Raw genomic sequence first — 57,671 nt, forward strand, 5'->3', positions numbered from 1 at the left:
CAGTTGCTCCCGCCGCTGGCGCCCGACCCGGCGCTCGGGTTGAGCTCGGCCGGCTGGCCAGGTCGCGGTCGGCTGACGGTGCCCGTTGGCGTGGTCGACAAACCCTTCGAGCAGGCCCGGGACCTCTACCTGGCAGACCTGTCAGGAGTCGGCGGACACGTCGGCATCGCCGGTGGACCCCAGTCGGGCAAGAGCACGCTGCTACGCGCGCTGATCGCCGGACTCGCATTGACCCACAGCCCGGCGGAGGTGCAGTTCTACTGCCTCGACTTCGGCGGCGGCACCCTGCAAACGCTCAGCGAGCTGCCGCACGTCGGCGGCGTGGCCGGCCGGATGGACACCGAGCGGGTCAGCCGCACGGTCGCCGAGGTGCAGGGTGTGCTGACCATGCGGGAGAAGCTGTTCGCCAAGCACGCCGTGGAGAACATGGCCGCCTACCGCGCAATGCGCCGCGAGGGCCGGGTCACCGAGGACCCGTTCGGCGACGTGTTCCTGGTTGTCGACGGCTGGACAACGATACGAGCCGACTTCGACCAGCACGACGAAACCATCCGGCAGATCGCCGCGCGCGGTCTGACCTACGGAATCCACGTGGCGTTGACGTCCGCCCGGTGGTCGGATATCCACAGCCAACTGCGCGACCAGCTCGGTACCCGGCTGGAGCTGAGGCTGGGCGACGCCATCGACTCGGTGATCGACATGCGCGCCGCACAGGGGGTGCCCAAGCAGCCCGGACGCGGCCTCACCCCCGACAAGCTGCACTTCCTGGCCGCAGTGCCGCGCATCGACGGTTGGCAGCGCACCGACGATCTGTCCGACGCGGCACGCTCCCTCGCCGAGACGGTCGACGACAGCTGGAACGGGCCGCCGGCACCCCCGGTCCGAATGCTGCCCGCAGTGCTGCCGGCCACCGAACTTCCTGCGCCGCAAGGGAAGTTGCGGGTGCCGCTGGGCCTGGGCGAATCGGACCTGCAGCCGGTCTGGCACGACTTCACCAAGCAACCGCACCTGACGGTGCTCGGCGACACCGCCAGCGGCAAAACCGCCGTACTACGGCTGATCGCCGACGCAATGACGAAGAACTACGCCCCCGGTGAGGCGGAAGCGATCCTCATCGACTCCCGCCGGGCGCTGCTCGACGCCCTTCCGGACACCTACCGCCGCGGCTTCGCGTTCTCGTCCGCTGCGGCAGCCGAACTCATCGGCCCGACCACCGCCGAACTGCGCGAACGGCTGCCTGGACCGGACGTCACACCGCAGCAGCTGCAGCGCCGGGACTGGTGGTCGGGGCCGGAGGTGTTCATCTTCGTCGACGACTACGACCTGCTGGTCACCCCGATGGGCGGACCGCTGGACACGCTGCTCGAACTGCTGCCGCAGGCCGCCGACATCGGTCTGCATGTCATTCTGACGCGCAGCGCGGCCGGTTCCGGCCGTGTCTCGATGGATTCGGTGGTACGCCGCCTGCAGGAGTCCAACACACCGGACCTCGTGCTGTCCTGTCCCCCGACGGAAATGCCGCTCCTCAACGGAATGCGCCCCCGCAACCTCGCCCCCGGCCGCGCCCATCTCGTCACGCGGCGCAACGCGACACTGCTCCAAACCGCCTGGCTGGAACCGGCCGAAGAAACCGTCGGGAGCCCCCAGTGAGCGATGAGTGGCGCGGCGTCAGGTGCGCGGATTCGGGCCTCACCTCGAGCGCGGGTGGTGGCGATTTCGCGCGAAATCGCCGATCCCCACGCCTGTGTGGTGGCGATTTCGCGCGAAATCGCCAGTCCCCACGCCTGCGTAGCGGCGATTTCGCGCGAAATCGCCAGTCCCCACCCCTGCGTGGTGGCGATTTCGCGCGAAATCGCCGCCAGTCCCCACCCCAATCCGCGCGGGCTCTAAGGCGGCACAGGCTGGTGGCGACCGTGCTGCTGGTCCTTGTCGGGCTTGTCGCCGTGCCGTCTCCGGTTTCCGCGCAGTCCGGCCAGTGCGCCGCGCCCGCTAACGACATCGTGCGCGAGGTGCCATGGCCGCAACGCCGGCTCGCGCCGCAACTGGCGTGGGAGCTCGACACGGGCGGCGCGACGCTGGTGGGAGTCGTGGACACCGGCGTGAGCGCGGCGGCGCCGACACTCGCGGGCCGGGTGCGGCCGGGCACGGACCTGCTGTCTCCCGGTCCGGCGAACGACGACTGCGCGGGCCGTGGGACGTTCATGGCGGGCCTGATCGCGGCCAAACCGACCGCCGGGGTGGGATTCGCCGGTATCGCGCCGGATGCCCAAATCCTGCCGATCCGGGTGGCCGAGAACACCAACGAGGTCGACCCCGTCAAGCTGGCCAGCGGAATCCGGCTCGCGGTGGATGGCGGCGCCAAGGTGATCGCGGTGTCGCTGGCCACGCCCGTCCCCGCCGCCGAGTTGCGCGCGGCCGTGAATTACGCGGCGGCACGTGACGTGCTCGTCATCGCGGCGGCCGATGTCGACATGCAGAACGGCCAAACCCCCTACCCGGCCGCATTTCCCTCGGTGCTTGCGGTTTCCGGGATCGACGAGACAGGGGCGCCGATTCGGAAGTCGGACACCCCGCCTCCCGTGACACCCGCGTTGGTGGCACCCGGGAACAACGTGCTGGGCGTTGCCCCGAGCGGTTCCGGTCACTTCGTCGCCTCCGGCGGCGGGGTCGGCGTCGCCTTCGTGGCGGGCGTCGCGGCGCTGGTGCGCAGCTACCGCCCAACGCTCACCGCCGACGAGGTTCGGCACCGCCTGCTGACCACGGCCGACCACCCGGGCTCCACGCTCCCGGACCGCGCGCTGGGGTTCGGCGTTGTCGACCCTTACGCCGCGCTGGCGACCTTGCTTCCGGAGGAATCCGGCGACAAGCCGCTGTCCGAGCCGGTTCCGCCGCTGCAGCTGCCGCCGGTTCCGGTCATCGACCACCGACCGGAGCAGATTGCGCTGGCGCTCGCATTCCTGATGATCGGCGCACTCGTGGCCGGCGGTTTGGCGGCCGTGGTCATCCGACGTGGCCGCAACCGCGGTTGGCGCTCCGCGTGGACCGCCGAAACGCCGCAGGACCAAGACACCAATTCGACGGAGCAAAAGCAGGAGGCCGTTGCGACAACCGACGAACAAGACGCGCGGATCGGGGAATCCGACCTGACACCACATGCGGTCGCACCTGCGCCGGGGCCCGCACCGCAGGAACGCCCCAGTTACGCAACCGGCGGCAACCCGCGCGACGCATAGAACACCTGGGCTCCGATGTTCGGTGCTGCTGCAGGTCCGAACCAGAAGGCGTGACTAGCAGCAACCCGTGAACGCGAAAGACCACCGGGGACGGCCCAGGGTGAAACGGTCATCGACCTTGCCCTTTGAGGCAGAGTTCGGGTCCAGGGCGCCTATCGAGCTTGACCACGCTGTGCGGCACGGCTGAATCTTTGCGGTGCAAAACCATGTGGAGCATGGCACGGCAAGTGTCGAGCAAGGAGCGGGTCGTGGAGTCTTTCGCTTACGGCACTGTCCTGGTCGACCGCGACGACGAAGTGCGGCACCTCAAGGACGCGGTCCGCCAGGTCGTACAGGGGCGCGGCGCAGCGGTCTGGATCGACGGTGAGGCGGGCATCGGCAAGTCGGCGTTGCTCGCTGCCGGGCTGGCCGGTGCCGAAGAACTCGGCTGCCAGGTGTTGCGGGCAACCGCCGACGAGTTCGCCCAGCGTTGCGAGCTGCGCGTCGTGCTCGACTGCCTTGGTATCACCCCGAATTCGCCTGACCCGGACCAGCGAGCCATCAGTGACATGCTCTCCGGTGCCGGTGCCGACCCGCCAGCGGCCGCGACCGAGCGGTTGTTGGTACTCATCGAGGACATGTGCACCACCACACCGGTGATCATGGTGATCGACGACATGCAGTGGGCCGACCCGGCCAGTCTCGTCGTCTGGCACCGCCTGGGCCGGATGATCAGGCGCCTTCCGTTGTTGCTGATCGCCGCCTGCGGCCCTGTCCCGCACCGGCCCGACCTGGCGCTACTTCGTCGCGACCAGACCGTCATGCGGAACACCGTCATCGCGCTGGGCCCTCTCTGCGAAGCGGCGACGGCCGAACTCGCCGGGCAACTGCTCGACGCCGACGCGGTCGGCTCTGCGCTCCGCCAGATCTTGCAGGGTGCAGCAGGAAACCCCTGTTATGTTCACGCAATCGTCAATTCACTGCAACGTGATGGCCACCTCACCCGATTGGCGGATAACGCCGTCGAGCTGACCTCCGAATTAGCGAGGATGCCCGAGTCGTTAACGACGGCCATTTCGGCTCAGCTGCGCCACGTCAGCGGCAGCGCATGGGAAGTGTTGCGGATGGCGGCGCTTCTCGGCCCGGCGTTCTCGGCCACCGAACTGAGCGCGATGTCCGGCCGCTCGGTGACCGACTTGGTTGGCGTCCTCGAAGAAGGCATCGCCTCCGGCGTCCTGGTCGAATTCGGTGCCCACCTGAAATTCCGGCACACCGTGGTCCGGCAGGCGCTGTATGAAAACATCCCGAAACCGATCCGAGTCGCACTGCACAACCAGGCGGCCCGCGCACTTGCCCCAACCGGGGCCAGGATCGAGTTCGTTGCCGAGCACCTGCTCGCTGCCTTACCCGGCGACGCCGCCATCGGCATCGACGAGTGGGGCGTCGACTGGCTCCTGCACAATGCCCACAAGCTGGTCCACCGCGCCTCGGAACCGGCGGTCGACCTGCTCACCCTCGGTTCAAACGCACTGGAGCCCGACGACCCGCGACGCCAACCGCTGCGGATCAGGTTGACTGAGGCGCTGCTGCTGCTCGGCCGCACGGAGGAAGCCGGGAATCTGGCCGAAGGAATCCTGGCCGAAGGAATCCCGACCGAAGGAACCCTGGCCGGCAGCCGAGACCCCGAGATCACTGCCGAGACGAGCTGGTTCCTCGCGTGGTCGCTGAACATGGGGGGCAGGGTTGACAAAGCCCGGATCGTGGCCGAAAACGCCATCGGCGCCGGAAAAGCCGACAGGACGACCAATTTGGCTAGTCGCTGGACCGCACGACTGCATGGACTGCGCGCCAGAATCACGCTTTCCCTCGGCCAGGTCGAGACCGCGGAAACGGCGGCCCGACGGGCGCTGGACATCGGACGGCAGGCCGGCGATCCGTTCGCGATCGGCCTAGCACTGCACGTGACCGGCTTGATTTCCGCCCAACGGCGGGATCTTGCCAGGGCGGCAGCCGACTTCGATCGCGCACTGTCCGAGTTGGGCAACAGCCCCGAGTCCACCGATCAGCGGCTGCTGATCCTGGTCGACCTGCGCGGCGTGCTCTTCGAACTCGGCAAGGTCGACAAGGCCGAGGAGACCGTGCAGGAAATGCAGGCCATTGCGCAACGTTCCGGGACGTCGCCCAAGCGCGGCGTGGCGAGACCGTGCGCTGCCGAGCATCTCCATGCCACCGGCAGGTGGGACGAAGCGGTGGCCGAACTGAAAGCGGCGATGGAGTGCTACGACCGGATGTCTGCCCCGCAACAATCGCGACTGCGTTGCCTGGCAGCGGTCATCGCAGGTCACCGCGACCAACGCGACACGATGGAAGAACATCTTGCCGCAGTCCCCGAAAGCCCAGACCGATACACGGAGTTAGCGCTGCTGGCACAAGCGACGTTGTGCGAAAGGGACGGTCGTCAGGACGATGCCGCGGCAGCTCTGGACGCTGCGCTGGCCCGCGATGAGCACCCGGGCACCCGGCACGCGTGGCTCCCGCTGCTGGTCCGGCTGGCGCTGGCCCTCGATGATCGCGACACCGCGCTACGGGCCACGGAAGCCTGCGAAGCCGATACCGTCCGCGGGTCAGCGCCGGCCATCGCGGCGGCGGCCAGACATTGCCGAGGGATGCTGGAGGGCGATCCGGCGTTGATCGACGCCGTCGTTGAGGCATACCGGCGGTTGGACCAACCTCCGAAATGCGCTCAGGCACTAGAAGATTCCGCCGTTCTGCACGCCAGAAACGGCGATCTCGGCGTCGCCCGCGCCGCGTACCTTGAAGCGACTCGCATCTACACCGACCTGGGCGCCAACTGGGACCTGCAGCGCGCCGACGCCCGGCTGCGCCCGCACGGTATGCGTCGACTGCGCGTACGTCGCCGGAATGCGACCACCGGATGGGAAGCCCTGACGCCAACCGAACTCAGGGTCGCCAGACTCGTCGCGGCAGGCCACGCCAACGCGGACATCGCGGCGACTCTCTTCGCCTCCAGACGCACCATCGAGGTGCACGTTTCGCGCATCCTGGCAAAACTCGGAGCGCGCTCCAGGGTCGAGATCGCCATCGAAGCCACCCGGCAGCCGGGCATCGACCAACACACTCCACGGCCAATTCGCCAAAAAGACCGCCTATGCGGCTGAATCAATCGCACGCGGCACCCAGAGGAGGCTTGTAGTTGGGGGCCGTGACCAACTCGCTTAGGCACAGGTGCCCTCATCACAATGACCATCACGTTCGCGTCACAGATTCGCCCCGCAAAAGGTCCACTAGTTGCCCTTCTCTACCTCATTTGGCGGTGTACGTGAGCTCACTGATTCCCCGGCTCAGTACAAGAGGAAACCTAGTAGTACAAGCAAGTGATCGAGCACAACCGCGGTACGCCACGCCGCCGTCGACTGGTCGCGCGGACAGCTCGGATCGCACCAGGGTGGTCATCATGTTGAATTCCATTGCCGCGCGCGGGGAGGATAAGGCTCGCTCCAGCGAGCCGTACAGGCCCGCTCCCGACCCGCAATCCGTGGTCAACCAGCTTTACCGGGACTATTTCGTGGCTCTGCAGGTCTACGTCAGCCGGATGATGTCCGATCCGCACCAGGCCGAGGACATCGTCCAGGAGACGATGCTGCGCGCCTGGCGGCACGCTGACGCGCTCAGCCGTCCCGAACTCGGTTCGGCCTGGGGCTGGCTGACAAAGGTGGCGCGCAACATCGCCATCGACAAGATCCGTGCCCGCCGGGCACGCCCCGACGAGGTCGAGGAGTCCGCGGGCACCGGAGTCGGCATCCTGGGAGACTACTCGGATGACGTGATCACATCGATGTCGGTGGCCAAAGCGCTGCAAGAACTCATCCCGGAACACCGCAGCGTGCTCTTCCAGGTGTACTTCGCCGACCGGACCGCGGCCAGCGCCGCCGACGTCCTAGGAATTCCCGTAGGCACGGTCAAATCCCGCCTGCATCACGCACTCCGCAAGCTGAAGGCATCGATGGAGCCCACCGAACAAGCGGCATGATCCAAGTCTGTCGGACCTCGTCACAGCGAAGTGCGAGTCACGACGACGCTCGCAAAGGCGCACCCGCGGCCAACCCGTGAAGGTGCACCAGCAGCCAACCCCGGTGAAGGCGCACCAGCGGCCAACCCGTGAAGGTGCACCTCCGACCACGTTCACCACCCGATGGGGTGAGTTCTTCCGCAATTTCAATGGAAATCAGACCTTCGATTTCTGGCGAGGATCACCAGGTTGAACGGGACGAACGCGCTGAGCTGGCTCCAGAACATCAGTTGTTCTCATTCGGTTGGGCGAGGGGTGTCAAATTTCGTGAGAAATTGACGTTCACCCGGGTGAACGTCAATTTCTCACGAAATTGCGCCGCCCTCGGGTGATCGCAGGCGGGGTGGCCGCAGACTGCGGGCCCCCCGGCCGCCGAGGCCGCCTGCGGCGATGTCGCCTCCGGGGCCACCGCCTGCGGGCCGGAGGCTGGAACTGCACCCGAGGAGTCCGCCAGACGGGCCTACTCCTCGCGCTCCCCGGCCGGCGCCGGAGCACCGGGGATTGGGCAAGGCCAAGCGCCGGGCCACCGACAAAAGCACGCCTGGCGGCACCCGCAAGCCGGGCAACCGGAAGGCGGCCGGCACGAGGACCCCGGCCCAGCCGGGCAGTCCCCGAGCGCAAGACGGCCAGCCAGATCGGCAAGCGCAAGACAACCGGCAAGACCGCTCACGCGGCCTGAGCGCGTCACCGAGCGGCCGGGGTGGCAGTGCGCCCCCGGCCCGCCCTGGTGTCCGTACTCGGCCTGCGGTCCTTCGATGACCAGCTGCGTTGTTCCGTTGCTCTCGGCAATCCGGCGGCCCACTCATAGATAGGTGGTGACTTAACCGGCTAAGTTGCTATTGCAGGGTTCCGCAGGCTGTTACATGCGTTCTGGTGCGCTGATGCCGAGCAGGCCGAGCCCGTGTTGCAGTGTGCGTGCCGTGAGTTGACAGAGAGCGAGTCGGTTGCTGCGGATGCGTTCTTCGGCGCCCAGGACGTGGCAGGCTTCGTAGAAGTTGGTGAAGTCGCGGGCGAGGTCGTAGAGGTATCCGCAGAGCTTGTGCGGTTCCAGGGTCTCGCTGACGTCGGTAAGGGCCGTGCTGTAGGCGTCGAGTTCGAGCGCCAGCGCGCGTTCGGCTGGCTGAAGTTCGACGGTCGGGTCGATCGAGACCTCCGGGTCTCCGGCCTTCCGCAGGATCGAGCGGATGCGGGTGTGTGCGTACTGGAGGTAGACGCCGGTGTTGCCGTTGAACGACACCATGCGGTCGAGGTCGAAGGCGTAATCCTTGATTCGTGAACTGGACAGGTCGGCGTACTTGACGGCGCCGATGCCCGCCTGCTCGGCGATCTGGTCCAGTTCCTCGGCAGCCAGGTCGGGGTCTTTTTCGTGAACGACGGCGCGAGCGCGTGCCACGGCGTCGTCGAGGAGATCCATCAGGCGCACAGTGCCGCCGGAGCGGGTCTTGAACGGGCGTCCGTCCGGCCCGAGAACGGTGCCGTAGGGCACGTGTGCGGCATCGACGCTGTCGGTGAGCCAGCCCGCGCGATGGGCGGCTTCGAAGATCATTTGGAAGTGCAGGGCTTGGCGGGAGTCGGTGACGTACAGCAGGCGGTTGGCCTTGAGGTCGTGGATGCGGTAGCGGATGGTGGCGAGGTCTGTGGTGTCGTAGCCGTAGCCGCCGTCACGTTTGCGCACCATCAGGGGGGCGGGATTGCCGTCCGGGCCGGTGACCTCTTCGGAGAAGATCACTATTGCGTCAGCGCTTTCGACGGCGATGCCCGCCTCGGTCAGTTCGGTGACCACATCGCCGAGCAGGTGGTTGTAGAACGACTCGCCGACCGAGTCTTCGGGGGTGAGCAGTACGCCGAGCCGGTCGTAGATGTCGCGGAAGGCTTTTTGGGACTCGGCGACGATTTCTTTCCAGCGCGTGATGGTGTCGGGGTCGCCGGATTGCAGGGCGACTACACGTTGACGTGAGCGGTCGGCGAAGTCGGAGTCGGCGTCGAACAATGCGCGTGCAGCACGGTACAGCCCGTCGAGCGCGGAGACGGCCGACGTGCCCGCTTCAAGTTCGTCGTGGTGCCAAGTGCTTTCCGGGTGCTCGTTGAGGTACTGGATGAGCATCCCGAACTGGGTGCCCCAGTCGCCGAGGTGGTTTTGGCGGATGACTTCAGAGCCAAGAAAACCGAGGACACGTGCGAGGCTGTCGCCGATGATCGTGGTGCGCAGGTGTCCGACGTGCATTTCCTTGGCAATGTTGGGCGCGGAGTAGTCGATGACGGTCCGCTGGCCCTCGTTGGGCGTTCCGACTCCGAGGCGGGGGCTGGCCAGGCGTGCGGCGGCCTGGTTCCAGATGAGCTGATCGGGCACGGTGATGTTGAGGAACCCAGGACCGGATATCTCAACCGGTGTGACCGGCCCGCGGTCGCCGGCCAGGGCCGTTGCGAGGGCGTCGGCGAGTTCGGCGGGCTTGGTATGGGCAAGTTTGGCCAGGGCGAGGGCTGCGTTCGACTGGAAATCGGCGTGCTCGGATCGGCGGACGAGCGGATCGGCTCCGGCCAGCCCGGGACGGACATGGGCGATCGCCTGGGACACGCTGTCGGCGACCTGGCCGACCAGCGGCAGCACCTCGTGGTTCGTCACTGAATACACCCTCCTTTTCAAAGGGCATTGTCCCGCGCCGCAGCATTCAGCTCGCACGCAGCCCGACGCTGTCTGATCGCGGCTCGACACTCACCGTGATCAGGCTCGAAGCGGCGGCTGTCAACCTGCCGGAGAATGCCGTCTCGCGCTAGTTGGACGAGCCCGCGACGGCGCGTGGTGCACGTTGGCCATGCGGTCCGCCAGCTCGGCCACCTCCGCGATCCCGGCGAGGTTACCGAGCCGCTCCAGCCGCTCCAGCCGCTCGGACTCCAGCTGAAGCACTCATGGAAATCAGACCTTCGATTTCAGTTGGAAATGGGCTATGAAGCTTCAGGCCCTTTCCTCAAGATCTGCCACCTGATAGCCAGAATCAAAATAATCACCCCAATCGACCTGTACGCACTGTAACGGCTGATGTGAACAAGCGTCGTGATATGGGCAAGCCGCACAGTGTCCGTGCCAGGGCGTGTGCAAGGTTGACCTGTCCGGTTTAGGTAGTTTCGGATAGGGAGGTGGGTGGCAGGTTGGCCAGGTGGGTGGCAGGTTGGCCAGGTGGTGGACCGTTTCGATACCGGCGGCTTTGCCGTTCGGGCGGCGCCAGCGCCATATTCGGATGCCCGGCCGGGCCCCGAGCAGATCGGTTCGCAGGTTTCCGTCCAGAACAAGGACCTTCCAGGCTGCGGGTCCTGGCACGTCCGTGCCCGCCCACGATTTCCATTGAAATTGCGGAGGTTGTCCACAGGCATCGGCGTGTCGGGGTGCGACACGCCGACGGTCCGCAAGTTCCATTGAAATCGAAGGTTCGATTTCAATGGAACTTGCGGGTTCTCTCCGCCTAGGCGGACTCGATGAACGTCTTCGCGCCGGCGGTCACCGCCAGCACCGCCAGGGCCGGCAGCAACGGCAACCCATACAGGAGATTCCCCGCCCACCGCCTCCAGAGCCCGCCAGAGACCGTCCACACGACCCCGCAAGGACTCGACTGTGACGGTGGGCCGGTCAAGCACAACCCGAATCAGGGAAGCCAAGAACACAAGAGCGCGGCTCCTGGATAGACCGTCACGGCTTGGACAACCCGATGATCTCCCACCCGAAACCGCGCCCTCGTCTCGCATCCCACCTGGACAGAAACCCGCCGCAGCCCTCAGATCAACCTTGCACACGCCCTGGTGTCCGTGCTGTGGCGGCGGCGGACACGATGCCCCGCACCAGGGGGTGCGGGGCATCGTACAGGTGGCGGGGTCGCGACTAAGATCGGCTTCTCGTTTGTTCCCATTGTCGGCTCATGGTCTCAGTGACGAGATATTTTTTCATGTGTCTGGCAAGAAGATCCGCCAAAGCTTCCATTTCTTTCACGTCTTGTCGGCGGACCGGCAGACATATGCGGGATGTATGGTCAATCGGCGAGTCTTCGGCATTTCTGAATTGCTCGGCATGTGACGCCTTGAGGATTCCGAGCTCGTATCCCAGAATCACCGCACCGACACGGTTGCGTAGGTTAAACTTGCGGTAGATACTACCCAGTCGGGACTTTACGGTATCTTTCGAGATGTACAACCGCATTGCAATTTCATTGTCGGTAAGTTCGCAGGCGATGCAATATATGACGTCCCTCTCTCCCTTGGTGAGATTTATCAACTCGTCTGTGCTGAATCTTTGCGGTGACGTTCTCACTACATTAAAACCGTTCGTACTAGTTTGAAAATGAGGGAATCACGTGGATGCGGCCGGTTGGCGTGACAGGCCCAATGAACGCCAACCGGCCGCGAACGGACCATGCCGGGCCGGGGGGCGTACCGCGTCGTTGCGGTTGACCGGCACGGGCCGTGTCTGGGGTTAAGCGATGCGCCTGTGGCGTCCGCCGATCACCTTGGCCGGTGACTCTTCCCGCAATGCCTCTTTAAGGCAGTCGGGACACGCTCTCGCGGCCGGGGGCGTGTTGGATTTGCCCATGTTGAGCCCGCATCGCGATATCGCGATGGTTCCGGGCTTGCGTTCGTGTGCGAACCCGAGATGGTCAGTCCAGACCACCCGGACCCCTGGCGGTCCGGGGTCCCCTTCTGTCACGGGCGCTGGTGCGAATAAAGACGCCGCGGTCACTTCGTGCCCCCAGTGGTGCTCTTGGTGTCCAGGTAGCCCTTTACGGCTCCCGCGACGATCTCAAGGCCGTGGGCAAGGTCGTACAGCTGTATATCTACGCAGCGGTTGTGAATGAGGTTGTCGCAGGCATCCCTGATCGCGTGCTCGGCCTGCCGGAGCAGCAGCGTCAGATGTGACTGTGACGAGTAGCGCCGGACGGGCGCAGGCTGGTTGCACGACACCAGTTCTTCAGCGGCATCGGCATCCGTGTCGGACTCCGGCGTTCCGTTCGCCCCTCCTGACATGATGCCTCCTAGCTTCGTACGGGTACTGTAGTACATGTACTAAGACGCAGACTATCTCAGTACGGGTACTGATGTGGGTAGCCCTTTCGGGGGAACTGGCTCGTATCCGTACTTCGCTTAAAGTGAGCACATGACCTTGCGACGATTGATGTTGGGCAGGAGCCTTGAACAGTGGCGAGAGAACGCGGGCATGTCTCGCGAAGCTGTCGCCGCTGAGCTGGGGTGCACGCCCGGCCGGGTGCGGCACTTGGAGAGTGGCCGCAACGTCCCCACTCGTCCTGATCTGATCGTGATGTGCTCGCTGTACGGCGTGCCCGAGGATGAACGCGCCGCTCTGCTGGAGACACGCTCAGAGGCGCAGAAGTCGGGTTGGTGGCAGACGTACCGTCTGCCGAAGTGGCTAGCGAGCTACGTCACGTTGGAAACGGACGCAACCAGGGTGCGCAACTGGGAAGGTGAGTTGATCCCTGGTCTGCTTCAGACGGAGCAGTACGCCCGGCGGGTTGCCACCCTTGGTGATCTCAACGCCACGCCAGCGGAGGTCAGCAAGCGTGTAGAGGCTCGTATGCGTCGGCAGGAGCGGCTGACCGCAGACGGTCAGCCGTTGGAGCTGGTAGCGCTGATGTCGGAGGCGGCGGTTCAGCGGTGCGCCGCCGATCCGGCGGTTGCTCACGATCAGCTTTCGCACCTGATCAAGATCGGTCAGAGTCCGAACGTCTCAATCCGCGTGATCCCGATCAATGTCGGCATCCACCAAGCTATGGGCGGCGGTTTCGCGCTGCTGGACTTCCCTCCCGACACTTGGCCGGAGACCGGCCACCAGGAGTACAACGTTGGTGGTCACCTGGTAGACGACCCCGATGCGTTGGCCGCGCTCGGTAGGCTGTTCGATGCACTGCAAGAGCGGGCACTGACTCAGGCTGACAGTGCCCGCTTGATCTCGCAGTACATCGGTTGAAGTGAAAGCGAGCGAACATGGATCTCACCCACGCCCACTGGCGCAAGTCTAGCCGCAGCACGGCGCAAGGTCAGTGCGTTGAAGTTGCGACCAACCTACTGGGTGTCGCTGCCATCCGAGACAGCAAGAATCCGGCTGGTGAGCCGCTTGTGATGGAGCCCGGCAAGCTTGCCGCGTTCGTCGGGTCCGTGAAGGCTGGTCGATTCGACCACTGAGCGAATACAGCGGTGTCCCCTGGTACGACGTACCGGGGGCACCGCTGTGTCTGTGGGTCAGGTCTCGGCGGCACCCTCAGCACAAGGAAATGAACTTCGTCCTCCGCTGTCTGCCGCATGAATTCCCGCACGGCAGCCTCCTGGAATCGTTTACTCGCCGCACCACGCACAACCCGCCGCAACACACCAGAGTGCAGCATGCCTTTCGCGGCACGGTGGTGGTCGGCGATCTTCTTCAGCGACTCCGTGGCCGCCTCAGGACCAGGGTCAGGAATCAGATCCCGAGCCCCGCACCATGGCCTTCGCAACGTCATTGCCGAGCAGTACCTGAACAACGATGTAGTTGACCGAAGCCTTCAGCGACTGCCCGAGTTCATCGATTCGCCTTCGGGAACTGCTCGCTGCCCTGACGCCGGCAGCGGGGGCGCCGGTTCGATCGCATCCGCATCCACCGACTGCCCACCGGAGAAAGATCCCTCCGCAGCAGCACCACGCGACGAGCGCGCCAGGTCGCGCCATTTCTTCTCGACCGCCCGCATCCCAGGCAACCTGTCCTTGACCCGCTGCAGATCCTCTGCGGTCCAGGCTCCCTGCCGTACCATGCGTTTCGCAGCTTCGACGTTCCGTGCATACACACCGCCCGGATCGAATCCCCGCGGCATCGCTTCAAGGTGCTGTTCCATGCGGTCCGCCAACTCGGCCACCTCCGCGATCCCGGCGAGGTTACCGAGCCGCTCCAGCCGCACGGACTCCGGCAAATCGAGCACTCGCGGCAACCGGCCATCCAGCGCCGCCTGCACCGGCCCACCCAGAATGACGTCGGCGGCCGCCGGCTGCGAACCCTCCCCCGGCGACGCGGGCGCTGCGAAACCATCGCCATCACTGTCGGCCGCGGAGGCGCGCAGGTCGTCAGGCAGAGCCCACCAAGCCAAGGCATCGCCCGCGGCCGCCATCACGCCCAACTCCAACGTTGACGCGGGATGGATCCTTCTGCCATCACCCTGGACCGCGTCCACGAAATAGTGCGCCTGCCCGCCTTCAAAGAAATCACCAGAGGGATACGTATTCGGGTCGTTGCCGTGCACATACGCTGCCTGCGGGACATCCGGCGAGGTCTCTGCCCACGGGGCATCCTGCGGGGTCGCCGGCGGCACTCTCAGCACAAGGAAATGAACGTCGTCCCGCGCCCACTGCTTCATGAACTTCCGCACGGCGTCGGGGCCATCGGTCAGCCGGGGCTGCGGGACAACACCCCCGGTCGCGGCCTGGAACTGCTTACTCGCCGCACCTTCCACAACCCGCCGCAGCACACCAGAGTGCAGCATGCCGTTCGCGGCGCGGACGCTGTCGGCGATCTGATCCAGCAACTCCTTGGCCGCCTTGGGACCCGCCTTGGGAATCACGATGCCCGATCCCCGCACCATGGCCTTCGCGATCTTATTGCCGAGCAGTACCTGAACAACGATGTAGTTGACCGAAGCAGTCAGCGACTCCCCGAGTTCATCGAAGGCCGTTCGCGATTTGGGCTGCAGAGACGGAACTGAGGCCTTCACCTCCTGCCACTGTTCCCAAGCCTTGGACGGGAACTTTTCTCCCTTCTTGGCATCGGCCCACGCGAGACGGCGCTCAGCCTCCCGTATCCAGTTCTCGTTCCACACCAGCCTGAACGGCGCTGGCGGGACGAGCCCATGCCTGATAGCCCGCAGAACCTCCAGGCGCAGCTTCCCGGCTTCCCCCGCGGGGGGCTCGAGGAACCCCATCAGCCAATGCCATACACCCGACTCGTCGCTAGCAAGCCAGCCGGTGTCGGTCACCTCGATTGCTCGGCCCGGACCGAGGAAGCGCACCAGCTCCGAGCCCGAGAGCCGGGCAGCCTCGCGCATCGCCCGCCGTTCGCGTGTGTCGGGCTGTCGACTGCCGTCCAGCCACGCCTGGGCCGTGGAGTCGTCAACTTCGGTCACGGCGGCCGCTCGGGCCACACCGAGGTGAGCCACCAATTCCTCATCCGGGACTTCGGCCGGAATAGCATTTCCGGCGACGAAGTCCACCACTTTGTCCAGAGGCCACGCCCACCAATCTCGCGTGATCTGCAATCTGAAAAATTCCCGCGCGGCGGTAGATGCCTCCTTCGGCCGCTCTTGCGAGAACATCTCCAGGCCCCGCTGGGGGCCCAGCTCCCCCTGCAAGGCCATCTCCAGGCCCCGCTGGGGGCCCAGCTCCCAAAATCGGTCCGCCAGCGCGACCGCCCCTTCCGGCCCTCCGAACGCCGCGACAACCGCGTCGAGCACGATCCCAAGCACCGCCGCACGATCGCTGGGACGGCTGCGACGCCACCCGGCCACGTCTTCCGGCGAAACGCCGATCGCCCGGGCAACGTCATGGGCATTACCGAAGAAGCGCGTCAGGTAGTCAAACTCACGGCCGTCCAGGGCGTGTACCAACTCCTGCAGCACCCTCAGCTTCCGCGGACTGGGCGGCGGGCCCAGCTCACCGGCACGCTGCGGTGCCGGACCACCGAGCTCGCGCACCGGCACCAGGATGTCGGGCTCGCTCCCGGCACGCACCACCTCGTCCAGGCCACCGAGCTCGGCCACCTCTTTCCGCAGTTCGGCACGGTACTGGGCCGCGCTGCGGGGGACACCCGGTTGGGCACGCCGTTCCTCGCCCCACTCCCCCAGCAGACGGCGGCGATCGGCCAGGCGCACCATGATCTGCCCCAGAACCTGCAACCGCTCCTCGTACCGCTCACCGGGCGGCACCAGGTCTTCGACCAGTGTCTTGACCTCCTGCCGCCCGCCGTAGGTGCTGACCACCGAACCGATGATCGCCCGGCGCAACGCCTCGGCATGCCACGCTTCGGGAAGGTGCGACCACATCCGCCACACCCGCGCCGTGGCCTCATCCACCCCCAACCCCTGAGCCAGATAACGGCTCCGGCGCACCCCCGGATTGACCATATTCATCAACTCCGCAGGCCCCTCATCCTGCAAAGCCGCGAACAACGCACCCCATTCGACCTCACGGCCACGACGCCACAGCCCCGGATCCGCCAGCCCGTACTCCACCCTGACACCCGCCGGATCCACCACATGCACGAAGAACTCAAACGACTCGCCGATCTTCTCCAACCGGATACGCCGCGACGAAACCCCGTTCGGATGCGCCAACTCAGCCCACAAATGATCCGCCGTCCCCTGGGTCAGCGGGCCCCACAAGTCCCCCGGCCGCTTGGTGCCATCCGGCCTCGCCCCGTGCGCGTACTCGCCCATCACATACCAGACGTCGATGTTCTCCTCGTCCCACACCTGACCGACCAGATCCGGATCCGTCGGTTTCCACTTGATCTCCTGCTTCTTCACCACCACCGCATGGCCCGCAACGCCCCAACAGTCCAGCATCTGAAGGAACGCCACGACATTGTGACCATCAACATCGGCCAGCCTCGGCGCCGCGGGCACTCCTCGCGTCGCTGCCCTGAAAGCGTCCAGCGCCGCGCGCCTCTCCTCAGAAACCCCCGCCAAATCCGCCGCGCCCAGCACTACTCGCCGACCATCCACCACATCCGGCAGCGATCGCCGTGACCCAACCTTCAGGTACTCCGCGTCGCCGCCACGCGGCTCAGACTCCCCATCCACCGGAGGCTTCAGCTCACCAAACGGCACCCGGGCGGAATCCACATCGGACAGCCATGCTCGTCCCGCCCCACCGGCAAGCCCGGGTCGGATACTCCCTCCCTCCCGCAAAGTGCCGGTGATGATGCTGAGAGCGCGGGCATACTTCATGAGCTCCCCGTTAAGGCGCTCCCTCCTAGCCCCCTCGGCCCGCTCGACCCATTCCGCTTCATAGGTCACCAAACGGCTCAACGCCACAAAAACCGGGTCATCGTGCTTGTTTGCCTCACGGCTCAGCTCGTTGACTTCGGTGAGCACATACTGCGCGCGCCGCGCTGCCACCAAGGGCACCGGCGGCATCCCCGGCGGATACGGAACTCTTCCCGCCGCCTCCACGATGTCCTCCAGCGACTTCAACCCACCCATCTGACCCTTCGCCTCCAGCACCCCCACAGGCGACGTCAGGCCATCCTGCGCCGTCGGCGAAGGCGGATCGCCTTCGGGAACGGCCCGCTGCCCTGACGCCGGCAGCGGGGGTGCCGGCTCGATCGCATCCGCATCCACCGACTGCCCACCGGTATCCCGTACCGTGCCCGCCCCGGCATCACGTGTGGTGGCCGAAGACTGCGGGCCCCCGGCCGCCGAGGCCGGAACAGCACCCGAGGAATCCGCCAGACCGGCCAACTCCTCGCGTTCCCCGGCCGGCGCCGGAGCACTCGGCCCGCCTGCCGGCCTGGGGCGAGAACCATCCGCGGCGGACACACCCGACGTCTCCTCCAGGCGCCGCCTGGCACGCAGCTCGGCCGTGCGGTTCATCTCGATGAGGCGGCTTTCATTATTCCGAAACCAGAAATCGGCCTCAAAAAGATCCCCCGGGAATGCCGGCGATCTCTCTGGATGCGGAAACCAAACGTGCGCGGGCGCGAGCAAGACGATAGCCCGCCCTTTGGGAAACACCCCCCCGTCGTCATATGTGCGCGACGGCCCGGTTCTGCTGTCGTCGATGTACTGCTGATGTATCTCTTCCGCCGTACCGTAATAGTAAGTAACGGTCTCGCCATGGGCGTAAACACCCATCTGACGGAGCCACTCTTCCACCGTCAGCGGACGCGCATCGTGATCGCCGCTGTTGGCACTGATGGCCCAGTCCAGCACCCACAACCTCGGCCCGGAATCGGTATGCTCCGCGACCATCGGCGCGACGTGATATTCAATTTCCACTTTCGCGGGCTTGCCCGGCAACGCAGCTTCTGCATATGGGGAATAAAAGCTCAACTTGGGCATGTCGCGGGCAACAAAGATTTGCATCGGATAGGCGCCCATTCGCACCAGGTCCATCACCCAGGCGTGCGCCCGGAGGTAGCAGCCTTCTTCGGGATGATCATAACGAACCGGCGTCTCGCCCAGTGAATAATTTTCGAATGTGGTGTCCTTCAGCTTCCGGTGCCACTCGATTATCTGCTCCATCGAAGCGGGCCGCGAAATGACCTCGCCCAAGACGTTCCCGATCGCTTCGTGATAATCACTCCGCAGCTGGATCAAGTCCGTTCGCAAGTCCGAGCCGAACTGGGTCTTGTAAGCCGATTGCACCGCCCAAATCTTGCGTAGGTCACGGTCCAGCGCACCCATCAGGCGCATCGCGGCTTCGAAAGACTGCTCCCGCACCACAGGATCGGACGCCCCCAAACCTGTGGACACGTACCCACGAACCGCAGCCGCGTACTCGAACACATCCCGACGGTGGTGCGTCTTGTAACCGAGTCCCGGCGGCACCGAGGTAAACGGCGGCTCGGGGTCACCGGCGTCAGAGGAATCAGCCTGCATTCCCAACAACTGTGCCGCATACGCGGCATCCTCCCCGCCGAGGACATCGGCCAACACCAAATCCAGCTCCCGACCGGTATGCGCCTGGAACGCCCGGTACAGTCCCTCGACTGCGACCCGCTTTCCCCGCACCGAGCGCAACGCATCCATTACCGAGTCGACATCAATGTCGTTCTGCGACAACAGCGTGTCCAACGTTCGAGCCCGCCACTGCGCCACCGACCCGAAATCCTCCGGCCGGATGGCGGCAAGCGTCGGCGAACCCGCATCCGCCGACCCCGGGCGGAACCCGTACGCCCGCGTGCTCTCTTCCAGCTGCGCCAGATGCCGCGGCAACAGCCGACCACCACTACTACCCCACCACATCACGCTTTCGTCGCCATACACCCGGTTCCGGCGCGGTATCGCGATCCGCTGGTTCTTGGACACCGGCATGTCGTCCCGATGGAACACAGGCCGCGCATCCTGCCCGGGCCAACGCTGTTGCGGGGTTTCATCCAGAATTCCCAGATAGAGCCCCAAGATCCAGGCGAGCTGCGCCTCGGAACCCACGCGATCCATGTTCAGGACGCTTGCCTGCATGCTGCTGGCCTGGGAGATCGCCTGGTGCGCATTTTCCGGATCGTCCGGGAACTCGACCCGCACATGGAACTGCTCGCCCGACGGAAACCGGTAACCCTGGTTGAAATACCGATCAGCCACGGCGCGTACCTTCTCAACGAACGTCGCGCGATCGATGGACCCCATAAGCGAGTCGGTTTCCAGGAAAAATTTGAGGGTGTACTCCTGAACCCAACGACCCTCCACCTTGATCCGCCGCACATCGTATCGCACCAACTGCTCGGTGCCCGCGATAGCCCTTGGGGTGCTGTGACCCATCACTTCCACTAATTCGGACTGAACCGAGAAGTCCGGCTTAGCCTGCCGCAGATTCTCCCACTGGTCAGGTCGCACGGGCACCGGCTCGGGATCGAACCACGAAGCGGTCTTCGCCCGACTACGCCGCCACGAAGGATCTGTTGATGGAATATCAAGCAGTGCCGCAAAGTCGTCATAAAGCGCTTTCATCAACTCCGCGATGTCGCGACCATTCGCTATCTCCCGTGTCTCCCCCACACCTGTCAGCAGTTCGGTCAGCACTAGGCGTATTGCGTTGTGCACTAAGAAAATTGCTTCGTACACGTCGTTATCCACCGTGCCCGGCTCCGCCTCTGGCATCGGCCCCAGCATCAGCGCCGCCACTCCGTGGACGGTACTTACCGACGCCGGGTCAGCGGACGCCTCCCACTGCTCCACCCGGTCCGTAGCCTGGCCGATCCGCTCCGCCCACCGCTCCACCGCGGTATCAGGCCGCTCAGCAAAGTCATTACGAAGTGCATTGATCAAGCCGCCGAATTCGACACGGCGCACGATCTCCAGTTCCACCGCACGGGTGATCGAATCCCACAGACGCTCTTGCTCGTCGACCGACGGCCCCCGACCGGCAACCCCCTCCGGACGCTCACCCATCCACTGCTGCACGGCCACCGCCGCCCACAATCCAACTTGATCACCGGACTCCCCATTGGCAGCCAAATAGTCGGCCCACCGAGCCTTAAACTCATCCACCGTGCGATATGGCATGGTCCGCTCGACGGCTGCACCTTCGTCCTGCGGTCTGTCCGGCACGGAGGCAGCGACATCATCCTGCGAAACAGCGCCGCCCTCCGCCGAGACAACACCACCGTCGGGCCTTGGGCTCGCAGACGGCACCCCGTCGTCGCCCCTCAACCGGGAAAGCCGGTCCCGCAGCTTCTTCAGTTCCGCCTCATCGGGTTCGCTCTCGGTGTCGTTCGCCGCATCAGCCGACGCATCCTCAGTGGGCTCCGACCGCGCATCCCCACGCCGCGCGGGCACCGCGCCCTCATCTCCGACCGATTCGGGCCCCGTCCCCGGGCCCGTCTTCGGCTCGGGCCCGGCGCCCGCACTCACAGCTATCAAGTCCAACCAAATACGGCGCAGCGTCGCCTGTATCTGCGCGATCTCATCGTCCCCGACGCCACGCATCATGTTATATGCCATCACGCTTACAGCCCGCGACAAACCATTAAGTGGCGCCCCTAATTTTTCGGATGCGCCGTCCAACAAGGAGTCCCTTGCCTCGTCGGACAATTCCTTCAACCCCGCATCGGCCTGATCGCTCAACCTTTGCAGTTCCCGATCCGCAGCAGCACGACGCAACGAGCGCTCGGCCCCGCCAGTAACCCGCATACTCGTTAACGGCCCCGCGTCACCGGACTCCTCCGACTGGACGGAATCCGCATCGGATGACTCAGGGGATACGTAGAATAATTCAGCTTCGCCGCCACCACCGAATCGTGATTCAGCGAATCCCCCGCCGATTATTGTGCCGCCACCGCCGAATCCTCCGCCGTACTGTGCGGGCTCTTGCGGTAGATGCACGACATAGTCATACGCCCCGGCCCCACCCTCGACGCCATACTTGTCCCAATGCGGCCGCAAATCCATCATGAACGGCTCCGTTCCTCGACCCGCCCTTGATGCCGCGTCGAGGAAGATGCCACCACTCCCGAAGGTAGCCGAAACAACCTTCTCGTTCCCGTTAATGAGCTGCCCAGCGACATCGTCCCTGTTCCGCCGATCAGCGTGGTAACCGCCGATCAACACAACAACTTTCGCGCCAGGAGTACCGTTAAGAATTTCTTTGATCCGGTCAGCCATGAACGAAACCCGTGCGTCCTTAGAGGCGCCCTCAAACGGATCGACATCTACCGGGACAACCTCAATCCCTGCCCGCGAAACCGCGCGAACAACCTCCTCATAGCCACCACGAGACCCCAGCGGCCCCACCGCGACACCAGACAAGGAAACATACCGCCCAGCATTAAGCGCCTGAAAAGCAGGGTTCCCCGGCGCCTCGACAGCATAATGCGTCACCCCAATATCCTTCAGATGCTGCACATACCCAAGGAGATGCCGACGTATCGCGCTATTACTATGATCTTCCCCCAACATCAAAACCCGGGCGTCACCGAACAACTTCCCATAATCAATCGACTCGGCGTGCTGCCGCACCACCTCCGCCCAAACCTCCTCCGGCTCCCGCCTGCTACCTCCCCCGGCAGACGAAGACCCCGCACCTACCGCGCCCGCCGTCCCCCCACCCCCCAACAAACCCGACGTACCCGACTGCCCACCCCGCACACCCCACCCGCCAGTAACCCGCATACTCGTCAACGGCCCCACGTCACCGGACTCCGCGCCACCGGCGAATCGTCCGCCGAATCCACCGCCGTACTGTGCGGGCTCTCGCGGTAGATGCACGACATAGTCATACGCCCCGGCCCCGCCCTGGACATGATCCTTGTCCCAATGCGGCCGCAAATCCATCATGAACGGCTCCGTTCCTCGACCCGCCCTTGATGCCGCGCCGAGGAAGAAGCCGATATTGCCGCGCCCCACGAAGGTAGCCGAAACGACCTTCTCGTTCCCGTTAATGAGCCGCCCAGCGACATCGTCCCTGTTCCGATCAGCGTGGAAACGGCCGATCAACACAACAACCTTCGCGCCAGGAGTACCGTTAAGAATTTCTTTGATCCGGTCAGCCATGAACGAAACCCGCGCGTCCTTAGAGGCGCGCTGACGCGGATCGACATCTACCGGGACAACCTCAATCCCCGCCCCCGCGATCGCGCGAACAAGCTCCTCATAGCCACCACTAAGCGGCGGCCCCACCCTGACACCAGACAAGGAAACATCCTGCCCAGCATTAAGCGCCTGAAAGGCAGGGTTCGCCGGCGCCTCGACAGCATAATGCGTCACCCCAATATCCTTCAGACCCTGCACATACCCAACGAGATGCCGACGTATCGCGCTATCGATACGATTGTCCCCCAACATCAAAACCCGGGCTTCACCGAACAACTTTCCATAATCAATCGACTCGGCGTGCTGCCGCACCACCTCCGACCAAACCTCCATCGGCTCCCGCCTGCTACCTCCCCCGGCAGACGAAGACCCCGCACCTAGCGCGCCCGCCGTCCCTGCCCACCTCATCAACGGGGTGGGTTCCGCCCACTCTGCATAACGCGGCTCAGCCCAGCCGTTGAACGCCGCCCGCAACTCCGAACCGTGCTTGACCAGATCCCCACCCGAATCAGGGCGGTACCAATGACCGGTCCCCTTACCATCGACAAACTCCGGCCGCATACGACCGTCCTCCGTCACAACCGTCTTCGTAGCGTGGAACAAACCATCCTCGGTCAGCCACACATCATCATCAGTCCCCCAGTCCGCTGTCGTACCCAACTCCTTCGCGACCCGGTCGGCAAACGAAGCCCCACCCCCGACCGGCTGCCGGAACGCACCACAGCCCAAAAACGCCAACGGAAAGCCCGGCACAAAATGCTCGCTCTCCCAAAACTCGTTAGCGAAATCCTCGGGCGTGACCTTCCGGCCATCCCGCAACTCCGCAAGCCCATCCTCCGTGACATGCACTGCCACCACCTGCACACCCCGCAAGCCCCGCGCCAACCCCCGCACCAACCCCTCCACGCGCGCAGCCTGCTCACTGTCACCAGACGCAAAGAACAGCAATGGCTCCACCGACGGCACACCAGCCAACTCCGCCGTCAGTTCGTTCACCGGCCGCGGCCGATACCGCCCGCTCCCATCCACCCGGCACACCATCCACTTCGGCCCCCCGCGACCACGAAGATCGACCCGCGCCAACACATCCGCACCAGTACTCTCCTGCACCCCGGCGATCAAGCCAAGGGACACAACCACATCGCCATGCCCCAGCACCACCAGCGTCTTACCACCCTCCGCAGCATCCGAAGCCGCGTAGGACGGCGACCGCGTCCACGCCGTGTACTCGACGCTTTCCTCCGACCCCTGGATCTGAAACTCCACTGGCGTGCGATGCACACCACTCGGCGAGACGGAACCCAGCCGCCCACTGAGCCAACTAGTCGCGCCCGCCAACGACACCAAGTGACGCATGTCCACTTCGTCGAAGCGGGTACCGTGGTCGCGTTCAAGGGAATTCCTGACGTCGTGCGCCAACCGCGCCAGGTCGTGCACCGTCTCCACCTTGGGCCGCTGGCCATCGATCTCGTTTGCCACGTCCATCAGCTCGAGCCAGCGACGAATCTCGTCGATCTCCACAGTCCCGGGCGACCGGGTTTCCTGCGGTCCGGTCGGAAGGTTGGACACCGGACTCGGCAGCTCGGCGACCAGGCTCCGCAGATGGTCAACCGGCCGGGCATAAGAGCGTCCGGGGCCGTCCCCGAAACCGGCGTCGATCAGCGTCCGAATCCGCCGCATCCACCGCGGAGCCTCGTCAAATCCGGACAGATCCGGAATAATCTCCCAGTACAATCCCGTCAAATCCGTCAGGGACTGCCGGTAATCATCCGGCAGACCAGTCGCGTCTCCAAGCCCGATCTCCCGCGCCAGCCCTTCCCAATCCTCGCTGCCATCCGGGTTGACCCGCATAGCAATCCCCGTCACCAACGAAGACAGGACCGCGTCGTTAAGTCGCGCTGGCGACTCCGCCGGCTCGATGACTCCCCAAGACCGGGTGTCTTCGAACCATGACAGCACTCGCGTGGCCCAATCCGCCGTCTGTTCGTCCGCAGAGCCCTCGAGCGCGGTCAGCCTGTCCCCCATTCGCCACCAATTCCTGTCGGCGTTCCAGATCGCCTCCAAAGCCTGCTCCGGGCCGTTCGTCCACATCGCCGCCAACGCCTGCGCCGAATCGCCGCCGTCCGCAAGAACCTCCCGCGCCATCCCCGCCAAATCCACCAGGTCAAGCAAGTGCAAAAGGGTGGCCTGCCCACCGGATCGGCCTTCGAAGCCCTCCACCATGCCGGCTAGGGAATTAAAAGAAATGTTCGACGACTCGGGATCAAGCTGGTTGGCCAACCACGCCAGGGCATGCAGCCTCTCCATGTCCTCCGTCCCGCGATACAACCGACTCGCCAGCCCTATGACTGGGAACAGTCGCCCGCGGCTCACCAAATCCTCGCCGATCCGATCAACGATCGCGTTGTAGCCACCAACGTTGTGCACCACGTCCATTCCCTCGAGCCAGAGACGGATCTCGACGAGTCCCACCTCGCCGGGGGGCTGGGGCTCCTGCGGTCCGTTCTGAAGGTTGACCACCGGCCCGGACACATCAGCCACCAGGCGCCGCAGATCGTCAAGTCCCAGGGTGTAGAAGGGAGCACTGCCGCCGCTGTAATGAATGTGGGCGTCGATCAGCGTCCGAATCCGCCGCATCCACCGCGGAGCCTCGTCAAATCGGGACAGATCCGGACCTATCTCCCAGTACAACTCCGCCAGATTCAGCAGAGACTGCTCGAAATCGGCCGACAGACCGGTCCCGTCCCCCAGCCCGACCTCCGCCGCAAGCTTGCTCCAGTCGCCCTCAAACCGCGCAGCAATCCTCTCCACGAACGGAATCAGGACCAAGGCGTTCAGGCTCGCGTGCGACTCCGCCGGCTCCCTGACCACCTCAGACCGAGCTTCGTCGAGCCTAGCCAGCACTTCCCGGGCCCACTCCGCCGTCTGGTCGTCACGCTCGGCGAGCGCAGTTGTCTTGAGCTCGGTCAGCCGGTTCGCCGTCCTTTCCCAACGCCTGTCGGCCTTGTCGGCCTTCCAAATCGCCTCCAAAGCCCGCTTCGGATCGCCGTCGACCCGACCAAGGTCCTCTCGCGCCATCGCCGCCAACTCCACCAGGCGGCCCACCTCCGAAGAAGAGGCGTTCCCATCGGCTCGGCCTTCGAAATCCGCCGCCATGCGGGTAAGGGACGAACGCCAAATGTTCGACGACACGGGATCAAGCTGGTTGGCAAGCCACGCCAGACCGCGCAGCATCTCCAAACCTGGCTGCTCGCCATACAACTCCACTGCCAGATCTATGACCGGGAACAGTCGCCTGCCGCCCACCAAATCCGCGCCGACCTCACCGACGAACTCGTGGTAACCCCCTACGTCATGCACTACGTCCATCAGCTCGAGCCAGTCACGAATCCCGTCGAGTCCCACATCCCCGGGCGACCAAACCGGCCCGTACGCAACGGCTACCAGGCTCTGCAGCTCACCCATCGTCCGCTTATAGAAGGCAGCACCCTCCTTGCCGTCGTCGAAGCCGGCATCGATCAACATCCGGATCCGCCGCATCCACAGCGGAGCGTCCTCAAATCGGGACAGGTCCGGATCTATCTCCCAGTACAACTCCGCCAGATTCAGCAGAGACTGCTCGGCATCGGCCGACAGGTCGGTCCCGTCCCCCAGCCCTACCTCCGCCGCAAGCTTGCTCCAGTCGCCCTCAAACCGCGCAGCAATCCTCTCCACGAACGGAGTCAGGACCAAGGCGTTCAGGCGCGCCTGCGACGCCGCCGGCTCCTCGACCACCACAGACCGAGCTTCCTCGAACTCAACCAGCACTTCCCGGGCCCGCTCCACCATCTGCTCGTCACCCGCGGTGCTCTTGAGCGTATCCAGCCTTTCCCTCACTTGCTGCCAAGGCTTGTCGGCGTTCCACATCGCCTCCAACGCCTGTACCAGATCGCCGTCGACCTGACCAAGGTGCTCCCGCGCCCTCCCCACCAACGACACCAGGCCACGCACCTTCGAAATGCCAACGTTTTCAGCGGATAGGCCTTCGAAGCCCGCAACCATGTCGATAAGGGATGACCACATCGACATGGTCGACGGCTCGACATCAAGCTGGTTGGCCCACCACCCCAGACCGCGCAGCATCTCCAAACCCGGCTGCTTGCCGTACAACTCCACTGCCAGCCGTATGACCGGGAACAGCCGCCTGCCGCCCACCAAATCCGCGCCGACCTCACCGACGAACTCGTGGTAACCCCCAACGTCATGCACTACGTCCATCTGCTCGAGCCAGGGACGAATCTCGTCGAGTCGCATATCCCCGGGCGAACGAAGCTCCTGCTGTCCGGTCTCAGGGTTCAATACCGGCCCGTACGCAACGGCTACCAGGCTCCGCAGCTCACCCATCGTCCGCTGATAGAAGGCAGCACCCTCCTTGCCGTCGTCGAAGCCGGCATCGATCAACAACCGGATCCGCCGCATCCACCGCGGAGCGTCCTCAAATCGGGACAGACCCGGATCTATCTCCCAGTACAACTCCGCCAGATTCAGCAGAGACTCCTTGGAATCGGCCGACAGGTCGGTCCCGTCCCCCAGCCCTACCTCCGCCGCAAGCTCGCTCCAGTGGCCCTCAAACCGCTCAGCAGCAATCTTTGCCATGAACGGAGTCAAGACCAACTCGTTCAGGCGCGCCTGCGACTCCGCCGGCTCCTCGAGCACCACAGACCGAGCTTCCTCGAACTCAACAAGCACTCCCCGGGCCCACTCCACCATCGGTTTGTCCCGCCCGGTCCTCTCGAGCGCGTTCAGCCTGCCCCTCGCCCGCTGCCAAGGCAGATCGGCGTTCCACATCGCCTTCAACGCCTGCACCGGACCGACCCGCTGACCCCCATCAGCACCGGCATCGGCACCGGCACCGGCATCGGCATCGGCATCGGCACCGGCATCGGCACCGGCATGGGCTTGAACGGTACCCAGCCGACCAAAAACCTCTCGCGCCCTGACCGCCAACCCCACCAACTCACGCACTTCCGAACCAGACACATTCATATCGGCTCGGCCGTCGAAACCCGCCATCATGCGGGTAAGGGACACCCACGAAATATTCCACGACACGGGATCAAGCTGACCGGCCAACCACCCCAGGTCGTCTAACGCTTCCATGTCTGGTTTCGCGCCATACAACTGCCTCGCCAGCCGCATGACCGGCAACCCGCGCCTGCCGCCCACCAAAGTGGTGAGCGGCAGGCGCGGGTTGTCGCCCACAACAGCCGCGTGGACCTCCCCAAGACGGAGCACCACGTCCATCCGCTTGATCCAGCGACGAACATCGCCGTCCGGCAGACCCTCCGGCAGCGGTTTCTCGCGCTGACCCGTCACATGGTCGACCCACTCCTCCAGATCCGCCACCAGCTCCCGCAGATCGGCAAGCGTCCGGTCATAGAAAGCAGCACCCTGCCTGCCGTCTTCGAAACCGACGTCGATCAACACCCGGAGCAGTTTCATCCGCGACACATCCACCGCGTCCGACTGGCGCCCATCGAAACCAACATCCCACGCCAACTCCGCCAGAGACCCCAAAGCCTCCCGGAAATCACCCCTCCCAACATCCAGCCCGACCTCCCGCGCCAGCCCCTCCCAACCATCCCCACCCTCTCCCGCGAACGGCTGAGCAAGCCCCGCCACCAACTCCTCACCAGGCGGCGGCACGTCGCGGAGTCGATCCGCATCCGCCTGGAATCCCTGCATCAGATCCTCAAACGGATCCATCCCCTCCCTGAGTCCCTCATCCAGGACCTCAACCTCGCGCGCCAGGTCCCCGGGCAACCGCACCTGCGGCATGGCAGCGCGTTCGTCCACCGGCGCGCGCAGGTGCACCCAGTCCGGACTCAGCCCGATCCGGCCTTCCCGCAAGGGAAGGTCGTCATAGGGGCCCACCGTTGGTTGCCCACCCGCGTCTGGCCGAGTGGACTCCCACCTGCCACGGGAAGGCAAAAACGGGAGCAGCCGACCATCATCACCCACAGACGGGTCGGCAACCATCGAAGCGAACCCGCCGGTATCCGGACCGAACCACACCATGTACCGCGTCCAGCGAACTTCAGACCCCAACGCCGCATCCAACGCCCGCGCATACGCCTCGGAGACCTCACACGCATACAGCCACACCACAGCATCCCGATTCCAGTTAGGTGACGACCGGATCACATCAGCCAGGGTCCGCGGAGATACCGACCGCCCATTCACCATCACGCCTCCCGCACGATCACCACGCACCGCCACCACAAACCCGCCACCCCTCAACGGCAACTCCCGCACAGCAGCACGCACCTCCGCACCCACATCCGAGGCCATAATCCCCGCGCGAATCACCTCCACCGGCACCGGCTCACCCGCCGCGTCCAGCCCCTCCACCGGCACCGGCTCACCCGCCGCGTCCAGCCCCTCCACGCCAGCGCCCGAAACCTCAGCCGACTCAGGCTCCCGCAAACCCGCACCAGCGGACGAAGATGCCCCCGCACCAGACGATTCCGCGCCCCCCGTCAGCTCCTCAGCCGTTCTCTTCCGCCCACGCCGGACTGCGCCGTCCTGGCCGCTCTCCTGCCGCGCGTCGCTCACCAACCCCTCCAACACCCCCTGCTCGGCCTCGATACGCCCCGCCAACTCCTCGATCTCCGCCCGCAGAGCCCCAATACGCTCCCGCAACTCCAACTCCACACCCTCACCGGCATTCCCCGCTGACAACGCCGCCAACTCCGCCTGCCGAGCCATGGCCTGCTGCAGCGACGCCGCCAACTCCGCCTGCCGAGACTCGGCCTGCTGCAGCGACTTCCGCACCTCCGCAACCCGCAGCTGTCGCGCCAAGTCGCGCAGTTTGATTCCCGACCGCTCGCCGTACAAATGCTCTGCCAACGCTATGACCGACAACAGCCGCCTGCCGCCCACCAAATCCTCGCCGATCTCACCGACGAGCTTGCGGTAACCACCGAGGTCGTGCACAAGATCCATACGCCCAAGCCAGCGACGTATCTCCCAGCCCTCCACAGTCCCGGGCGACCGAGGCCGGTCCTGTCGGGTCTGACGATTGACCCTCGGCAGATCGGCCACCAGGCTCCGCAGATCATCAATCGTCCGGGCATAAGAGGCGGCACCCTCCGTGCCGTCGTCGAAGCCGGTATCAATCAACACCCGGATTCGCCGCATCCACAGCGGAGCCTCGTCAAATCGGGACAGATCCGGATCTATCTCCCCGTACAAATCCGCCAGATTCAGCAGGGACTGCTCGAAATCGGCCGGCAGACCAGTCCCGTCCCCCAGCCCTACCTCCGCCGCAAGCTTGCTCCAGTCGCCCTCAAACCGCTCAGCAATCCACTCCACGAACGGAGTCAGGACAACGGCGTTCAGGCGCGCCTGCGACTCCGCCGGATCCTTGACCACCACAGCCCGAGCGTCCGCGAAGTCGAACAGCCTTGCCCTGGCCCACTGCGCCGTCTGTTCGTCACCCTCCTCGATCGCATTATCCTCGATCTCTTTCAGCCAGTTCTCCTTCCTTTCCCAGAGCCTGTCGGCCTTCCAAATCGCCTCCAACGCTCCCTTCCCATCGCCGTCGACCTGACCAAGAAACTCTTGCGCTCTCCCCGCCAACAACGCCAGGCGGTACACGTCCGAAAGGGAATGGTCACCGGCTTGGCCTTCGAAGCCCGCAAACACGTTTGTGAGGTACTCCAACGAAATGTTCGACGACACGGGATCAAGCTGGTTGGCCAACCACGCCAGACCATGGAACATTTCCATGTCCGCCGTTTCGTCGTGCAACTTCTCTGCCAGCCGTACAACCGGGAACAGCCGCCCGCCACCCACCAAATCCGCGCCGACCTCACCGGCAATCTTGCCGACACCACCAAGATCGTGCACCAGATCCATCCGCTTGAGCCAGCGACGAATCCCCCATAAATCGATGGGCAGGTTTCGGAGATCGTCAAACGTCCTGGCGTAGAAGTCGGCACCCTCCTTGCCGTCCTCGAAACCGGCATCGATCAACACCCGGAACCGCCGCATCCACAGCGGAGCCTTGTCAAATTGGGACAGGTGCGGATCTCCCTCCCAGTACAACCCCGTCAGATTCAGCAGGGACTGCTCGAAATCGGCCGGCAGACCAGTCCCGTCCCCCAGCCCTACCTCCGCCGCAAGCTTGCTCCAGTCGCCCTCAAACCGCTCAGCAATCCTCTCCACGACCGGAGTCAGGACAACGGCGTTCAGGCGCGCCTGCGACTCCGCCCGCTCCCTGACCACCACAGACCGAGCTTCCTCGAGCCTAGCCATCAACCCGCGGGCCCACTCCTCCATCGGTACGTCGTCTTTGTCATGCGCGGTCCTTACGAGCGCGGCCAGCCTGTCCCTCACTTGCTGCCAAGGCTTGTCGGCGTTCCACATCGCCTCCAACGCCTTCTTCGGATCGCCATCGACCTGACCAAGGTGCTCCCGCGCCCTCCCCACCAACGACACCAGGTCACGCACATCAGGAACCTCGACGTGTTCACGGGGTGGGTCTTCGAAGCCCGCAATCATGTCGGTAAGGGACGACCACAACGACATGGTCGACGGCTCGACATCAAGCTGGTTGGCCCACCACCCCAGACCGCGCAGCATCTCCAAACCCGGCCGCTCGCCATACAACCACATTGCCAGCCGTATGACCGGGAACAGCCGCCTGCCGCCCACCAAATCCGGGCCGACCTCACCGACGAACTCGTGGTAACCGCCGAGGTCGTGCACTACGTCCATCACCTCGAGCCAGGGACGAATCTCGTCGAGTCGCATATCCCCGGGCGACCGAAGCTCCCGCTGTCCGGTCTCAGAGTTGAACACCGGCCCGAACGCAACGGCCACCAGGCTCCGCAGCTCACCCATCGTCCGCTGATAGAAGGCAGCACCCACCTTGCCGTCCTCGAAGGCGGCATCGATCAACAACCGGATCCGCCGCATCCACAGCGGAGCGTCCTCAAATCGGGACAGACCCGGATCAATCTCCCAGTACAACTCCGCCAGATTCAGCAGAGACTGCTCGGCATCGGCCGACAGGTCGGTCCCGTCCCCCAGCCCTACCTCCGCCGCAAGCTCGCTCGAGCCGCCCTCAAACCGCTCAGCAATCCTCTCCACGAACGGAATCAGGACCAAGGCGTTCAGGCGCGCCTGCGACGCCGCCGGCTCCTCGACCACCACAGACCGAGCTTCCTCGAACTCAAACAGCACTTCCCGGGCCCGCTCCACCATCTGCTCGTCACCCGCGGTGCTCTTGAGCGTATCCAGCCTTTCCCTCACTTGCTGCCAAGGCTTGTCGGCGTTCCACATCGCCTCCAACGCCTGTACCAGATCGCCGTCGACCTGACCAAGGTGCTCCCGCGCCCTCCCCACCAACGACACCAGGCCACGCACCTTCGAAATGCCAACGTTTTCAGCGGATAGGCCTTCGAAGCCCGCAACCATGTTGATAAGGGATGACCACATCGACATGGTCGACGGCTCGACATCAAGCTGGTTGGCCCACCACCCCAGACCGCGCAGCATCTCCAAACCCGGCTGCTTGCCGTACAAATCCACTGCCAGCCGTATGACCGGGAACAGCCGCCTGCCGCCCACCAAATCCGCGCCGACCTTGCCGACGAACTCGTGGTAACCGCCGAGGTCATCCACTACGTCCATCCGCTCGAGCCAGGGACGAATCTGGTCGAGTCGCACATCCCAGGGCGACCGAAGCTCCCGCTGTCCGGTCTCAGGGTTGAACACCGGACCGGACGCAACGGCCACCAGGCTCCGCAGCTCACCCATCGTCCGCTGATAGAAGGCAGCACCCACCTTGCCGTCGTCAAAGCCGGCATCGATCAACACCCGGATCCGCCGCATCCACCGCGGAGCGTCCTCAAATCGGGACAGACCCGGATCTATCTCCCAGTACAACTCCGCCAGATTCAGCAGAGACTGCTCGGCATCGGCCGACAGTTCGGTCCCGTCCCCCAGCCCTACCTCCGCCGCAAGCTTGCTCCGGTCGCCCTCAAACCGCGCAGCAATCCTCTTCACGACCGGAGTCAGGACAACGGCGTTCAGGCTCGCCTGTGACTTCGCCGGCTCCTCGACCACCACAGACCGAGCTTCCTCGAGCCTAGCCAGCACTTCCCGGGCCCACTCCACCATCTGCTCGTCCCGCCCGGTCCTCTCGAGCGCGTTCAGCCTGCCCCTCGCCCGCTGCCAAGGCAGATCGACGTTCCACATCGCCTTCAACGCCTGCACCGGACTGACCCGCTGATCCCCATCAGCACCGGCATCGGCCCCGGCATGGGCACCGGCATCGGCACCGGCATCGGCACCGGCATGGGCTTGAACGGTACCCAGCCGACCAAAAACCTCTCGCGCCCTGACCGCCAACCCCACCAACTCACGCACTTCCGAACCAGGCGCATTCATATCGGCTCGGCCGTCGAAACCCGCCATCATGCGGGTAAGGGACACCCGCGAAATATTCGACGACACGGGATCAAGCTGACCGGCCAACCACCTCAGGTCGTCTAACGCTTCCATGTCTGGTTTCGCGCCATACAACTGCCTCGCCAGCCGCATGACCGGCAACCCGCGCCTGCCGCCCACCAAAGTGGTGAGCGGCAAACGCGGGTTGTCGCCCACCACAGCCGCATGGACCTCACCAAGACGGAGCACCACGTCCATCCGCTCGATCCAGCCACGAACCTCGTCGTCCGGCAGATCCTCCGGCTGCGGTTTCTCGCGCTGACCCGTCACATGGTCGACCGACTCCTCCAGATCCGCCACCAGCTCCCGCAGATCGGCAAGCGTCCGGTCATAGAAAGCAGCACCCTGCCTGCCGTCTTCGAAACCGACGTCGATCAACACCCTGAGCAGTTTCATCCGCGACACATCCACCGCGTCCGACTGGCGCCCATCGAAACCAACATCCCACGCCAACTCCGCCAGAGACCTCAAAGCCTCCCGGAAATCATCCCTGCCAACATCCAGCCCGACCTCCCGCGCCAGCTCCTCCCTACCATCCCCAACCTCCCCCGCGATCGCGAACGGCTGAGCAAGCTCCGCCACCAACTCCTCACCAGGAAAAAGCAGCGGCACGTCCTCGCGGAGTCGATCCGCATCCGCCTGGAATCCCCGCATCAGATCCTCAAACGGATCCACCTCCCCCCGAAGTCCCTGATCCAGGACCTCAACCTCCGGCGCCAGGTCCTCGGGCAACCGCGCCTGCGGCCTGGCAGCGCTTTCGTCCACCGGCGCGCGCAGGTGCACCGGGTGCGGCAATCCCAAACCACTCGGTGTTTCCGCATCGAGCGGGAACCCATCCGGCCCAAGCTCCACCGGTTCATCGACCCCCGGCAGGTGCTCCAGCACCCGGCCGGTCGGCGGTTCCTGCAGCCGCATCACACCATCCGCCGTCACCACCGCCGCGGTCACCATCGCGAGGGAATCACCAGTGCCTGGCCCCATCCACGTCAACCCACCCACACCATGCCGCACCCGCGAATTCAGTAGCTCCTTCAACTCCGTCACATACTCCTGCGACACCGCACACGCGAACAACCACACCGACGCCCCAGCCTCCGGATCCCAGTTAGGTGACCGGCGGATCACATCAGCCAGCGTGCGCGCATCCACCGACCGCCCATCCACCAACACCCGACCACGTCCATCACCACGCGCCACCACCACAAACCGGTCGCTTCGATACGAGATCCGCTGCGCAGCGCCAAGAAGACGACCATCATCGGAAAGCCCGGACCGCAGGAACAAGCCGGCCTGGATCGCACGGGGCTCCTGCCGCAGCACGCTCTGGAAAGCACCGGCAACACCATGCAGACCGGGCGCCGCATCCCGCTCAAAGGGCCCACCTGAACCGCTGTCATCGCTGCGGCCCACCCCGGCCCTGGGCGCCTCGCTGCGCGACTCCGGCAACTCGACGGCCCGAACAATCGTCCTCAATGGACCATTCGCGTCCGGATCCCCCGTCGACACATCACGGGCGACGGATTCCAGACCCGACCGCAACTCCTCCAGACGCAGCACCTGCCGCCCGTCCTCCACAGCCCAGCGCCGCACGTTCACCGGTCCCCGGAAACGCGCGGCCTCCGCCATCGCCGCCCGCAAATCCGGCCGGTAGTCATCCGGCAAGTCCGCCATATGCGCGGCAATCCGGTCATACGCACTCCACAACCCGGACAGCGCCGAATTGATCCGGTCCGACACCCACCGCGAACCCACCTCCCGCAACATCCCGGGCCCCGGCGCAACAGCAACAAGTTGGGTCGCGAGGCTTCGGATGTCCTCATGCGACACCCGTGCGCCAGCGCGCAAACCGAGGAAGTCACGAACAACACTCCGCAGGTTCTCTGGACCCACCCCCGTCGCCCGCAAGCCCGCAATAGCGTCCTCCAACGCACCGGCCACCTGCCGGGCGTGCCGCACATCCGCCACGTCCAGATCCGCGGCGCTACGAACATCGGCAAGCACCGACGCCAACGCGCCAAGACGAACGATCCGACGCCGATCAGCGTCGCCCAGCGCACCATCCCCAGCCACACCCAGCTCGTCGCGGCCGAACCGCCGGACCAACTCATCAGCCAGCATCAACGGACCCACCGGCACAAGATCGGCCGCCTCACGCGCCGCCCGAATCTGCCCGGCCAGCTCCATAGCACGGGTCTGGAGCTGCTCCAGCCGATCCGCCACCAGCGCATCCGCCGGCCGCAACAGCACCAGGCCGCTCTCCATATCCCGGAAGACCTGCGCACCGGCAACCGACGCTATCCCGTCGGCCAGTACCCGCAGATCCCCCCGGTACCAACTCGGCAACGACGCCAAATCCTCCGTCATCTCCTCCACAGCCCGCCGCAACGCAACCACCGCGCTCTCGACATGTTCAGTCACCAAGCGGCGCTCCGTATTCCAGGCCCGCTCCAGCCTCTCCCACCGCACCATGTGGAATAAGACCAATGCGCGATTCAACTGCCGGGCCAGTCTCCCTTCCAGGGGCACCTCTTCCGCACGTGCCTGCGACATGATCAGGTCGGCCAGATGACGCACATCGTCGTCAGTCACCGCACGCGCAGCAGCGCCCCCGAACCGGTCCCCCGGGCGGAGACGCTCCTCCCACAACTGAACCACCGACCGCAGATACTCAGTCAGCCCCGCTTCGTCCAGTTCGGCAGGCATCGGACCCAGCCGGTCGTCCACGCCCACCAGCCGCAACCCCCGCAGGCGCGGCCCCAGCTGATCAATGTCCGCGGCCTGCCGCAACTGGTCCAGAGTCGGCCGGTCGCCATCCCTGGCCACCGCCAACCGCGCAACGTTGGTCAACCATTTCCACCCCTGACTCACAAGCTCGTCCAGGTACCGCCGATTCAGATTCTCAAACTGTGAATCCACGCCAACAACCACTTGGGCCACAGCGCGTCCGCCACCGTGCTCCTCCGCCAACGCCACCAGCGCGGCCACGGCAGGATCGCTCACATCGGCGCTGGCCTCCTGGATCAGCCATTCACCGGTGATCTGGAGATCAGCCAACGAGTCCACACGAGAATGGTCGGTCGGCCGCCAAGGCGTCTCCCTCTCCTCCTGGAGGTTAGCCCGGAAAACATCGACACGAGCCAGCAAGCCCCTCCGGTTGTTCGCCTCCAGCCGCACACGTTCGTCAGCCAACCGGCCGTCAATGGACTCCAGAGCACTCAGCGCTGGATCGCCGGTGAGCTTCACAGGGGCCGCCTGATCGCGCCAAACACGCCGCAAGGTTTCAAAGCTGACCTCACCCAGAAGCTTCGCGGAATCGATGAACTTCACCAGCGTCTGCACGTCCGCATCCGACACCGGCCGTTTGTCAGCCGGGTTGAAGTCCCGCACCATCTGCCGCACATGATCGATCGTGACGCTCTCGCCAACATCCGGATAGCGGCGCCGAACCGCGTCGAACAGCCGACGAATGTCACGCAAGTCCGAGAAAGCCCCTCTCCACCAAAATCCGAGGGGAGGCGGATCGTCACCCGGGTCCCTGCCGAACACGTCCAACATCAGCCGGGCGATGGTGACCAAACGCTGCTCGTAATTGGTCACCCACCGCGGACTGAGCCGCCGGAAGCCCGTCTCCTGATGATGCAACCCGATCGTTTCGGCCAACTCAGCCCAGCCGCGTGCCCTATGCGCGTAATCCGCCACCACGCGCCACGCCTCCTCCGCACGGCGGTCCACATCAACCGGACCCGTCGCACCATCCGCGCGACCTTCCCCGACAACCCCCGGACGACCGCTGGACCCAGCCACCGCACCTGAGCCCACCGAATCCGCTTCATCCGAATCGAACTGCCACCCTCCCGAGGTCGCCTGGGAAGCCGCGTCGCCCTGTACCGAGACAGCACCACCATCCACAGCAGTCTCCGCGGCGGACACCGTTTCCTCGGCCGCCGTGTCGTCATTCAGGTGCACCGGGTGCGGCAATCCCAAACCACGCGGTGTTTCCGCATCGAGCGGGAACCCATCCGGCCCAAGCTCCACCGGTTCATCGACCCCCGGCAGGTACTCCAGCACCCGGCCGGTCGGCGGTTCCTGCAGCCGCATCACACCATTCGCCGTCACCACCGCCGTGGTCGTCACCATCGCGAGGGAATCACCAGTGCCTGGCCCGATCCACGTCAACCCACCCACACCATGCCGCACCCGCGAATTCAGTAGCTCCTTCAACTCCGTCACATACTCCGGCGACACCGCACACGCGAACAACCACACCGACGCCCCAGCCTCCGGATCCCAGTTGGGTGACCGGCGGATCACATCGGCCAGCGTGCGCGCATCCACCGGCCGCCCATCCACCAACACCCCACCACGTCCATCACCACGCGCCACCACCACAAACCGGTCAGGTCGAGACGAGATCCGCCGCGCGGCGCCAAGAAGAAGATCATCATCGGAAAGCCCGGACCGCAGGAACAAACCGGCCCGGATCGCACTCACCCCCATCTCCGCGATCTTCAGACCATACAGTCGCTGCAGAAACGCCTGAGCATCCCCTGTACGGTCCTGAGCATCCCCTAAATGACTTCCATTCGTCAGCCACCAATGCACCACCGCCCTCCGCAATTGATCATCCTGCATTCTCCCGAAGCGCTGGTCTACGTCAAGGAACGCTTGGACCACCGAAGCTGGACCGGACAGATCTTCGAACTGCTGCAACCAGTCGGCTGCCTCGAAAATATTCCGCAATTCCAGTTTCGCGGCATTTCGGAGCCGCTCAAGAGCATCCGAAGCTACCTGTACCCGGCTGCGGATCTCTTTGACCTGCACCCCTTCTAGAGCCGACCACTCCGCGATCTTGGCTTCATATGCATACCGCAGGTCAGCGTATTCCTCCACCACCGCCAAAATCTGCCGTAGAGACCCCGCCGTAGCTTGCAAATCGAAGATCAGCTGCTTCCTGACATCCTCGAGAACTTGGCGACCCCAAGTCCTAGATCTGTTGAACCGAGCCGCCAAAGCGTCGGCTTTGTAATTCCCGCGAAGCGCCTCCTCGCGCCCCTCAGTCTGCAGCACCCGTGTGACAGCAGCCTTGTCCCGCAAACCACTAAGCGCCACGCCAACCGCCAGGCGCCGGTGATACTCCTGCACTGATTCAGAAGTTTTCTCGCGGGGATTCCGGGTAACCGTGGCGGAAAGCAACTTGTTGGCAGTACTCGGATCCGCACCGTCGCTCAGGTCACCAGCCAGGTAAGAGACCAGTTCCCACCGCAACTCCTGCAACTGCTGATCAGCCTGCGGGTTCGTCATCAACTGCTGCTGCTCCTGCGGTTTATCCCGCAGGTTCTCCAGCTTCTTCAGCAACGCGTGTGCCATCACATCCCGGAACGGCTCCGACTCCGCGAGAGGCCCCAAGACCCGGTCCGCGACAGCGTACAAACCGTCCACGACGCCTTGATCTTGTTCGTCGGCGACCTGGCGCAACGCCCTACCGGCCTCCGCGAGCCTGCGCTTTACCGAACTAACCCGAGAGTCCAGCGCTGGATCAGCCTCGACCGTGCTCATCATCGGGACAGTAACGGCCGCAGCCTCCGCCTGGTTCGAGTACGCCCTCTGCAACTCCTCAACAGCAGCGGCAGCATCCGATACCCGACCACGGATCGTTTTGACCTGCGCCGAATCTAGACCCCGCAACCACTTCTCGATCTTGGTTTTATATTGTTTACGCAGGCCAGTGTTCATCTTCGGCTCCGCCAAAATCCGCTGCAGCGACCCCACCATAGCCTTCAAATCGGAGGCCAGCTGCTTCCGGACCACCTTAAAAACATTGAAACCCCAAGCCTCAGATCTCGCGAACCGAGCCCCCAAACCGGCGGCGGTGATGTATTCCGTGCGAAGCGCCTCCGCAATCGCCTCCTTCCGCAGCGCCTCGTTGACATCCTTGTCCCCCAAACCACTAAGCTCCCTGCCAAGGAGCAGGTGCCGCGCATAAATCTGGTGTGCGTCAGCTCGATCGGCTCTAGGCTCTGAGGTCACCGTGGTGTCGGCAGTGCTCGGTTCCGGACGGCCGCTCAGGTCACCAGCCAGGTAACAGATCAGTCTCCACCGCAACTCCTGCACCTGCTGATCAGCCTGGGGGTTCGTCATCAACTGCTGCTGCTCCTGCGGTTTATCCCCCAGGTTCTCCAGCTTCTTCAGCAACGCGTGTGCCATCACATCCCGGAACGGCTTCGACACCGCGAGAGGCCCCAAGACCTCGCCCGCGGCAGCGTACAAACCGTTCACGCGATCTTGATCTTGTTCGCTGGCCAACGCTTGACCGGCCTCCGCGAATTCCCGCTTTATCAGGTATTTCTTCTCTTCCGTTCTCACCGCCTCGATCTCGTCGTGAGTCAGACCGCTCACCACCACGCCAAGGTCACCAAGGTCACCGGCCAGGTAATCGGCCATTTCCCCCCGCACCGCCTCAGCACCGCGCGCGTCGTCCGGATGCTCATCCAACCAGTGCGCCAGCACAACCCGGAACCGCTTCGACTTACTCAACGGCCCTAAAATCCTGTCCGCATCAGACAACAACCGGACCACACGACCACGATCCGCGCTCCTGAGCCACTTACGCAAATGCGCCTTAGCCCGGTTGTATCGCTCGTCCCAGTCCCGCACCGCCAACTCACGTAGTTCTTGATACGACTGCGGGTCCCCCACCGCCAACTCACGTAGTTCTTGATGCAACTCCACGATGCCCTTGCCATTCTCCGGAGGACTCAGCATGTAGTGCGCCATCACATGCCGGAGTTCTGCAGGGACCCCAAGAGCTCCCATGCTCGGCTTCACCGCATCGATCAGACCGTCTACGCCTACGTCCACCCCGTCTACGCGAACTTTTCGCCCCTCATTGCGCATTCTCTGCAACCCCGCCTCCGCGTCAGCGATCCGCGCCCTCAGCTCGGCCGCCGCAGAAGGCTTCCCTGAGCCTGCCGCCTGATTCAATCCACCGGAGCCGTGCGACTGCGACGGATCCTCGCCATAACCCCGCGCAAGCTGTTGTTCCTGACCTCCATGCGTCACGAGCGCATCTTGCAACTCTTGAAGAGCATCGGCAGCTTCCGATGCCCGATTACGGACCGTCGGGGTATTCGCCGAATCTATGTTATTCAACCACTTCTCGATCTCGGCTTCATATTTGTTCCGCAAGCCATTCATCTCCGGCTTCGCCAAAATCTGCTGCAGCGACCCCACCGCAGCCTTCAAATCGGAGATCAGCCGCTCCCGGACCTTCGCAAAAACACGGGAACCCCAAGACTCAGATCTCGCGAACTGAGCTGCCAAACCGGCGGCGGTGGTGTATTCCGTGCGAAGCGCCTCCGCAATCGCCTCCTCCCGCAGCACCCTGTTGACATCCGCGTCCTCCAAACCACTAAGCTGCACGCCAAGCTTCACGCGCCGCTTATAAACCTCCCGTCCGTCAACTCGATCGGCTCCAGGCTCTGAGAGTCCCTCTGAGATCACCGTGGTGTCGACAGTGCTCGGTTCCGGACGGCCACTCAGGTCACCAGCCAGGTAACAGACCAGTCTCCACCGCAACTCCTGCACCTGCTGATCAGCCTGGGGGTTCGTCATCAACTGCTGCAGCTCCTGCGGTTTATCCCGCAGATCCTCCAGCTTCTTCAGCAACGCGTGTGCCATCACATCCCGGAACGGGATCGACTCCGCGAGAGGCCCCAGGACCTCGCCCGCGACAGCGTACAAACCGTTCACGAGAGCTCGATCTTGTTCACTGGCCAACGCTTGACGGATCTCCGCGAATTCCTGCTTTATCAAGCTTACGGCCGCAGCCTCCGCCTGATCCCGAGCACGATCCGCCTGCCAACGCTCCTGGACGCTCGGCCACACCAGGCCCCTATCCGGCTCCGGACCCGCGCCCGCACTCACGGCCGACGCCGCGAGCCTCAGACCATGCAGTCGCTGCAGAAACGCCTCCGCATCCTCTAACTGACCGCCATTCGTCACCAGCCGATGCGCGACCGCATCCCGCAATTGAAGATCACCCTGGAATTCCCCGAAAATCTGGTAGAACTCGCCGTCCTCAACCTCTCGACCGTACCGAGCTTGCAGTTGCGCGAACCCGCCTCTCGTTGTCTCGTAAATCCACCGCAATTTCTGCACGGCGTAGTTTCGGTACTCCCCCCGAAATTCCTCAACAGCAGCGACAGCTTCCGATGCCCGATCAAAGACTGTCTTGGTTTGTGCCTTATCTATATTATTCTCCCACTTCTTAATCTTGGCGCGATAAGCATTCCGTAGGTTAGTGATTGCCGCCGCCTCCGCCGCCGCCTCCGCCGCCGCCTCCGCCTCCGCCGCCTCCGCCTCCACCTCCACCTTCACCAAAATGTGTCGCAGAGACTCCACCGAATTTTCCAAATCGGAGGACAGTTCCTTTTTGACTTTCTCAAGAACACTGGCACCCCAATTCTTGGCTCTGTTGTATCGTTCTCCCAAACGTTCGGAGGTGTACCACCTGCGACACGCCTCCGCAATTGCGTCGCGCCGCAGCATTTCGTTGACAGCAGTATCGTCCCGCAAACCACTAAGCACCTTGCCGACCGCTATGTTCCGCTGATAAATCCTCAGTGCTTCAGATCGATTTTTATTAGGCGCCCGGGTGGCCGCAGCGGGACGCGAGTTGTCGGCAGTGCTCGGTTCCGGACGGCCGCTCAGGTCACCAGCCAGGTAACAGATCAGTCTCCACCGCAACTCCTGCACCTGCTGATCAGCCTGGGGGTTCGTCATCAACTGCTGCTGCTCCTGCGGTTTGTCCCCCAGGTTCTCCAGCTTCTTCAGCAATGCGTGTGCCATCACATCCTTGAACGGCTTCGACTCCGCGAGAGGCCCCAAGACCTTGTCCACGGCAACATACAAACGGTCCACAGCATCAAAAACAGCGATATCTTTCCACTCGTCCAACTCCACCACGGCCCGCACGCATCGCTCATCCCAGTCCCGCACCGTGTCCACCTCCGCCTGCACCGTCTCGATACGCTCCTGCAGGGCCGTCAACTCCCGGTGCTGAGCCGAATCCAACTCCCGCCCCGGCTCCAACGCCGCCTCCAACTCCGCCTTCTGAGCCGCCAGCGCCGCCAGCGCCGCCAGCTCCGCCAGCCCTGCCTCAATCCGCTCAGCCCGCTGCTCCCGCTCCGTCTGGTGCCCGGCATGACCCGCGGCTTCATCCGCCGGCACCGCAGCATGTGGCTGTGAAGGCCCGCCCCTTTGGCCCGAACTCCCACCCGCCGCAGAAGACTCCCCGAACTGTCCCGCTGCCTGACCCTCCGGCCCCGGACCCGGACCCGGCTCCGGACCCGCGCCCGCACTGATGCCCGTCATCGCCATCCAAATAGCGGCCAGCCTTCCCCGCACCGCGTCAACGGGCTCCGCACGCTCCGCGGCTTCATCCGGAGACAAAGGATCGTTCATCATGTTCAAGCTATTGGCCATCACCCTCACAAGCTCCGGCTCCCTATTAAGAGGCGACCCCAACTTGTTCTCCGCCTCCGCCAACAAACGGCGCTTAGAGTCGCTAGAAAGCGCTACCAAGACGCTCTTGGCGTGCCTTTCCAGTCCCCTCAGATTCTCAGCAGCGGCACGACGACCGGGACGGACAACATCAGCCGACCCCCCACCAGGCGACTCCGCAACCCGCCTCTCCTCCTCCAAAATCCCCCGGAGAAGCCCCCCTTCCAAATCGGAGACCGGCTGCTTCTTGACAGCACCAAGTACCTCGCGACCCCAACGCTCGGATCTGTTGTACGAATCCCCCAACTCTTTGCCGGTGTAATACGGCCAACGACGCACGTCCTCAGATGCCTCCTTCCGCAGGACCTTGTTGACATCAGCTGCGGACAAACCACTAAGCGCTCTGCCGGCCGCCACGTGCCGCCGAAAAATCTCCTTTCCTTCAGCTCGATGGTCTCTAGGCGCCGGGGTCGCCGTGGCACGACGCAAGTTGTCGGCAGTTCTCGGCTTCGCACCGCCACTCACGTCACCAGCCAGGTAACAGACCAGTTTCCGCCGCAACTCCTGCACCTGCTGATCAGCCCGCGGTTTCATCAACTCGCGTGCCATCACATACCGGAACGGCTTGGACCCCCCGAGAGGCCCCAAGACCTTGACCGCGTCAGCGTACAAACCGTTCACGCGAGCTCGATCTTGTTCGCTGGCCAACGCTTGACCGGCCTCCTCAAACGTCCGCCTTACCGAACTAAACTCAGAAATAACGCGCAGCGCTGATTCATAAGCGTCCCCGCGCACCATCGGTGCCACAGCCTCCGCCTGGTTCCCGGCACGAGCTGCCTGCTCTTGTGCTCTCGCCTCCTCGAACGCGTCGCGAGGCAAACCACTCACCGCCATGCCAATGCCAGAGTCACCGCCCAGATAACCGGCCAGATAACCGGCCATTTCCACCCGCACCGCCTGAGCACCGTGCCAGTCACCCGAATGCTCACCCAACCAGTGCGCCATCACAACCCGGAACCGCCCGGACGCCTTCAGCGGCCCCAAAACCGCTTCCGCATCAGCCAACAACCGGTTCACAACATCATCAAAATCAGCGATCTCTTTCCACTCCTGCAACTCCACAACGGCCCGCTTGTATCGCTCATCCCAGTCCTGCACGACCGCCTCACGGAGCGTGTCCACCTCCGCCTGCACCGTCTCGATATGCTCCTGCAGCGCCTTCAACTCCCGGTGCTGAACCGGATCCCACGCCCGCCCCTCCAACATCACCTCTCGGATCGGATCGAACTTCTGCCCCGGGAACTCCACCTCCTTCCGAGCCGCCAGCTCCGCCAGCTCCGCCAGCCCTGCCTCAATCCGCTCAGCCCGCTGCTCCCGCTCCGTCTGGTGCCCGGCACCACCCGCGCCCTCACCCACCGGCACCACAGCATGTGGCTGTGAAGGCCCGCCCCTTTGGCCCGAACCCCCACCCGCCGCAGAAGACTCCCCGGACCGTCCCGCTGCCTGCCCCCCCGGCCGCGGCCCCGGACCCGGCTCCGGACCCGCGCCCGCACTGATATGCGCCAGCCCGATCATCTGGCGCTCCCGCTCTACACGCAGCCGCTCCGCGACAGTTTCATCATCCGGGGACGTCAGGTACTGATGCGCCATCAGCACCCGAGCCTTCAGACTCTCCCCAGACCCCAAAATACTGTCCGCGTACGCATACGCCTCGGCCCGCCTGCCCGGGTCAGCCCCCTTCAACTCACGCAGCGCAACCCCGAAAGCACCACCGTCCCCACCAGTCCCCTCGACGGGCAACGTTCCCCCCGACGGCGAGCCTCCCCGCAAGAGACTAAGCCGGGCCAGCAGCGCCTCCCGTGCCTTCTTGCCGAGACCGCCCCCGGCGTCATCGGTCCCCGCATCACTCACATCCGGCTCCGGACCCGCGCCCGCACTGATATGCGCCCCCGCCCTCCAAAAATCGGCCAGCCTTCCCCGCTCCGCGGCAACACGCTCCGCGACTTCCTCCGGAGACAAGCCGTCCATCATGTCCAAGCTATGAGCCATCACGCTCACAAGCGCCGGCGTCCCATTAAGAGGCGCCCCCAACTCCTCCTCCGCCTCCGCCCACAACGACTTGCGCTTTTCCTCGTCAGTCAGCGCCAGCGCCTCCAAGTACCTGTCAGCCTGCTCGCTCAGTACCCGCAGATCCGCCGCAGCATCAGCCGACCGCCCACCAGACAACGCCGCAACCCGCCTCCCCTCTTCCTCTCTGTCCCTCTTCCTCTTCCTAGAAGCAAGCAAGCTCTCCCTGTTCTGTTCGCGCCTCTGCTCATCGTCCACCGCAATCTCGCGCAAATCCGCCTCCGCAGCCGTTTTAGCCCGCTCCAGCTCCTTCCACTTCGTTTCCTGAGCCGCATCCCACTCCGCCCTCGGCACCTCGTTCAACTCTGCCTGCCCAGCCACAGCCTCCGCCCGTGAAGCCTCCAACTTTGCAATCCGCTCAGCCCGCTCCTCCCGCTTTCTGGCCTTCCAGTTTCTGACCCTTTCCCGCGCCCTGTCCTCCTTTTCCTCCTCGGCCTTCTCAAGGTTCTTAAGCGTGTCCACCTCCGCCTGCACCGTCTCGATACGCTCCGGCAGCGCCTCCAATTTCGCCTGCCGAACGTGATCCCACGCCTTCTCCTGCGCCGACTCCAACTCCGCCTTCTGAGCCTCCAGCTTCGCCAGCTCCGCCAGCCCTGCCGCAATCCGCTCACGCCGCTCGGCCCGCTCTTGTTTGACACGAATCCGCCGGTCCTTGAGACGCGCTGCTATCTTTTCCTTCCGCTCCTTTTCCAACTCCTCCGGCACCGCCGCGGTACTCTGCTGGATGCCCGGTTTGCTGCTCAGCCTGTCCGCCAGCGCCCGGGAAAACTCCACCACCTGGTCCCGATGATCCTCGCCGAGCTCGCGGTACTCGGCCGCGACCAGCGCCACCACACCCTCCAGCGGCACGACAGCCTCCCCGCGAGCCAACCGCTGGAAATCATGCGTGTCCCGCACAATCTTCCGCGCCGTCTTCTTTTCGCTGCTGGACAAGCGCAGCGTCTTCGTCCGGGCGATCTTCCATTCCAGTTCCTGCTGCGTCCACTGCCCGACCGGTTTCCCGCCGGTATCCCGCACCGTGCCCGCCCCGGCATCGTGTGTGATCGCCGCGGGCTGTCCCTCCCGAGCCACTGACCTCTCCTGGGCAGACGCCGTCCCGGCAGCCCGCACCGTGTCCGCCGGCAAGCCCACCGTGTCCAGCGCCGCGCGCCCCTCCTCGGACACCCCCGCCAAATCCTCCGCGTTCAGCACCCGCCGGTCATCCACCACATCCGGCAACGGCCCCCGTGACCCACCCCGCGCGGACTCCGCGCCGCCGCCACGCAGCTCAGCCCCCCCATCCACCGAAGGCTTCAGTTCACCGAAGGGCACCGGGGCGGGCTCCACACCGGACGCGGACGGCCGTGCCGGTCCGGCCCCGGCGTGGATGACCGGCTCGCTGCGCCGCGTACCCAGCATGTCCGCCAGCGCCCCGGAAAACTCCACCACCTGATCCCGGTGCTCCGGGCCGAGGTCGTGGTACTTGGCGGCGACCAGCGCCACCACATCCTCCAGCGGCACAACAGCATCCCCGCGAGCCAACCCCACGACGTCATGCGTGCCCTGCACAATCTGCCCGGCTTTCTCCTTTTCCATGCTGGACAACTCCAGCTGCTTCGCCTCGGCGATCGCGCGGCGCAGTTCCGACGGCGTCCACTGACCCACCGGTATCCGACTGGTATCCCGTACCGTGCCCGCCCCGGCATCGGGTGCAGCGGCCGCGGGCTGTCCCTCCCCAACCACCGACCTCTGCTGGGCAGCCGGTGCCTCACCCCGGGCCACCGGCTCCCCACCGGAGGCCGGGACCGTCGTCGAGGCGTCCGCCAAGCCGGCCACGCCCCCACTCCGCCCGGCGGCGAGCACCGCGGCACCAGGCCCAGCCAGCAGCTTGGGACGAGAACCATCCGCGGGGAATACCGTTAACTGCGGCTCGCGCCCGGCCTGTCCCGGCGTCATCGCGACAACGTTGCGGCCCAGATACTGCGCCAGTGCCGACCCTTGACCCGATGGCACCACCACACCCGCGTCCGGATCGCTGTCGGACACCAGCAGCACAGGCCCGCCCGTGGAACCCGCGACACCGTCCGGCATGAACTCCGCCAACCCCAACCTGCCACCAGCAACCACATTCGCGGGCACCGGCACCCGCACCGTGTCCGCCGGCAACACCGCCGGCAACACCGCCACCGGATCCCGATGCACAGACGACGCCGCCTGCGACCCCTCCCCCGGCAGCGTCACCGAATCCGGCGACACCACCGCCTCGTCCACAGCGGGATCCCCATCACGGCCGGCCACCCCACCCGGCGACCCCGGATGCCCCCCAGGCACACCACTGCCGGAAACAGACCCGGACCCGACAGCCTCCGGGCGCGCGACATCCGCAGACACACCACCGTCGGAGCCCACGACAGACCCGGACCCGACAGTCCCCGGACGCGCGGCATCCGCAGGCACACCACCGGGGCCCACGACAGACCCGGACCTGACAGTCTCCGGGCGCGGGGCATCCGCGGGCACATCAGACGTATGTGGGGTCACCGTCGGGAAGTCCGGTGTCTTCGAGGCAGACACCTCCAGCGGCCGCTTCCCAGGCACGGCCTGATCGCCACCGGGACCCGGACTGTACGGCGGCGGCGGTGTGCCCGGCCGGTCCGGACCAAAACCCGACACCCCACCGGAATATGCCGGTGGTGGTGTGCCCGGCCGGTGCTGCCCGGCACCCGGCCCCACCGGAACATCACCGGCCGCGTCCCTGCCCGGCACACCGCCATCGGCACCCCGCTTACCGTCCGTACCGTCCTTACCGTCCGTGCCGTCCTTACCGTCTGTGCCGCCCACAACAACGGCAGACACCACAGCGGAACCGGGCACCACCAGGCCATCACCAGAAGACACCGACACCGCAGCCGAATCCACCGACCCGGTATCCGAGAACACAGAGTCCACATCAGACACACTCGAGGAATCCGACCCGGCCCCGGAATCCGAGCCCGCCCAGCCATCCCATCGCGAACCATCCGGTCGCGAGGCATCGGATGGGATGAACGTGCTGTTTTTGTCTGGGGAGCCAGGGATGTCCCCTGTCTGCGACCCGGACCCTGCCCCCGGCAGCGGGGTCTTCTCCCCACCGGACCCGCCACCATCGTCGCTGCCGCCCCCACCCCGGCCGGTGCCCTCGAGGTACGGGCTCGGGCCTTCCGGGTGCAGCTTGCCCCGCAACGCCAAACCCGCCAGGTTGCCCACACCGCTGAACACCGTCTCGAAGAAACCCGCCGTCAAACTAAACGGGTTCCAGGTCACCTTCTGGCCCGTGGCCGCCGCATACAACGCTTCCCCGAACAACTCCGACAACGAGCCCGCCACCGCCTCCCCCACGCTATGCCCGAACCGCGCCAGCCACATCGCCCCCACCGACATCCCCGCATAGTTATCCAGGCTCTTGCCCACCGCGTCCGCGAACTTCGCCATCGCCGATACCGGATACAACTCCGCGTGCTCGGCCACCGCTTTCTTCACCGCCGCCTCCAGGATCGCCGCATCCACGTCATCGCCCAGGCCCTTCACCAGGACCTTCGTCAACGTGTTGCTGACCAGACCGCCCACCGCCGACATCGGCAGCGCCACCAACGCCGAGAACGCCCCCATCCCCGCCGCCTGCTCGGTCAGCGTCCTATCCCACTTCTCAGCCGATTCCTCACCCCACATCTGCAGCTGGGCCTGCACGTCCGGCAGCACGTTGAAGACCACACCACCAGCCGCCATCATCGCCAACCGCATGAACAACTGCCTCCACCAGCTCGTCAACAAAAACCGCATCACCGCCATCCGCGCCGCCAGCCACGCCAGCGTCGCACCAGCGGTCGCCCCCGCAAACTGCATCGCCCACGACATCTCCACCGCCAGCAATTCCAGGCTATAAATCGTCACCAGTTTCAGATACCGCACCTGCTGCGACGTCTTCCGCACGAACACCGCTAAATCCAGTAACCCCGCCTGGCCCGAGGACAACAACCCATCAAAAATCCCCAACCCGTCCGCGAACCGGTCCGCCGCTTTCCCCGAAAACTCCGTCCGCACCTTCCCCACCAACTCCGCCACCAACGCCCGCACCTCACCCAGCCCCGCCGCACCCGACTCCAACGCATCCGCCACCGCGAACAACACACCCTCATCCGCATCCGTCATATCCTCACCGGTCAACACCTGAAAAAGCCGCCTCACCCCCTCCGGCACCATGATCGACGAAAACATCACACCCACCCCATCCTCAAACCAGCGACTAGAAAGTCTTGAGCCGCCCCGGTCCGTCCCCGGGTTTCATCTGTGGGGAAGAAGAAAGTCGTGTCTCGTTCCAAGAACCACCCGCCGGAGTCACGTGAGCGGGCTGTCCGAAAGGCCGCCGAGGCTCGCGGGGAGCATGCCCCGCAGCGGTCAGCGATGCAGGCGCTGGCCGATCCACCAGGTGTCGGGACAGCCGAGACGGCGCGCAGATGGGTTCGCCACAGCGAGACCGACACCGCGGCGCGTGCGGGTGTAGCGTCCGAAAAGTCAGCGGAGTCGCAACGGCTACGCCAGGAGAATACGGAACTCAAGCGCGACAACGCGATTCTCACGGCGACGTCGGCTTTCTTCGCCGTCGAGACCGACCGGCCACATCGCTGATCACGGAGTTCATTGCAGACCACCACGACCTCCGCAAGACGCGCCTGCGGTAGCGCGTCGAGTCGACCCGTGCCGCGCTCCTGAACTTGGTGCGAAAGCCCGACGCCCCGCACAGCTGTCCCACAAGTAAAGGTCTCCAGCCCCACCTGGGCGATTCGCCCTGAGCGAGGTTGGCGAATCCAGTCGAGAAACCTGTCCGTGACATCAGGAAACGGATGTGGGGCTGCCAGCAGAAACCAACGTTCCTGACCAAGCATCGCCCCTCACCACTTCTCATCATGCGCGATTCAACATCGCACACGCAACATCGGAACGATGTTGCCAGACAACACGGCACTCCACCACGAAAGACCGACAAGTGTGCCCCTTTAACCCGGGCGACAGAAGAAAAGAGGCATCGGCCTCGCTCCGACACCGAGCTTGTTCGTGACCTCCATTGCGACCGGTGCAGGGTGCCGTTGCCGCAGGTCGGGTGTCGTGAGTGCGAAAACGGGCTCCAGCCCGTTTTCGCACTCACGACTGGTGACCAGGCACGATGGCTCTACACGTGCAGGCCGGTGATCTACACAGTTCGGTCCGCCCCAGGTACCCACCGCAGGCCGTGACCTACGGCCCCATCGAGAATTGCCCGCCCACCACACTGGTCATCGCCTGGCCTTCTCCCGCAGCCGCGGCGTGGCTGTAGGGCGCGCGGCCGCCGCCGAGCTCCGCAGCGCGGGGACGGTCGTTGAGACGGTCAAGCGGCTGTGACAGGCGTCTCGCCATAGGCTGCCCTGGGTTGAAACGCAGGGCGTGTGCAAGGTTGATCTGAGGGTTGCGGGGGATTTCTGTCCAGGTGGGACGCGAGACGAGGGCGCGGTTTCCGGTAGGAGATCATCGGGTTGTCCGAGCCGTGACGGTCTATCCAGGAGCCGCGCTCTCGTGTTCTTGGCTTCCCTGATTCCGGTTGTGCTTGACCGGCCCACCCTCACAGTCGAGTCCATGCGGGGTCGTGTGGACGGACTCTGGCGGGCTCTGGAGGCGGTGGGCGGCGAATCCTGTATGGGTTTGCCGTTGCTGCCGTTGCTGCCGTTGCTGCCGGCTCTGGCGGCCCTGCCGGCCCTGGCGGTGAACGCCGGTGCGGAGACGTTCATCGAGTCCGCCTCGGCGGAGAGAACCCGCAAGTTCCATTGAAATCGAACCTTCGATTTCAATGGAACTTGCGGACCGTCGGCGTGTCGCACCCCGACACGCCGATGCCTGTGGACAACCTCCGCAATTTCAATGGAAATCGTGGGCGGGCACGGACGTGCCAGGACCCGCAGCCTGGAAGGTCCTTGTTCTGGACGGAAACCTGCGAACCGATCTGCTCGGGGCCCGGCAGGGCATCCGGATGGCGCTGGCGCCGCCCGAACGGCAAAGCCGCCGGTATCGAAACGGTCCACCACCTGGCCAACCTGCCACCCACCTGGCCAACCTGCCACCCACCCCTAGCCAGCGGCACGTCGCGGAGTCGATCCGCATCCGCCTGGAATCCCTGCATCAGATCCTCAAACGGATCCATCCCCCCGAAGTCCCTGATTCAGGTCATCAATCTCCCGCTCCAGGCCCGCAATCTCCTACCCCAGGTCCCCGGGCAACCGCACCTGCGGCCTGGCAGCGCTTTCGTCCACCGGCGCGCGCAGGTGCACCGGGTGCGGCAGTCCCAAACCACTCGGTGTTTCCGGATCGAGCGGGAACGCACCCGGCCCAAGGTCCACCGGTTCATCGACCCCAGGCAGGTGCTCCAGCACCCGGCCGGTCGGCGGTTCCTGCGGCCGCATCGCACCATCCGCCGTCACCACCGCCGCGGTCACCATCGCGAGGGAATCACCGGTGCCTGGCCCAATCCACGTCAACCCACCCACACCATGCCGCACCCGCGAATTCAGTAGCTCCTTCAGCTCTTTCACATACGCCGGCGACACCGCACACGCGAACAACCACACCGACGCCCCAGCCTCCGGATCCCAGTTAGGTGACCGGCGGATCACATCAGCCAGGGTCCGCGGAGATACCGACCGCCCATCCACCAACACCCGACCACGTCCATCACCACGCGCCACCACCACAAACCGGTCGCTTCGATACGAGATCCGCTGCGCAGCGCCAAGAAGACGACCATCATCGGAAAGCCCGGACCGCAGGAACAAGCCGGCCCGGATCGCACGGGGCTCCTGCCGCAGCACGCTCTGGAAAGCACCGGCAACACCATGCAGACCGGGCGCCGCATCCCGCTCAAAGGGCCCACCTGAACCGCTGTCATCGCTGCGGCCCACCCCGGCCCTGGGCGCCTCGCTGCGCGCCTCCAGCGACTCGACGGCCCGAACCATCGTCGTCAGTGAACTATTCGCGTCCGGATCCCCCATCGACACATCACGGGCGAGGGATTCCAGGCCCGACCGCGACTCCTCCAGACGCAGCACCTGCCGCCCGTCCTCCACAGCCCAGCGCGCGTTCACCGGTCCCCGGAAACGCGCGGCCTCCGCCATCGCCGCCCGCAAATCCGGCCGGTAGTCACCCGGCAAGTCCGCCATATGCCTGGCAATCCGGTCATACGCACTCCACAACCCGGACAACGCCGAATTGATCCGGTCCGACACCCACCGCGAACCCACCTCCCGCAACATCCCGGGTTCCGGCGCAACAGCAACGAGTTGGGTCGCGAGGCTTCGGATGTCCTCATGCGACACCCGTGCGCCAGCGGGCAAACCGAGGAAGTCACGAACAACACTCCGCAGGTTCTCTGGACCCACCCCCGTCGCCCGCAAGCCCGCATTAGCGTCCTCCAACGCACCGGCCACCTGCCGGGCGTGCCGCACATCCTCCACGTCCAGATCCGCGGCGCTACGAACATCGGCAAGCACCGACGCCAACGCGCCAAGACGAACGATCCGACGCCGATCAGCGTCGCCCAGCGCACCATCCCCAGCCACACCCAGCTCGTCGCGGCCGAACCGCCGGACCAACTCATCAGCCAGCATCAACGGACCCACCGGCACAAGATCGGCCGCCTCACGCGCCGCCCGAATCTGCCCGGCCAGCGCCACAGCACGGGTCTGGAGCTGCTCCAGCCGATCCGCCACCAGCGCATCCGCCGGCCGCAACAGCACCAGGCCGCTCTCCATATCCCGGAAGACCTGCGCACCGGCAACCGACGCTATCCCGTCGGCCAGTACCCGCAGATCCCCCCGGTACCAACTCGGCAACGACGCCAAATCCCACGTCATCTCCTCCACAGCCCGCCGCAACGCAACCACCGCGCCCTCGACACGTTCAGTCACCGCGCGGCGCTCCGTATTCCAGACCCGCTCCAGCCTCGCCCACGTCACCGTCCCCACCCCCCCACGTGCCAGCGACATCATCAGATCGGCCAGATGACGCACATCGTCCTCAGTCACCGGACGCGCAACAACGCGCCCAACCTGACGCTCCGCGCCGGGACCCGCCGCCCACAACTCAACCGCCGACCGCAGATACCCGGCCAGCCTCGCTTCGTCCAGATCGGCAGGCATCGGACCCAGCCGGTCGTCCACACCCTGCACCCGCAACATCAGCACGCGCGGAATGAGCCGACCAAGTTCCGCGGCCTGCCGCAACTGATCCAGAGTCGGCCGGTCGCCAAATCTGTCCATCGCCAACCACGCAATGTTGGTCAACCGCGCCCACACCCGATGCACAGTGTCGCGCAGGTTCTGCCGGTCCCGTGCCGCATACCGTGAATCCACGTCAACCGCTTGGGCCACAGCGCGTCCGCCACCGTGCTCCTCCGCCAACGCCACCAGCGCGGCCACGGCACGATCGCTCACATCGGCGCTCGCCTCCTGGATCAGCCATTCACCGGTGATCTGGAGATCACCCAACGAGTCCACACGAGAAAGGTCGGTCGGCCGCCAAGGCGTCTCCCTCTCCTGCTGGACGTTAGCCCGGAAAATATCGACACGAGTCAGTAATAAGCCCTCCCGGTTGTTCGCCTCCAACCGCTCACGCATGGGCCCCGACCAGTCGGCAATGATCTCCAGAGCACTCAGCGCTGCACGGCCGGGGTTTTCGACAAGGTCCGTCTGAGCGCGCCAAGCACTCCGCAAGGTTTTGAAGGTGACCCCACGCCAACGATCCCTCGCGGATTCGACGAGCCTCACCAGTGTCCGCACGTCCACATCCGACACCGGCCGTCTGTCAGCCGGGTTAAAGTCCCGCACCATCCGCCGCACATGATCGATCGTCACGTACTCGCCAACATACGGATAGCGGCGTCGAACCGCGTCGAACAGCCGACGAACATCACGCAAATCTGAGACAGGACGCGCATCGTCGCCCGGGGCACTATCGAACACCTCCAACATCAGCTCGGCGATGTTGACCAAACGCCGCTCATAATTGGGCACCCACCGCGGACTGAACCGCCGGAAGCCCCGCTCCTGATGATGCAACCCGATCGCTTCGGCCAACTCAGCCCAACCGCCTGCGGTATCCGCGTAATCATCCAGCACATTCCACGCTTGTGCCACACGGTTTACATCAATCGGACCCGTCGCACCATCCGCGCGACCTTCCCCGACAACCCCCGGCCGAACGCTCGGCCCAGCCACCGCACCTACGCCCGTCGAATCCCCTCCATCCGAATCAGACTCCCCCTCCGCCGAGGTTTCCTGCCTCTGCACCCGCGGCCCGAGCGGATCAAGTTCTGTGGCCCGCACCTGATACAGAGTCGGCCGGGCGCCATATCTGTCCATCGCCAACCGCACAACGATGGCCAACTGCTCCCAATCCCATCGCACAACGTCGCCCAGGTTCTGCCGGTCCCGTGCCGCATACCGTGAATCCACGCCAACCGCTTGGGCCACAGCGCGTCCGCCACCGTGCTCCTCCGCCAACGCCACCAGCGCGGCCACGGCACGATCGCTCACATCGGCGCTCGCCTCCTGGATCAGCCATTCACCGGTGATCTGGAGATCACCCAACGAGCTCAAACGAGAACGGTCGGTCGGCCGCCAATGCGTCCCCCTCTCCTCCCGGACGTTAGCCCGGAAAACATCGACACGAGCCAGCAAGCCCCTCCGGTTGTTCGCCTCCAGCCACACACGATTGGCCTCCAACCGGCCGGCAATGGACTCCAGAGCACCCAGCACCACAAGGCCGGGAAGCTCTACAGGGACCGTCTGCGCGCGCCAAACACTCTCCAAGCTTTCGAAGGTGGCCCCACGCCAACGATCCCTCGCGATTTCAACGAGCTCCACCAGTGTCCGCACATCCGCATCCGACACCGGCCGTCTGTCAGCCGGGTTGAAGTCCCGCACCATCTGCCGCACATGATCGATCGTCACGCTCTCGCCAACATACGGATAGCGGCGTCGAACCGCGTCGAACAGCCGACGAACATTATGCAAGTCCGAGACAGGACGCGCACTTTCACCCCAGGCACTACCGAACACGTCCAACATCAGCCGGGTGACGGTGATCAAACGCTGCTCATAATTGGGCACCCGCCGTGAACTGAGCCGCCGGAAGCCCGTCTCCTGACGATGCAGCCCGATCTCGCGGGCCAACTCAGCCCAACCGCCAACGCTATCCGCGTAATCCGCCACCACGCGCCGCGCCTGTTCCACACGGTCCACATCAACCGGACCCGTCGCACCATCCGCGCGACTTTCCCCGACAACCCCCAGCCGAACGCTGGACCCAGCCACCGCACCTGAGCCCGCCGAATCCGCTTCATCCGAATCGAACTGCCACCCTCCCGAGGTCGCCTGTGAAACCGCGTCGCCCTGTACCGAGACAGCATCACCATCCACAGCAGACTCCGCGGTGGACACCGTTTCCTCGGACGCCGTGTCGTCATTCAGGTGCACCGGGTGCGGCAATCCCAAACCACGCGGTGTTTCCGGATCGCGCCGGAACCCATCCGGCCCAAGCTCCACCGGTTCATCGACCCCCGGCAGGTACTCCAGCACCCGGCCGGTCGGCGGTTCCTGCAGCCGCATCACACCATTCGCCGTCACCACCGCCGTGGTCGTCACCATCGCGAGGGAATCACCAGTGCCTGGCCCGATCCACGTCAACCCACCCACACCATGCCGCACCCGCGAATTCAGTAGCTCCTTCAACTCCGTCACATACTCCGGCGACACCGCACACGCGAACAACCACACCGACACCCCAGCCTCCGGATCCCAGTTGGGTGACCGGCGGATCACATCGGCCAGCGTGCGCGCATCCACCGGCCGCCCATCCACCAACACCCCACCACGTCCATCACCACGCGCCACCACCACAAACCGGTCAGGTCGAGACGAGATCCGCCGCGCAGCGCCAAGAAGAAGACCATCATCGGAAAGCCCGGACCGCAGGAACAAGCCGGCCCGGATCGCACTCACCCCCATCGCCGCGATCTTCAGGCCATACAGTCGCTGCAGAAACGCCTGTGCATGCCCTGTACGGTCCTGAGCATCCCCTAAATGACTTCCATTCGTCAGCCACCAATGCACCACCGCCCGCCGCAATTGATCATCCTGCATTCTCCCGAAGCGCTGGTCTACGTCAAAGAACGCTTGGACCACCGAAGCTGGACCGGACAGATCTTCGAACTGCTGCAACCAGTCGGCTGCCTCGAAAATATTCTGCAATTCCAGTTTCGCGGCATTTCGGAGCCGCTCAAGAGCATCCGAAGCTACCTGTACCCGGCTGCGGATCTCTTTGACGTCCACCCCTTCTAGAGCCGACCACTCCGCGATCTTGGCTTCATATGCGTACCACAGGTCAGTGTATGGCTCCACCGCCGCCAAAATCTGCCGTAGAGACCCCGCCGTAGCTTGCAAATCGAAGATCAGCTGCTTCCTGACATCTTCGAGAACTTGGCGACCCCAATTCCTAGATCTGTTGAACCGAGCCCCCAAAGTGTCCTCCTTGTAATTCCTGGAAAGCGCCTCCTCGCGCCCCTCAGTCTGCAGCACCCGTTTGACAGCAGCCTTGTCCGGCAAACCACTAAGCGCCACGCCAACCGCCACGCGCCGCTGATAATCCTGCACTGCTCCAGAATATTTCTCGCCGGGATACCGGGTAATCGTGGCGGAAAGCAACTTGTTGGCAGTACTCGGATCCGCACCGTCGCTCAGGTCACCAGCCAGGTAAGAAACCAGTTCCCACCGCAACTCCTGCAACTGCTGATCAGCCTGCGGGTTCGTCATCAACTGCTGCTGCTCCTGCGGTTTATCCCACAGGTTCTCCAGCTTCTTCAGCAACGCGTGTGCCATCACATCCCGGAACGGCTTCGACTCCGCGAGAGGCCCCAAGACCCGGTCCGCGACAGCGTACAAACCGTCCACGAAACCTTGATCTTGTTCGCTGGCCAACGCTTGACCGGCCTCCGCGAGCCTGCGCTTTACCGAGCTAACCCGAGAAAAAACGGCCAGCGCTGGATCATCCTCGACCCTGCGCACCATCGGGACAGTAACGGCCGCAGCCTCCGCCTGGTCCCCAGCACGATATGCCTGCCAACGCTCCTCTTCCGCTCGCAGCTCCTCTTTCGCTCGCATCTCCTCGAACGCGTCGCGAGTCAAACCACTCACCGCCGCGCCAATGTCAGGGCCATCGTCCAGGTATTTGGCCATTTCCACCCGCGCCGCCTGAGCACCGTGCCCGTCACCGGGATGCTCACCCAACCAGTGCGCCAGCACATACCGGAACCGCTCCGACTCACTCAACGGCCCCAAAATCCTGTCCGCATCAGACAACAACCGGTCCACAGCAGCATCACGACCCCCGATACGAGGGGCGATCCCGTCCCACTCCTTCAACTGCGCGGCGGCCCGCTCGTATAGCTCATCCCAGACCAACGCATAGAATTTTCGAAGGAACTTCTGGGTGGCCTCGACATCCCCCGGCTTACTCAGCATGTGGTGCGCCACCACCTTCCGGAGACCGTCACCGCCTAAAAGAGCTCCCATACGCTCCTGCACTGCAAGCATCAGTTCGTCTACTGGCAGCCCCTGCCCGCGCATCCCCTCCAGCCCAGCGTTCGCCTTAGCGATCAACTCACCCAAGTCAGCCTCCTCCTCCTCAGAAGACTCCCCTGAGCGCCCCGCTACCTGACCCTCCGACCCCGCCCCGGCCCAGACGGCCAGCCCGCTGCCCTCCGTACCCAGCTCCGCCAACGCCTGGGAAAACTCCACCACTTGATCCCCATGCACATCCGCCGACGACTCCGACGAGTCGTCAGCCAAGAACTCCTCATCAAACGGCGCTCCACGACCACCGAACCCCCGTGATCCACTGGAACGGTACAACGATGCAGACTGCTCCCGAGCCTCGCGAGCAGTT

15 protein-coding genes (2 of these 15 running past the window's edge) are annotated in these 57,671 nt (G+C 64.7%); 9 read left to right on the forward strand and 6 right to left on the reverse strand.

From position 1 onward, the window contains the following. From eccCa to ACRXBZ_RS05505, 5 genes are all read left to right on the forward strand, one after another. A protein-coding gene (eccCa, locus tag ACRXBZ_RS05485; protein WP_433878091.1) for a type VII secretion protein EccCa crosses the window boundary here: on the forward strand, nucleotides 1–1,650 show its end. It extends 2,331 nt beyond the left edge of the window; the window shows 1,650 of its 3,981 coding nt (coding positions 2,332–3,981); the start codon falls outside the window, past its left edge; the stop codon is at nucleotides 1,648–1,650. A gap of 57 nt (nucleotides 1,651–1,707) precedes the next feature. Beyond that, nucleotides 1,708–1,890 carry a hypothetical protein gene (locus ACRXBZ_RS05490; protein WP_433878092.1) on the forward strand — a complete coding sequence of 61 codons (183 nt, stop codon included), beginning with the start codon at nucleotides 1,708–1,710 and terminating at the stop codon, nucleotides 1,888–1,890. A 14-nt stretch (nucleotides 1,891–1,904) separates the two neighbouring features. Continuing rightward, nucleotides 1,905–3,233, forward strand: a complete 1,329-nt coding sequence (gene mycP / locus ACRXBZ_RS05495; protein WP_433878093.1) for a type VII secretion-associated serine protease mycosin — start codon at nucleotides 1,905–1,907, stop codon at nucleotides 3,231–3,233. A 248-nt stretch (nucleotides 3,234–3,481) separates the two neighbouring features. Beyond that, nucleotides 3,482–6,391: an ATP-binding protein gene (locus ACRXBZ_RS05500; protein ID WP_433878094.1), complete on the forward strand. Its 2,910-nt coding sequence runs from the start codon at nucleotides 3,482–3,484 to the stop codon at nucleotides 6,389–6,391. A 296-nt stretch (nucleotides 6,392–6,687) separates the two neighbouring features. Continuing rightward, the gene (locus ACRXBZ_RS05505) at nucleotides 6,688–7,263 is read left to right on the forward strand and encodes a sigma-70 family RNA polymerase sigma factor (protein WP_433878095.1); all 576 of its coding nucleotides are present in this window, start codon (nucleotides 6,688–6,690) and stop codon (nucleotides 7,261–7,263) included. Nucleotides 7,264–8,161: 898 nt separating this feature from the next. Here ACRXBZ_RS05505 and argS read toward each other — a convergent pair. The 4 genes from argS to ACRXBZ_RS05525 all read right to left on the reverse strand — a co-directional run bounded on the left by argS (nucleotide 8,162) and on the right by ACRXBZ_RS05525 (nucleotide 12,309). After that, a complete protein-coding gene (gene argS / locus ACRXBZ_RS05510) occupies nucleotides 8,162–9,925 on the reverse strand; it encodes an arginine--tRNA ligase (RefSeq protein WP_433878096.1) in 1,764 nt (587 codons plus the stop codon). Nucleotides 9,926–10,045: 120 nt separating this feature from the next. After that, nucleotides 10,046–10,207, reverse strand: a complete 162-nt coding sequence (locus tag ACRXBZ_RS05515) for a hypothetical protein (protein WP_433878097.1) — start codon at nucleotides 10,205–10,207, stop codon at nucleotides 10,046–10,048. Between the two features lie 966 nt (nucleotides 10,208–11,173). Then, entirely contained in the window at nucleotides 11,174–11,599 is a 426-nt protein-coding gene (locus tag ACRXBZ_RS05520) for a response regulator transcription factor (protein WP_433878098.1), read from the reverse strand. Nucleotides 11,600–12,021: 422 nt separating this feature from the next. Beyond that, the gene (locus tag ACRXBZ_RS05525) at nucleotides 12,022–12,309 is read right to left on the reverse strand and encodes a hypothetical protein (RefSeq protein WP_433878099.1); all 288 of its coding nucleotides are present in this window, start codon (nucleotides 12,307–12,309) and stop codon (nucleotides 12,022–12,024) included. Nucleotides 12,310–12,457: 148 nt separating this feature from the next. Between ACRXBZ_RS05525 and ACRXBZ_RS05530 the strand changes: the two genes are divergently transcribed. Both ACRXBZ_RS05530 and ACRXBZ_RS05535 read left to right on the forward strand, forming a co-directional pair. Continuing rightward, nucleotides 12,458–13,267 carry a helix-turn-helix domain-containing protein gene (locus tag ACRXBZ_RS05530; RefSeq protein WP_433883803.1) on the forward strand — a complete coding sequence of 270 codons (810 nt, stop codon included), beginning with the start codon at nucleotides 12,458–12,460 and terminating at the stop codon, nucleotides 13,265–13,267. Nucleotides 13,268–13,284: 17 nt separating this feature from the next. Further along, the gene (locus ACRXBZ_RS05535; protein ID WP_433878100.1) at nucleotides 13,285–13,482 is read left to right on the forward strand and encodes a DUF397 domain-containing protein; all 198 of its coding nucleotides are present in this window, start codon (nucleotides 13,285–13,287) and stop codon (nucleotides 13,480–13,482) included. A gap of 356 nt (nucleotides 13,483–13,838) precedes the next feature. Here ACRXBZ_RS05535 and ACRXBZ_RS05540 read toward each other — a convergent pair whose 3' ends face one another. Then, the gene (locus tag ACRXBZ_RS05540) at nucleotides 13,839–48,923 is read right to left on the reverse strand and encodes a DUF8616 domain-containing protein (RefSeq protein WP_433878101.1); all 35,085 of its coding nucleotides are present in this window, start codon (nucleotides 48,921–48,923) and stop codon (nucleotides 13,839–13,841) included. A 90-nt stretch (nucleotides 48,924–49,013) separates the two neighbouring features. Between ACRXBZ_RS05540 and ACRXBZ_RS05545 the strand changes: the two genes are divergently transcribed. Together ACRXBZ_RS05545 and ACRXBZ_RS05550 are read left to right on the forward strand one after the other, a co-directional pair. Further along, entirely contained in the window at nucleotides 49,014–49,334 is a 321-nt protein-coding gene (locus ACRXBZ_RS05545; protein ID WP_433878102.1) for a hypothetical protein, read from the forward strand. Between the two features lie 921 nt (nucleotides 49,335–50,255). Further along, nucleotides 50,256–50,507: a hypothetical protein gene (locus ACRXBZ_RS05550; protein ID WP_433878103.1), complete on the forward strand. Its 252-nt coding sequence runs from the start codon at nucleotides 50,256–50,258 to the stop codon at nucleotides 50,505–50,507. Between the two features lie 425 nt (nucleotides 50,508–50,932). Here ACRXBZ_RS05550 and ACRXBZ_RS05555 read toward each other — a convergent pair whose 3' ends face one another. Then, a protein-coding gene (locus ACRXBZ_RS05555; protein ID WP_433878104.1) for a WXG100-like domain-containing protein crosses the window boundary here: on the reverse strand, nucleotides 50,933–57,671 show its 3' end. It continues 16,877 nt past the right edge of the window; only the last 6,739 of its 23,616 coding nucleotides appear in the window; its start codon lies off the right edge, out of view; the stop codon is at nucleotides 50,933–50,935.

Source organism: Saccharopolyspora hattusasensis (genome assembly GCF_050972075.1).
Taxonomy (GTDB): domain Bacteria; phylum Actinomycetota; class Actinomycetes; order Mycobacteriales; family Pseudonocardiaceae; genus Saccharopolyspora; species Saccharopolyspora hattusasensis.

Excerpts from the sequence above, each read along its gene's own strand:
- ACRXBZ_RS05530 (WP_433883803.1), top strand. The coding sequence starts at position 12,458 with ATGTTGGGCAGGAGCCTTGAACAGTGGCGAGAGAACGCGGGCATGTCT.
- ACRXBZ_RS05535 (WP_433878100.1), top strand. The coding sequence starts at position 13,285 with ATGGATCTCACCCACGCCCACTGGCGCAAGTCTAGCCGCAGCACGGCG.
- ACRXBZ_RS05525 (WP_433878099.1), bottom strand. The coding sequence starts at position 12,309 with ATGTCAGGAGGGGCGAACGGAACGCCGGAGTCCGACACGGATGCCGAT.
- ACRXBZ_RS05505 (WP_433878095.1), top strand. The coding sequence starts at position 6,688 with ATGTTGAATTCCATTGCCGCGCGCGGGGAGGATAAGGCTCGCTCCAGC.
- ACRXBZ_RS05540 (WP_433878101.1), bottom strand. The coding sequence starts at position 48,923 with ATGTTTTCGTCGATCATGGTGCCGGAGGGGGTGAGGCGGCTTTTTCAG.